Source organism: Bradyrhizobium sp. 45, assembly GCF_023073155.1.
Classification (GTDB): domain Bacteria; phylum Pseudomonadota; class Alphaproteobacteria; order Rhizobiales; family Xanthobacteraceae; genus Bradyrhizobium; species Bradyrhizobium canariense_D.
In genome coordinates this window covers 57,672-113,654 of the sequence record NZ_JADPIX010000110.1, presented here as the reverse complement: position 1 = coordinate 113,654, position 55,983 = coordinate 57,672, and the positions used below count along the sequence as shown (strand labels likewise).

Below are 55,983 nucleotides of genomic sequence, written 5' to 3'. Positions count from 1 at the left end.
CCGCCCCCGGCATTGAGGATCAAGAGTTGTCCATAGCTGCGGAACGGGCCGGCATAGACCACCCAGCCATCACACGGCGTCGTGACCTGGGAGCCGGGCCGCGTCGCCAGCGAAATGCCCTTCTGGACCCCGCCGAGCCCGTCCGAACCGCCGAAATCCCTGATCTTGTTACCGTTAACCGGCAGAGGCAGGAGGCCCTTGGCCGCGGCGAAGGCCATCGCAGGGGTGGTGCGGGAACGATCCTTGAATGTGCCGGGGCCGGTCTTGGCGCTGGCGGCCGCGTTTGCAGCCGCCTTGGCCTCGGCCTGCTTGGCGGCCTCAGCTGCTTTCTCGGCCGCCTTGGCGGCGCTTTGCAGATCCTGCTCCATCTTGGCGATCAGCCCCTGGAGATCGCCGACCTGTCTTGAGAGCGCAACGGCGCGCGCGTTCTCGGCGTCGAGGTCCTTTTCGCGCGACGCCTGCTGACGCTGCCGTTCGTCGACCAGAGCCGCGAGCCGGGTCTGGTCGTTGCGCACCTTGTCGCGGTCGGAGGCAAGCTGGTCGCGCTCGGTCGCGATGGTCTTGCGCAAGGCCACGAGCTCGCCGAGCTCGCCCGCGATCTTCTCGGCACGGCCGCGCAACTCCGGCACCACGGCACCGAGCAGCATCGCCGTGCGCAGCGATTGCAGGGCATCCTCGGGCCGTACCAGAAGTGCCGGCGGCGTCCGCCTTCCGGCGCGCTGCAAGGCCGCCAGCACCTCGACGATGTCGGCGCGGCGTGAATCGAGCGAGCTGCGCATCGCCTGTTCGCGGCCGTTCAGCGATCGCAGCCGCGCTTCGGCCTCGTCGATCTTGGTCTCGACGGTGCGCACATTGGCGGCGGTGTCGATCAACTGTTGATTGAGCTGGGTGCGGTCCTGGCCGAGCGAGGTGATCTCGGCCTTGAGCTTGGCCTGCGCTTCCTCAGCGCTCTTCTTGCTGGCGCGCGCGGCTTCGAGCTCCTGCTCGCGCTGCTTGATCGCATCGGGCGCTACGGCCGCAGTCTGCGGTGCAGGCGTCTGAGCTTGCGCGAGGCTTGCGCCGGCAACGCCGGCGATCAGCAGCAGGTTGAAAATCGGCGCTCGCATCGCTTTAAGCAAAGGTGCTCGTTGTGGCGCGGATCACGCGCGGTGATAGGGGTGGCCCGCCAGAATGGTGGCGGCCCGATAAAGCTGTTCCAGAAGCATGACGCGGACCATTTGATGCGGCCAGGTCGCAGAGCCGAACGCGATCACGAGCTTGGCCTTACGGCGCAATTCGGGCGAAAGTCCGTCCGCCCCTCCGATCATGAAGATAGTATGACCGGCACCCTCGTCGCGCCAGCGCCCGAGATGCCGTGCGAATACGGTCGAATCCAGATTCTGGCCGCGCTCGTCCAGCGCCACCAGCACCGACTTTTCGGGAATATGGGCGGAGATCGCCGCGGCCTCTTCGGCCATCCGCGTCGCCGTATCGCGCGCGCGGCTTTCGGGCAATTCGTGGATGGCGAGCTCGCGGAATCCGAGCTTGCGGCCGGCCTCGTCGAACCGCTCGAAATAGCGCTCGGCAAGCTCCCGTTCGGGGCCCTGCTTCAGCCGGCCCACCGCAATGACGGCTATGCGCATGATATGTTCAGGGTCGCGTTTTCTGGACCGCGCGCGATCTGCGCGCGCACGACGCTAGCATGCGCGTCAGCCGATTCGAAATCGGCCAGCAGCCTCTCAGATCGCCTTCGCCGCCCCTGGGCCCTGCGTGTACAATCTCTCGAGACTGTAGAACTCGCGGACCTCGGGTCTGAACACGTGCACGATCACATCGCCGGAATCGATCAGCACCCAGTCGCAATTGGGCAAGCCCTCGACGTGGATGTTCTTGATGCCGTTTTCCTTGAGGCCTTTGGCGACGTTCTCCGCGATCGCGCCGACGTGCCGGTTCACCCGGCCGGTGGTGACGATCATGTAGTCGGAGTAGGCCGATTTGCCGCGAAGGTCGATGGTCACAGTCTCTTCCGCCTTCATGTCGTCGAGGCGGGAGAGGATCAGGCTCAGCGTCTTGTCGGCGTCGGGTTGCGCCTTCAAGGCCGCAGCTTTGGTCGATGTTTTACGCGTCGGCTTGGCAACCTTGGGTAAAACAGACTTCGGTGAAGCCGTCTTGGGTGAGGCTGTCTTGGACAATACAGATGTGGTCAGGGACCATTCCTTTCACTGTATCGCGAACGCCGAATCCGGCGCCCACTGGTTACACTACATCATGTGGGGTTAAGGGTTTCAATATGCCAGAGAGCCCGAAGACCGCATGGCGTTCGCACAATCTGACTCACTTCGTACCTTTCCAGCTTCCGTCCGGGTTCCGTAAGCCGGTCGACGAGAGATTCAGCTTCATTCCGGTCAGGAACACCCAGGCTGGCGCGGGCCGGTCCGCGAGCAAGGCGGCCTCATTCTCCGGCATCCGATAGCGCCTGAGCGCCTGGGCGGCGGGAGAGGCGAGGGCGCGAAAACTCTGCGGCGGACGGTCGATGACCGCGATCGGCACCTGGTCGGCGATGCGCCGCCAGTGCTGCCAACGATGGAATTGAGCGAGGTTGTCGGCGCCCATGATCCAGACAAAGCGCAAGCCCGAGAGGCGGCGGCGCAAGGTGTTGATCGTATCGATGGTATAGCGCGTGCGAATGACGGATTCGAGACAGCTCACCTCGATCCTGGGATCGTCGGCCATTTCGCGCGCCGCCTGCATGCGCGCGCCGAGCTCATGCAGCGCGCCGTTCTCCTTCAGCGGATTGCCTGGCGTCACCAGCCACCACACGCGATCGAGCTGGAGTCGTTTCAGCGCGAACTGGCTGATCGCGCGATGGGCCTGGTGCGGCGGGTTGAACGAGCCGCCGAGCAGGCCGATGCGCATGCCCGAGGTATGGGTCGGTATGGCCTGCGCGAAGAAACGTGGCGCGACGAAATTGTTGCTCAATGCCCCGCGCCCTGCGTCGTCTACGGCCGCGTCTGCCCGGTGCCGTGAACGCGATATTTGAAGCTCGTCAGCTGCTCGGCGCCAACCGGGCCGCGGGCGTGGAATCTGCCGGTGGCAATGCCGATCTCGGCACCGAAGCCGAACTCGCCGCCGTCGGCGAACTGCGTCGAGGCGTTGTGCAGCACGATCGCGGAATCGACCTCGCTCAGGAATTTTTTCGCAGCGGTCTCGTCGGCGCTCACGATCGCATCGGTATGGTGCGAACCGTGATTTTGGATATGCGCGATCGCGCCGTCGACGCCGTTCACCACCTTCGCTGCGATGATCGCATCGAGATATTCGGTGTCCCAATCGTCCGCGCTCGCGGGTTTGACGCGCGCATCGATCTTTTGCACGGCGTCGTCGCCACGCACTTCGCAGCCGGCCTCGATTAGCATCTCAACCAGCGGCTTGAGGTTTTTACCGGCTGCGGCGCGATCGACCAGCAGCGTCTCGGCGGCGCCGCAGACGCCGGTGCGGCGCATCTTGGCGTTGAGCACGATCGATTTCGCCATGGCGAGGTCGGCGCTGCCGTCGACGTAAATGTGGTTGACGCCTTCGAGATGCGCGAACACCGGCACGCGCGCTTCCTGCTCGACGCGCGCGACGAGGCTCTTGCCTCCGCGCGGCACGATCACGTCGATGGCGCCATTCAATCCCGACAGCATCTGGCCTACCGCCGCGCGGTCGCGCGTCGGCACCAGCGTGATGGCAGCCTCGGGAAGGCCCGCTTCGCGCAGGCCCTGCACCAGGCAGTCATGGATCGCGCGGCAGGAGCGGAAACTGTCGGAGCCGCCGCGGAGGATCACGGCATTGCCCGACTTCAGGCACAGCACACCGGCGTCCGCCGCAACGTTCGGCCGGCTCTCGAAGATCACGCCGACGACGCCGAGCGGCACGCGCACGCGCTCGATGGTCATGCCGTTCGGCCGTTGCCAGCTCTCGGTGACGATGCCGACGGGATCGGCAATGCCGCGCACGATGCCGATGCCCTCGGCCATGCCCTCCACCCGCGCCGGCGTCAGCGTCAGGCGGTCGATGAAGGACGAGGTGGCGTTGCCGGAGGCGCGGGCCTCGGTGACGTCCTCGGCATTGGCGGCGAGGATCGCGGCGGCATTGTTGCGGATCGCCCGCGCCATGGCCTCGAGCGCCCGGTTCTTCTGCTCCGGCGGCGCCAGCGCCAGCACGCGCGCGGCAGCGCGGGCACGGGTACCGAGATCGGTCATCAGCGCCTGAAGATCGGCATTGCCGTCGACGGCTTTGAGGGGGGCGGCCATGGGAGTTTCAACCTTCTGCTAAGGCAGTGTCCTAGCACGGAAATCCCGCTTTTGCGAAGGGTCGGCAGGGTATGGCAGGGCTTCACGTGCCGGACGGCAGCTCGATCAATGGCCCAGCTCCGGCGTCATGGCCGGGCTTGACCGGCCATCCACGCCTCGGCCGGCGCCTACTCGGATGCCCTAGCGGCTACCCGCCCACCACCAGATCATCCCGGTGGATCATCTCGGACCGCCCGCTGATGCCGAGGATGGCCATGACATCCGGGGAGGAGCGGCCCTTGATCCGCTCGGCATCGTCGGCGTCGTAGGCGATCAGGCCGCGGCCGACCTCGCTGGTGTCGGGGCCGCGCACGATCACGGCGTCGCCGCGGGCGAACTGGCCCTCGACCTTGATCACGCCGGCCGGCAGCAGGCTGGCGCCGGCGCGCAGGGCCGCGACCGCGCCGGCGTCGATCGTCAGCGTACCCTTCGGCTCAAGCGAGCCCGCGATCCAGCGTTTTCGCGAGGTGATGGGATTGGCCGGCGTCAGGAACCAGGTGCAGCGGCCGCCATCGGCGATCGCCTGCAACGGATGCTCGATCTTGCCCGAGGCGATCAGCATATGCGTGCCGCCGGTGGTCGCGATCTTGGCAGCTTCGACCTTGGTGCGCATGCCGCCGCGCGACAGCTCGGACTCGGCGTCGCCTGCCACAGCCTCGATCTCGGAGGAGATGCTGTCGACGACGGGAATGAGCCTGGCGTTCGGGTTGTTCTTCGGCGGGGCGTCGTAGAGCCCGTCGATGTCGGACAGCAGCACCAGCAGGTCGGCGCTGGCCATGGTGGCGACGCGCGCGGCGAGGCGGTCGTTGTCGCCGTAGCGGATCTCGTTGGTGGCGACCGTGTCGTTCTCGTTGATCACGGGGATCGCGCGCCACTCCAGCAGCTTGCCGATAGTGGAGCGCGCGTTGAGATAGCGGCGGCGCTCCTCGGTGTCCTGCAGCGTCACCAGGATCTGGCCGGCGCCGATGCCGTGGGCGCCAAGCACCTCCGACCAGATGCGGGCGAGCGCGATCTGACCGACGGCGGCGGCTGCCTGACTCTCCTCCAGCTTCAGCGGGCCGCGCGGCAATTTCAGGCGGCTGCGGCCGAGCGCGATCGAGCCGGAGGAGACGACGAGCACGTCACGCCCCTCGCGATGCAGCTTGGCCATGTCGTCGGCGAGCGCGGCAAGCCAGGACGCGCGCACCTCGCCCTTGTCGGAATCGACCAGCAGCGCGGAGCCGACCTTGACGACGATGCGGCGGAATTGACTGAGTTCGGGGCTGGCCATGTGTGCAAGTGCTGGCGCGTGTGACGGATTGCTCTGCATCGGACACGGCGGAGCGAGAGCGGCGCCGATGAGGCCCTGCTTTTGCAGCAGGACGATGGCCCGCGCAAGGCGCCGGCATGCTAAAGGATGAACGCCGGGTTGCCCCGGGCGGCCGTCCGGCTCTCATGCTGCCAACCATAACGGTGGAGGAAACCCATGGATCGCCGCAAATTCATGGTCCGGTGTCTGAGCCTGCCGCTGCTGGCGCAGGTGGGAGCGACGCGCGCACAGGCTGGGCTCACCAAGATCATCTTCCCGTTCGCGGCCGGCGCGGGCGGCGACACGCTGTGCCGGCTGATCGCGCAGGAGATGGCGCCGGCACTGCAGCGGACCATCGTGGTCGAGAACCGCACCGGCGGTGACGGCCTGATCGGCATCAAGGCGGTGAAGGGGGGAAGCCCCGACGGCAGCATGGTGCTGGTGACGACCGGACCCACGATGTACCTGCTGCCGATGGTCGAGACGATTCCGAGCTTCGATGCTGCAAAGGATTTCGTCCCGGTCTCGCTGCTGGCGCGCTTTGAATTTGCGCTGGTGATCAGCCCGGCGGTCGACGCTGTGGATTTCAAGTCGTTCGCGGCCTGGCTGAAGGCACATCCGGACAGGACCTCGTTCGGCGTACCCAGCAGCGGCACCATTCCGCATTTCATGGGCTCGAAGCTGGAGAAGGACCTCGGCATTCCCTTGAGCCGCGTGCCCTATCGCGGCAGCGCAGCTATCCTCAACGACCTCGTCGGCGGCCATGTTCCGTTCGGGATCACCACGCTGGCCGACGCGCTTGCGCAGCATCGCGCCAAGGGCGTGAAGATCATCGCGGTGAGCAGCGCGGAACGTTCGCCCTTTGCCTCAGAGGTGCCGACCTTGAAAGAGAGCGGCATCGATCTCGTCGCCGACGCCTGGTACGGCATGTGGCTTCCCGCCGGCAGCTCGCCGGAATTCGCAAGCAAGCTCGGCGCGGCCGCAAGCGCCGCGCTCGCCAAGCCCGAGGTGAAGGAGAAGCTCACCGCGATCGGTCTGATCCCGGTGGGCAGCAGCGCGGAAGGTCTGACCAAGGAGCTCGCCGCCAACACCGCGTTCTGGCAGCCGGTCGTGAAGGCGACGGGGTACAAGATCGAGAATTAGTTTCTGTTTGCGCTCCGCTCTCCGCCGTCATGGCCGGGCTTGTCCCGGCCATCCACGTGCACCGCCACCTAACGCAAGACGTGGATGCCCGGGTCAAGCCCGGGCATGACGAGCTGAGAGAGGCTCTTTCCGCTCACTCACAGCTTCGCGCGCTGCGCGATCCCGTCCTTGATCGACGCCAGCTCCGCTTCGTCCCAAACACCGATCAAAATCCCGCCCTTCACCTGGAGCTGGTTGTCGGCATAGGCGGCGATTTTCTCGCGCGGCGTCGTGATGTGGTCGTTGGGATGCAGCGCCCAGTCGAACAGCTCGGCCTGCAGTCGAGCGATGACGCCGGCGCACTCGGGATCGTCGCCGCGATCCAGAAACTCTTCCGGATCGGTTTCGAGGTCGTACAGCATCGGGAGGAAGCCTGAGGCGTGGATGTATTTCCAGCGGCCGTCGAACACCATGAACAGGCGACAGCGTTCGATCGGCTGATTCAGCTTCAGCCGCACGTCCTGCATGACATAGTCGTATTCGGAGAACGCCACCTTGCGCCAATCCGGCGGACTCTCGCCGCGCAGCAGCGGCAGCAGCGAGCGTCCCTCGAGGATATGGCCCGGCACCTTGCCGCCGAAATAGTCGACGAAGGTCGGCGCGAGATCGATGGCTTCGACCAGCGCATCGTTGCGCGTGCCACGCGTCGCATCCGCCTCCTTCGAGGGATCGATGATGATGAGCGGGATCTTCGCCGACTGCTCGTGGAACAGATCCTTCTCGCCCATCCAGTGATCGCCGAGATAGTCGCCGTGATCGGAGGTGAACACGATCATGGTGGTGTCCAGCAGGTCGCGCTCCTCCAGGAACTTCATCAGCACGCCCATCTGGGCGTCGATCTGGGTGATCAGGCCCATATAGGTCGGGATCACCTTCTCGCGGGCATCGTCGCGCGCCATGTTGCGGGAGTAGCGCATGTCCATATAGGCGCCGAACACCGGATGCGGGTTCTGCCGCTCGCGCTCGGAGCGGATCACCGGGATCATGTCCGATGTCGAATACATGCTGGCGTAGGGTTCGGGCGCGATGTAGGGCCAGTGCGGCTTGATGTAGGACAGATGCAGGCACCACGGCCTGCCGTCGGTCTCGGCCTCGCCGATGAAATCCATGGCGCGTCGCGTCATGTAGGGCGTCTCGGAATGCTCGTCCGGCACGCGCGCGGCCTTGTCGGCATGCACGAGCAGCCAGCCGTTCTGGAGCGAGCCGTCCTCGGCCGCGCCTGAATTGGCCCAATGCTCCCAGGGATTGGGCGCATCAAAGCCCTGCTGGCGCAGATATTCGTCGTATTTCGGACGCGGCCGCCCCGTGGGATGCAGGCCGTCGTCACGCTCATAGGGCTCAAACCCGCATTCGGCGACGTGCACGCCGATCATCGATTCCGGCGGGATGCCGAGCGCCTTCATGCCTTCGAGATCGGGCGCCATGTGGGTCTTGCCGACCAGCACGTAGCGCACGCCGAGCTTCTTGAGGTGATCGCCGAGGGTGGGCTCGCCGACCCGCAACGGCCAGCCGTTCCAGTGCGAGCCGTGCGAGCGCATGTAGCGCCCGGTGTAGAACGACATCCGCGAGGGGCCGCAGATCGGCGACTGCACATAGGCCTTGCTGAAGAGCACGCCGCGCTTCGCCATGGCGTCGATGTTCGGTGTCTTCAGCGTGGGATGGCCGGTGCAGCCGAGATAGTCATAGCGAAGCTGGTCGCACATGATCCAGAGAACGTTCTTCGCGCGCGCCATGCGTGATCCCTGCCGTTTCTTGATTGTGGGATGCTGCGCTATCGAGGGCGCGAAGACAAGCTATCAGCGATGCACGCGTCTGCGGCCGTACACTCCAGCGTCGTCCCGGCCTTCGCCGGGACGACGAAAAATCAAACCGACCACGGCTCCGCTTCGGCCGCGCTCTTCGCTTTCGCAGACACCGGGCTCTCGCCGATCACATCCGCAAGAGAGCGCAACGCTTCCTGCACGCCGTCACCGGTGACGGCGGAGAGCAGCAGCGGCGTCTTCTTGGCGGCGCGCTTCAGCCGCTCCTTCTGCTTCTTCAACTCGTCCGGCTCGATCGCGTCGATCTTGTTCAGCGCGACGATCTCGATCTTGTCGGTGAGCTGCCCGGCATAGGCGTCCAGCTCCGTTCGCACCGTCTTGTAGGCCTTGCCGGCGTGCTCGCAGGTCGCATCGATGAGATGCAGCAGCACGCGGCAGCGCTCGACATGGGCGAGGAAGCGGTCGCCGAGACCGACGCCTTCATGCGCGCCTTCGATCAGGCCGGGGATGTCCGCCAACACGAATTCGCGGCCGTCGGCATTCACGACGCCGAGCTGCGGATGCAGCGTGGTGAAGGGATAGTCGGCGATCTTCGGCTTGGCCGCGCTGACCTTGGCAAGGAAGGTCGATTTGCCGGCATTGGGCAGGCCGACGAGGCCGGCATCCGCGATCAGCTTCAACCGCAGCCAGATCCAGCGCTCCTCCCCGGGCTGGCCGGGATTGGCATTGCGCGGCGCGCGATTGGTCGAGGTCTTGAAATGCGCGTTGCCGAAGCCGCCATTGCCGCCCTCGGCCAGCACGAACTTTTCGCCGACAGTGGTGAAATCGTGGATCATGGTCTCGCGATCTTCATCGAAGATCTGCGTGCCGATGGGGACCTTCAGCACGATCGACTTGCCATTGGCGCCGTGGCGGTCCGAGCCCGAGCCGTTCTCGCCCTTCTGGGCCTTGAAGTGCTGCTGGTAGCGATAGTCGATCAGCGTGTTCAGCCCGTCGGCGACCTCGATGATGACATTGCCGCCGCGGCCACCATTGCCGCCGGAGGGGCCGCCGAATTCAATGAATTTTTCGCGGCGGAACGCCACGCAGCCGTTTCCGCCGTCGCCGGAGCGGATATAGACCTTTGCTTCGTCTAGGAATTTCATGGGCCATAGGTAGGCCAGCCGGTCCCGCGCGGCAACCCGGATGGACCCGCAAATCGGCCGAAACCCGGCGATTTGTGGCCTTGCTTAACCAGCTGGCCGGCGCCGGATCAGGAATTTCTGCGTGCCCTCCAGCACCAGCTCCTTGCGCTGGTTGAACACGGTGCTTTTGAGCGTCACCACGCCGGTCGAGCGTCCCGGCACCAGCTCGGTGACCTCGAGCGCGGGATAGATTGTGTCGTCGGCGAAGACAGGTTTGAGGAACCGGCTGGATTGCTCGAGGAAGCCGACCAGGGAGTCCTCGACCATGAACGGAAACAGGCCGGCGCCGGGCGCGGTGTGGATCAGCGTCTGGAAACCGTGGGCGAGCAGATGCGGCATGCCGCGGCTGCGGCAATACTCCACGTCGTAATGCACCGGATGCGTGTCGCCGCTCGCGGTCTGGAACGCCGCGAACACCGCCGTCGTCTGCGTGCGGCTCGGCAGCACGAAGCGCTCGCCGACCACGAAATCCTCAAACCAGCGTTGCGCGGGGATCATGCGATGCCGGGCCGGGTCGAAGTCGGTCATGGCTAAGCTCTTTCCTGGCTCTCTTGTGAGACACCTGTCGCTACCGCGACGCGGAGAGTGCGACAATCCGTTCAATTCGTCCAACGCGGGCTTGTCGTGACGGCCTGCGTCATTACAACGGCGCTCGATGCCCCTGTTCAAGAATCTATCGGCCTATGACGAACGCTCGGCGCGCCTTGCCGGGATTGCGCTCATGGTGCTGTCGATCTTCATGTTCTCGTTTGGCGATGCCATGGGCAAGTTCCTGGTCGGGACTTATTCGGTGGGGCAGCTGCTGTTCCTGCGCGCCTGCGCGGCGCTGCTGCTGCTGTCGCCGTTGGTCTGGCGGCAGCGTCACCAGTTCCTGCATCTGGAGCGGCCGGGTCTCCAGCTCTTTCGCGTCGTGCTGTCGACGCTGGAAGTGGCGGCCTTCTTCCTTGCGACGGTCTACCTGCCGCTCGCCGACGTCATCACCTATTATCTCGCCGGGCCCATTTTCGTCACCGCGATGTCGGCGATCTTTCTCGGCGAGAAGGTCGGCTGGCGGCGCTGGACGGCGATCCTGATCGGCTTCTGCGGCGTCCTGATCGCGCTGCGGCCCTCGGCACAGACGGTGAGCCTGCCGGCGCTGATCGCGCTTGGCGGCAGTCTTTCTTTCGCAACGCTGATGTTGATCACGCGCAGCCTGCGCAAGACGCCCGATATCGTGATGGCGTCGTCGCAATTCGTCGGCACGTTCTTGCTGGGCGCTGTGCTGTCGGCGTTCCACTGGGTGCCGCCGACATCGGGCAGCCTCGTGATCTTCGCGCTGGCGGGATGCGTCTCGGTCACGGCGCTGTTCTGCGTCAACCGCTCGCTCAAGCTCGCGCCGGCCAGCGTCGTCGTGCCCTATCAATATTCGATGATCGTCTGGGCGGTGATCTTCGGCTTCGTCGTGTTCGGCGACGTGCCCGAAATCGCCACCATCGTCGGCGCCGCCATCATCATCGCCGCCGGGTTCTATATTTATCTGCGTGAGCGCGATCTCGGACGCAGGGACGCGGATGTGAATCCGCCAGCGTGATTACAGCGGAATAAATTCGAGCGTCGTCCTGGCTTTCACCAGGACGACAGTTTGAGCCGCCTCCGCCCTACCTCACCCTTCGCGCGCTGCTCCAGCTCTTCAGCGACGCCCACACGCCGCGCGAGAGACGGAAGCAGTCGACGGGCGTGGACGAGCCCAGCGCCAGGAAGCGATGCAGCTGGACGCCGCTCCACTGGAAGCCGCACTTCTCCAGCACGTTGCGCGAGGCCGGGTTGGTGACGCGCGCGCCTGCATAGAGATGATCGTCCTCGAACTCCTCGAAGAAGAAGTCGATCGCGCCGCGTGCGGCCTCGGTGGCAAAGCCCCGGCCCCAATGCTCGACGCCGAGCCAATAGCCGAGCTCGGCGTTGTCGGGCGTCGAGCGGTCGATGCCGACCATGCCGATGGGGCCGCTGTCATGCTCGATCAGGAACACCGTCTCGCTGCCGGGCAGGGCGCTGGCGCGGATGAAGGCGATGGCGTCGTCCTGCGAATAGGGATGCGGGAGGCGCCTTGTGTTTTCGGCGACGCGACGGTCGTTGGCGAGGAGGGCGATGGTCCTGACATCGGCGAGGGTCGGCCGCCGCAAGGTCAGCCGCTCGGTGGCGACGACGCTGGGTCTCGCCTCCCGCAAGGTCACGCTCGAAAAATCCTGCAACATGTCCGGCTCCGTCGAAGTCACTAAAGTGAAAAGTGAGCACGCAAACGAAAGGGGAGGCCGGTTTCCCGCCTCCCCTGGAGCCTTCGATCTGTGATCTCAAGGACTCCGCCGGTTCGGTCTGGGACCCGGCGGACTCCAAATTTGATCCACCGTCTATTCAGCCGCCTCTGCGAGCGGGAGCACCGAGATGAAGGTGCGGCCGTTGGCTTTGGCCTGGAACGTTACGCGGCCCTCGATCTTGGCGAACAAGGTGTGGTCCGTGCCCATGCCGACATTAAGGCCGGGATGCCAGGTGGTGCCGCGCTGACGCGCAATGATGTTGCCGGGAATCACAACTTCCCCGCCGAACGCCTTGATACCGAGGCGCTTGCCCTTGGAATCGCGACCGTTGCGCGATGAACCGCCTGCTTTTTTGTGAGCCATGGCTCGTCTCCGAAATTCTACGTATTTCTAGATCAATTCCTTGACGGAATCATTTCACAATTTCTCACGCATCACTTCGTGACGGCGCGTGATCAAATTATGCGGCGGCCTCTTCGGTCGTGGTCTCTGGCTTGGCGACCTTCTCCCGCTTCGGACGCGGCCCCTTGGTGGGCTTGGCGCCGTCCGTCAGGATCTCCGAGATGCGCAGCACGGTGATCTCGTCGCGATAGCCGCGCTTGCGGCGCGAATTCTTGCGGCGGCGCTTCTTGAAAGCGATGACCTTGGGACCGCGCTTGTGGTCGAGCACCTCGACCGCAACGGACGCGCCGGCGACCGTGGGCAGACCCAGGATCGGCGTGTCGCCGCCGACCAGGAGAACTTCATTGAGCTGCACGATCGAGCCGACTTCGCCTTCGATCTTGCCTACTTCCAGGACATCATCCGGAACGACGCGGTACTGCCGGCCGCCGGTTTTGATGACTGCGAACATCGTTGTTTTCCTTCGTGTTCATTCCCGGCCTCGCGACATATTGTCGGGGCCGGCTTTTTGTCAGTCGTTATGGGTTTATGCGAGTTTTGTGCGGGCGGGAGTTATCCCTTTGAAAACCCACGTAAAAACAAGCGGCGCGAGAAACGCCCCGCGCCGGTTGCGGGATTTATAGCCGCTGATCCCCCGGAGTCAAGGAAAAGCCGGCGAAAACGGCCGGATTTGAAGCATTTGGGCCCGATCCGGCCCGCAGGCGAATTTCGGACCGCGCCGCAACCAACAGGTTCCCCCGCCGTTGTCCCGGCGAATTCAGTCACACGGGCAAGGGGCTTACCATGGCAACAGACGAGCTGGTCAAGACGACGACGGGCATCGCTCATCACGGCGCGGAGCGGCTGCCGTCGGTGGATATCGACAGCTTCAACATCGAGATGAAGGACGAGGATGGCTTCATCGGCGACCGCGCCAGCAAGGGCGCGTTCCGCGAGATCCTCGAGCGCTGGCGCAAGCCGCTGCGCAAGTCCGGCGAGGACCCGTTCGGCAAGGAGCCGTCGGACGAGATCAGCAAGAAGACGCTGGACGCCATCCTGGTCGGCGACGACACCGAGGCCTGGGCGGTGGTGCATAGCGCCATCGAGGACTTCGCCCAGGAGCTCGCTTACGTCACCCGCCGCTTCCTCAAGTCCAAGGCCTGGGCCAAGACCGAGCGCATCGTGGTCGGCGGCGGTTTTCGCGATTCCCGGCTCGGCGAGCTCGCGATCGCGCGCACCGAGATTATCCTCATCGCCGAGGGCTTCAAGATCGACATGCTGCCGATCCGCCATCATCCCGACGAGGCCGGCCTGATCGGCGCGCTGCATTTGGCGCCGTCGTGGATCTTCGAGGCCCATGACAGCATCCTCGCCGTCGATATCGGCGGCACCAACATCCGCTGCGGCCTGGTTGAGACCAGCTGGAAAAAGGCAAAAGACCTGTCGAAAGCCAAGGTCGTGAAGTCCGAGCTGTGGCGTCATGCCGACGACGAGCCGACGCGCGAAGGCGCGGTGAAGCGGCTGACGAAGATGCTGAAGGGGCTGATCACCGAGGCCGAGAAGGAAGGCTACAAGCTGGCGCCGTTCATCGGCATCGCCTGTCCCGGCGTGATCAACGCGGACGGCTCCATCGAGAAAGGCGCACAGAACCTGCCGGGCAATTGGGAGAGCAGCAAGTTCAACCTGCCGGCGAGCCTGCTCGAGGGCATTCCGCAGATCGGCGAGCACGACACCGCGATCCTGATGCACAATGACGGCGTGGTTCAGGGCCTCTCCGAGGTGCCGTTCATGCAGGACGTCGATCGCTGGGGCGTGCTCACCATCGGCACCGGCCTCGGCAATGCCCGCTTCACCAACCGCCGCAAGGACAACGGCAAGGACAAAGACAAAGACCGCGATTCTACGGAGAACGGGAAGAAAAAGGCCAAGTCCGACAAGGAGTAACCTTGACTGGTTAGGTTAAGGACCGGATTGCGTTGCGGTGCACCGCCCGCACGCTACGGTCGAAACCGTCGCCTCACCTGGCCGGCGAAGCCGCCCTTCCCAGCCAGTATTTCAATGAGCGGCACCGGGACCGCCAGTGTTTACCGCGTCTGGCGGTCCCACCCCGCCTTTTGCGGGTACCAGTGATTCGGCACCGACGTGCCGCATCGGGCTCGCGCCGGGTCAGTGGCGAACGGCTCAGGCCCATTCCCGCGCAAACCGCCGCCGAAATCCGCGATCGCCCCCGATCATCACCGTGACATCGTGGGTCCAGCCGGAAAACCGGCCCGATTTTCGCCCTCGCAAGCCTTGTCTGGCCCGCCATCCTCGCCTATTAACGCCCGAACCACAGGGGCCATGCTCCTTACTTGGCGCCTTCAGGAGAGGTGGCAGAGTGGTCGAATGCACCGCACTCGAAATGCGGCATAGGTGCAAGCCTATCGGGGGTTCGAATCCCTCCCTCTCCGCCAGTTAAATTCGCCCTATCCGCCACTTTTTGGATCCGCAAAACCTCGGAAAACAACGCTTCCGGCCTGCCAGAGTGTGCAAGTGTCGAAGCGTGTATCCCCCAATGTAGTCCACGAAGTAGTCCGCCATGACAGAGCATCCGAGCGCCTAGCGCGCTGGCCCAGAGGGCCGGGGCGGGCACCGACCTATTTGGTGCGTCGGCTTTCCACGTATTTCTTCCAGATTCGGCCCCCCTCGAACCTTGCAGCCGGGCTGCCGTCATGCGCTCCTATTCGGGTGCGACTTGGGGTGCTTCCGCATCGTGAGGCGCAGCGGCGGGCGTCTTGGCTGGGCGCGCTCGCGCAAACCGGGTTCAGCCAGTGGAGAGGCGGGGTGAATACTCACATTGGGGAAGAGATCCCGTGCAGCGACGTTGGGTTTCCGCAGGGTAATAGCCCTGAGGAATTCGTCGCGAACATGCTCGCCTTCCTCGAAACCGCAGCGGCCAAGATCGCCGATCCTCCTCCGTGGCCGGATTTTTCGCCGGACGTGCTGCGCGATATCGCCGCGATCCAAGAGGCGGTGCTGATTGAAAAGGAGATCGGCAAAGGTGACGCGGGAAATCCGACGGTCGTGGCCCGCGCCCACCTGTTGCGCCAAGACGTCTGGAATCGTTGGCGCGCTGGCGCAGGAATCGCGCCTGGCGGTGAGCCGCTGTCAGACGTGCTCGGTAAGCTCACCGAAGTCGCCGATCGTCAACTTGCAATTCTGGAACAGGCCTCGGCGACGCCGACAAGCCGGTCTGCAAGGTCGCGCGACTTCAGGCCGACGAAGCCGGAACAGTCGCGAGCGGACGTTACGCCTAACGTCGAAACATCGTCGGCGCCAAAGTTCAGCGAACTGGAAGACCAATATTTCGAGCTTCGAAAGGCTGGGGGAGCGTCCGACAGCGCCATCAGCACTGGCCGGATGCGTGCGGCCACCTTCAAAGCGCTTGTCGGAGATCGACCGATCGATTGCTACCTGCCCATTGATCTCCAGAATTTCGTCAACGAGCTTCAGTATGTCCCGCTTGAGCTTTCGCGTGAGGGCGAAAATACGGAAGAGCTGCGACAGATGGGGATCCACGCGGCGATCGCAAAGAATAAGGCCGAAAGCTGCTACGAGCCGCTCGCACTGAAAACCATCCAAGATGGATACGTGCAGACGGTGCGCGCTATCATCAACGGTGCGGTAGGTTTGCATCGGCTTCGCAATCCATTCGAAGGCTATCGGGTGCGATGGCCGGACAACGCGAAACCTTCAGTAAAGCGCGAAGCTCTCGACTACGAAAAAGTCGACAAAGTCTTCAGACTGGGGGTCGACAGCGGCTATTTGGACGACGCGATGTTGGGACCCCTGTGCCTTCTCTCTTCGCGTCGGATCGGAATCCTTCCCTTTATCCGAGGCAGCGATTTTGACCGTAAACACGGCGTCGACATCGTGCGCGTAAACGGCATCGTCTATGACAAAGAGAAAGGTATGTACAAGCGGATCGGGTTCAAGACGGAGGCGAGTCTGCGCTTTTTCGTTTTGCATGACTTTTTCCGCCGCATCGGTTTTGTTGATTGGGCGGCCGAGCAGGGCGATAATTTCATCTTCCGCTTGCTTTCTACAACGTCTGATCCGGGCGACGTTGCTTCAAAACGCGTGAATCGTCTCCTCAAGAAGGCCGGCGCCATCGGTATGAATATCGAGGTGGCCCATTCGCTGCGGCACGGCGCCAAGGAGATGTTCATTGAGGAAGATCTCGATGATGAGGCAACGAGGCTGCAGATGGGCCACGAGGCAAACGACGTCCACGGCAATTACGGCCAGCAGTCTGCGCTACGTCGTAAACAGTGCCAAGAGTTGGCTAATTTCGAGCTGCCGAAGCAGATCGATTGGTCGATGTTTGAGGGGCTGGATTTCGAAGCCATGGCGTCTGAGCCCCGCAAAATTGGACGGCCGAAGCTTATTAGCTGACAGGTCAGCGACAATTGCAAGTGTTGCGGTCCGACCTTGATCCTATGACCCGGCGGCTACACGTGCCATACTCGAAGGGCGCGGAAGAATGATGGCCGCCGAGATTCCCCGGATGCGCTCGATGCCGGATTTTAGCTCGTGGTGTTGCTCGGTTTGCGCGCAATCATCCCAGACGAAGGCGATGATGTTGTCGTACTCCGTTGTGCGGCTGAGATAGAGGCTGGTATCTGCCGCGATCTCTTCGATGATTTTTGTGAAGCCGCTCTGGCCACGATGGCGAAGAAACTTCACTTCTATGAGAGTCCGTAGTGAGGGGACGCCTAAATCCGCGCGGGGATGCATTTGGCCGATCGATGGCAAATTCTCTTCATCTTCCAGATCGGGAAACACCGGCGCCAGGATCGCCCAAAGCAGGTTTTGGACGTGGTACTCGTTGTCGACGTGCCAGCGCGTGATTTCAGACTTAGCGGTTCGCTTTACGTGCTCAAATGTCCATCGCTTCATGCCGCGTGACGCGCTTTGAAGAACTTGGATTAAGTCGTCACGCGTGGCCGATGCGAGGTCGACCTGGGCGATACGCGATAATTCATAATCGAAGACCGCAAGTTGTGTTGCATCACGGGCCAACCCACCCTCGTTCTCAGTCAACGAAGTGACGAGTTGCCACGCCGGTTCGCGGTCGCTGGCCTGAAGGGAGCCGAGACCCCGCGCGGCGGCGGCGACAGCCAGATCGGACGGAACGATGTGAAGGTCTAGGTAGCCGAGCACGGTCTGTGCCAGACGCACGAGGCCGAGTTGCCAGATATCGGAGCGGACCTCCTGCGATGATCTGGCCAACAATGTGTTCAGCCATTTCGCCTCGTCGGGTGGCAGAAGTCGGGCTGCGCCGAGAGCAACACCGAGCAGCGCGATGCCGTCGACCTCAAATCGTGGCGCGCGCCCCGGCGCAAAGAACGTACGTCCTCCAAGATGCGAAATCTCGTCGCGCAATACCGTGACCATCGCATCGGCGAGTGCACCGGCGTAGGCGCCATAACCCAGTGCGGCCACGTGCTCCGGATGGCGTGCCTGCCCGGTAAATGCCAGAGCTTCGCCTATCCCGGCCGACATCCTGTTAACGTCGCCCGCTATCCATCCAGCGAATGCCGTCACATGGCATGGAGCCGGTCGCGGCGTGGTTAGCCGGAGGCGTAGGGCTCTCTGAAGGTCAAAGAGATTAAGCATGGCTCATAGAAACCAAAGTGTTTTTCCAATCTGGCCAAATTGCACCGCTTCGGAATCCCATCCTTGGACGCTTTCGAGCCCCGTCAGGCGTTCCGCGATAAGGTCAGAATACCGAATAGTGATTGGAAACGGCTCCGGGGACAGCATGCGCCAGGAGTGTCCGGCGAACTCGAACGCTTGCCGTGCCAGATACGTCATGTCCTTAAACGTGGAAAGCCGATGAAGCTTGAGCAAGCATGGCCTTGGCATCCCGTCCGTCACCTGCTTGAGCTCAGACGCGCCTGAGAAAACGACTAGCGACTCGTAGTCGCCCAGCTTGACGTGCAAACCGCGGGACGGTCCGAGAATACCTTTCTTCGGGTCGCGGTAGCCGATGCCTTTCTGGGTGTTGTCGAAGATAACGTAAGGATGGCTTGGCGCGACATGTACGAACGCGAACGTGACATCCTCGAGCCCAAGCGCATCGACCGTCTTCTTGATAGCCTCCGCCTCGATATCTTTAGGCGGCTTGAACATATGGAAAACCAGGCGGACCTTGTCGGTACTTCGCCAATTGTCCTGTTTGCGGACGGTGGTAATGGCCCGCTTCAGTGTTTCGTAAAGGGCGTCGGAGTACCTGTCGTAGGGAACGACAGCTGTTTTATCGCTCAAGAGATAGCTTCCGTCGCTGGAAAAGACTGTCGTTATCCCGACATATCGCTGTTGGGCGCCGAGGCGACTTCCAGCCACGGAGTGAGAGCCAAGGCCGATCACGAGTTCATGCGCGACGGTCTGCTGGGCTGCAAGAAGCCACGGCGTCCCTCCGATTTTAGCGTAAGTGGCCAGGCTCATATGATTCAGGGAAAAAACGAGTTTCTGATCGCTTTGCGCCATGGTTTCAAGCCGGACGCTTTGAACAGCGACGTCGCGCTTCAGGAAAATCGATTTGGTCGCGTAATAGGGGTTACTGCTGCCATCGAAGGCTTTGAACTCCTCCTCGACCTGAACGAGCGCAATGTGCCACTTGAATCCATTGTCGGCGGCCAGGGCCAACGCTTCGCGGCTTGCCGCCGCATAGTCTTCCGCCAATGCGCTTCGCGTCGTGAAAAACGCTACGCTTGGCTTTTCGAGATGAAATCGGCGGATAAAACCGTCGCCATAGCGCGCAATGTTGTTCTGCCCGCTCGTGACATTCGGCATGCCGTCAAGGAACTTGGCCACGAATCGGTCGACTTGGCCTTCGTGCTTTGCTTGACAGATGACGGCGATATTCAGCTTCTTTGGCGAGAACGTGCGCTGATCGTACGGACCGTTCTTTTTGATCCCTCGCTCATTCCAGTCGTCCTTTCGGCTGCCGCTCGGATCGAACACAAGGGTCGGTCTCGGCATGACCTCGGTGGCCGGAAAGATCTCCCTTTGATCTGAACTGAGCAGCTTGCCCAAAACGATCTTTACGCCGGGCACCGCTTCTAAAGCCACCCGGTCCCGCAAATAGGTCAACGCTTCTTTCACGGCTCTCTTTCGCTGCGGTCCCGAATGCGCCGCGTTCGCGGATGCTTCGGCTTGACTTAAGACCGACGCCGCATCGCGGCCCAGAATGCGTTGAATGCAGTCGTCGAATATTTCGCGCCTTGCCTCAAGAAAAGCTTCCGAAGCGTGAACCGTCTCAAAGCCGGGCGCGTGGTCTTCGAGAACAAGGGTATCGCCGTCAACGTCGGTTACCCGGCCCACGAGCTTTCTCCGCGGGAGCAAACGGTCATCATCAGACTCGCGTTCAATCTGCACGTAGCGACCGGTGACCAGTAAGCCCAGCTTCATGAGCTCGGCGCATGATCCGTCGATGATGTTCCTTATCCTGGTCTCGCAAACAACCCCCAGCACGCGCTTGCCAGCCGAAAGATAAATCGAGCGCGTGTCAAATTCTAGCGCGGTCCGCTTTTGAATCCAGCTCGGGAGCCGCGGGTGTTGAACCAGACCCCGTGATGCGCTTCCAAGAACCGTCACCGGCCATGAAGAGGTCAAATCGCGCTGGCCAGCAAAGGCCCGTAAGAGCGCAGCTGAAACGAGGGCGGACCAGACCCCTTGCGTTCGCCGGAGGTCAATGAGCTCCTGAATATTCCCGATTGGTTTGGCCCCAGCCACGACGGGAATATCAACAATCGCGTCCTCCATGCTCATGCGCTGGAAGACATGCGTGCCACCGAACTCGCGACGGAGTTCATGGAGCCGATCCGCGCTATAGGATTGCCGGCCGACGAGAATCTCAGTGTTTCCAGCTAGTTCTATGGGCGCGAAATTGAGGGTGTAGCGGGACATTCGGGCGGCTTCTCGAATCGACAAGAGGAAAGGAGCGCTTGATAGTACCGATCGACGGGGCCTTCTTCGTCAAAGCGTTGCATCATACGGTTTGCCCGCCAACGTGTTTGGCGGATAGAGAAAGCTTCCCAGCGTGGACATTCAGAAAAAGCCCAGCATGTTGGGACTGCCAGGCTCCTCAAGGGAATGCGCCGCGTGCCGGCTGATTCGTGAGGATGCGGTCGGATACGGACATGGCGACGGGGCGCTACGTCAGTTGACTGGGGACCAGATCGGTCGGCCCGACATACGTCATGTCGATGCGCGCGCGATCGGCGTTGACGTTCGCAACCAACAGTCCCTTCCGTCCGGGATGGAGCGGATTGGCGAGGGTACCCAAGAGCTCATGATCAGGCGACAGAATTTGATATCTACCTCCGTTCCGCGCGGTTACGATCCGCACCGGCGACCCGGCTGCTGGGATACGAATGGGACTCGTCCATTGAGCGTGATCCGAGTACGTCCAGGACTTCCATTCCGACCGATCCTGTGGCTCATAGCTCGATTGAAATGAAATCCATGCTTCATGGCTCGCTTCCGTCGGCCAGTCAGCGGCTTGCGAGCGCTGCGCAATATCATCGGACAGAAGCCACATCCGAAGACCAACGGCGTTCTCGAATGTGGCCCCGGTATCGGCCACCGCCTTGATCGCGGCAAGGCGCGAAGTAAACCCGGCCTGCATTAAGATAGCACGCTTCGGTTGAGCGTGCCCGTCTCGAGCGCCGGAACGGCAACGCCAAGCTCATAATCGCTGAGGCTCGTGCCATCGGCAAACGTATCGCCCGATGACAATCCTCGAACACGAACCGCTTCCATCGCCCAAGGTAGTCGATAGATCAGTGCCTCCTCAACGAACCGCAAGACATCGCTATCCGTCTCCGCAAGATCGGCGATCGTCTCACCGAGCAACCAGGCTTGTAACACGTCGCGCCACCCGGCAGGCTGTATCTCCGGCGCGAATGGAGAAATGGCGAAGAGCAGTTCCGCCAGTGCTGTGAAGGCCGCAATAGCGTCTTCCGTTTCCTCGAGGAGCACGGCTCCGTTTACATCGATTAGAAGCTGATTGGCCTGAGTTGCGACCTGATCCAGCTGCTTTCCGGTCTCATAGCCGACGCCCGCGAGAAAATAGGAGCGTCTCTGCGTGCTAGTGGACCGCGACCAGAGATATTTCGCGCGGCTAACAAGAGTCTTTCGGTAGGCGGCTTGCCGCGCTTCGTCACGCCGCGCTAGGCGTCGCTCCCAAAGGGAGGATGCGAGAATTTCGTCGAGCTTGGTCTCGACCGCATCATCGGAAATGTCGCTATCGCCGACAAGACTGAGGATCGCCGTATCCAGCGAAGTCAGATAGCGCTCCCAGTCGCGTCTTTCGATGTCCTGTTGCTGTGCTGTCTCGCCGACTACGGCGGGGAATGACCAAGGCTCGGCATTATTCATCACATATTCAACGAGTTGGTCCATGGGAACACGTAGGCTCTGTTGCATGCGTTGAAGGAGCGTCACAACAAGACGGACAAGTCCGCTTTCCATTTCGCGGCCCCTGTCGCCTGCCTTCAACCCATTCCACTGAGCGGCGCGCAGGCTATGCGGCTCAAAGAACGGCAGCAGGACAAGGCCGTCGACATCGACGAAAGCACGCCCCGCGCGACCGATGACGTTTCGAAATTCCGACTGTTCGATCAGATTCTTGTTGCGAATGATGCCGTGCATCACGACCGTGGTGGCCGACAAGTTTAGCCCCTGGGCCAGGGTCGGCGATGAGACCGTCACCTTGAGGACACCATCTCGCAGAAGCTTCTCGACCTCTTTCCGAAACGGCGTGGGGAGCGCGCCGTGGTGGATCGCAACGCCGAGCGTGAGACACTTCAGGATGTCGTGATCCGCTCCTAGCCACTCGGTGCCGATGGCAAGAGCAATGGCGATCTTGTTAGCGTGGTCTCCGAGCACGGATGTGATGAGCCCGTATTTGTGGAGGCCGACAATGGCGGTCGCATAAGGCTCGACGGAACGCCGCTCCGGACAATAGATCAGGACCGTCTGCCCGTCGCCGGTAAGCTGCCACGTCGTTGCCAGCACGAGCTCGCGGTGGTCGGAAGGAAAAGGCTTCTGGCGTCGCCCGGCCGTTGCCTTCCGAACGGGAAAGAAGTGCTCGACAAAGGGATTTTCGTTTGCAACGTGAATATCCAGGCGCGCATGGTTTTCTAGCGGATCGTCGTTCCTTCGCCAGGTGACCTCACCGAACCGCAATCGGGTTGGGCGCCACGCGCTCTTGATCAGGCTGTTTGGACCATCGCTGCTAAGCCAGGCGACGAAATCATCAAGCTGATCGTTGTCCGGGAGAATAGCCGAGAGGCAAACGATGCGGCGCTCGTCCGCATCGGCGCGCTTCAATAATCGCTGAATCTGGACTTCATAGCGAACCTCCCGTTCCCCTAGTCCAATCATGTGTCCCTCGTCCAAGATGACCAGGCCGACATCGTCCAGGAGGGATGGATCGTTGCGAAGCGCGAAATCAAGCTTTTCGGGAGTGCCGACCACGATGTGGCGGGTGCCGAGTGCATTCGTCTCGAAGTCGCTCGTTCCGATACTTCCATAGAGCGTCGAGATGGTTTTCCCAAGCGGTCCGAACGTCCGGTGAAGAGATGTTTCGGTTTGCGCCGACAAGGCTCGGAGCGGCGTGATGAACACCACCCGCTTGCCCGCGGCAAGGCAGCGGAGGATACAGAGCTCAGCAATCCGCGTCTTACCGGCGCTCGTTGGCAGCGACACGACGAGCGCTTCATCTTCGAGTATCGCTTTTGTCGCGGCGTCGAGCTGACTTGGCCAAAGATCGACCTCGGCCCTGGGGCGCCGATGAAGAACCGACACGAACCGCTTCCTGAGATCCGACCATGCTTCGGAATCGGGTTCGTTCGGGCGAAGTGGGAGGCGCGCATGAAAACTAGAGGACCAAAGGTCATCGAGCATGTTTATGGTAAGCCGGTAGGCCCACCATTGCGGCAGAAGATTCACCTCTGCGCATACCGAAAGCCCGATACCCAGCCGTTCGCGCGCCTGCATGACGAACTGTGGATCGCCCCGCTCAAGGGCAAAAAGAAAGAGACCCATGCCTGCGAGAAAATTATCGATGACAGCGGTAGCCAGCGCATCTGCAACATAGGATCCGTCTTCCGGTGCCGGAGCCCCTGCGGGCGGCGCTTCATTGAAGCTTGCCTGGAGACGTTCCAAGATACTGGTGTCGATCCCAGGGCCGCCCACCCGCCATGCGATAATGTCCTGTTCGAGTGCGGACAGATCGCGAAGAATAAGATTGCACAGGCTTCGCTCTATCGGGGAAAACGATGCGTCGCGCCGTCCATGCGTTAACATCGAGAAAGCGCGCGCCGAAAAGCGGGCAAGGTGATAGGCCGAGGAGGCGACGACATAATGAAAGCTGTTCGCGGCGTCTTGGCGCGGTCCTCTCAGGAGCATAGACTCCAATGCCATCGCTGCATGTTCAAACGCCTGGCGCGCGGTTGTCTCATCGCCGCCCGCTTCGCGCAGGCGAAGCCCCATGCCGAGCAGTGCATACGCATAGGACATCAGATCGTAAGACAGTGAAGGCGCGAATCCGGGCGATCCTGACGGAAGGACGCCTTCGCGCCAAATCATCGATCGCGCTTCGCCTCTGTCCAGGAGGCGGCCTCGGAAGCCGGCGCCAACAGCTTGGCGGATGCTGGTCTGGAGTTCGTCAATCGTCGTCGCCATTGGCGATCACCGTATCATAGACGTCTTGAATGAATTGGCCATGGTTCGCGACCTGCAAGCCAACGCTGTATTGTTCAATGGTGCCCGAGTATTGTTGAAGTTCGTTGCGCAACAGGTTGGCGGGGTCGTTCCCCGAAAGCACGAAAAGCATGTGGCAGACTTGGTCAGCCCCGATGCCGTCTTTCAGCTGCGCATCGTCGATGATGTCGGATAGCTCGGTTTCGCCAAGCTCGCGCAGCCTGTCCGCGACAAACGACAGGGCGTGAGGCGAGGGTAGCCCGCCATCGGCGTTGAGGGATGTTCTAGCCTCAGCAATGACGCTGGATTGCAGCGCGGCGCGGCTCTTTGACTCCGCTTTCAAGAACACAATTGGGCTCTCGTCATCGTCCGGGAGATGTACGGCGAGAACATCGTCTCCACGCATAGCCATTTCGCGGTGGTCCTTCCAGCGCAGCCGCTTGATGGGCACGGTGAAGACCAATCTCTCTGAAATGTATTCCGTCGCGAATATTTCTCCCAAATCACCCGATCGGATTCGGCTGCTTTCGGGAAGTTTTTGCTCAATGAACTGAGCAGCGGCACTCTTGCCGAGCCGACGCAGCAGCTCGGCCATGCGTTCTTCCGACGCATAATGCGAGGGGACGCAGAGTGCGGTCGCGTCGCAGCCGACCTCGAGATCGGCCGCTCGGGCTGCCAGAGTAATAAGGCTATGATCGCCGACCTCTTCCTCTGCCACGTCGCACCAGTCTGAGAAAGGCACAATCCCTCCGGTTCATTCTTGCTTTCAACTCAGGATAAAAGGCTGACAACTATCGCAACCGCTCTCTAACGACGCCTTCTTTTGAGGCGCAATGCAAGGGTGGAGCTGCGGGCTCGGGAAGCAGACGTAGGAAATCCACCGAAAAAACAAGCGTTTCAACACCGCGCGTCGTGACCCTGAGGGGAGGGCACTTCGCAAGCGGGTGGGGCCCAACACGGCCCGGGCGAGCAGCGAGCTTACTCGGGCGAATCAGTCGCCTTCGGGGTCCAGGCGAGACCGCGCAGGACGACCCTCCCCAAATATCTGACAGTCGCACGTGACCTACGAGCGCCGGCCGCACATCTTGCCGTTCTCGTCGGCGCGGTCGCCTGCGAAAGATCAATGAAGCCCTGGCAATTTAAGTTCATGTACCCGTCGCAAGCTCAGACAAGGCCCCAGATTACGGGGGCCTCTCGGGGAGCATCGAACCGAGCGCCGCTTGGAAGAAGTGCCGCAAGAGCGGCCGCAGCTATCTGTCGGTCAGGCTCGATGATCCGACCTTCGCAAGTCCGATCTTCGCCATCTGGTCGAAAGTGAAGCCGACCAGCATGCGCTCATCTGGTCGCGCCGCAGCGCTGATGGAGCCGTGTCCGCCGCGGTTGCAGCAGCCGCGCCGGTCCTACTAATCTCACATCATAGGACCGCGCCTGACAGAAGCGCGCGCACAGCAAATCTGCAAGATCCGCCGCGCCTTGATCTACAAGTCCCTTGTCCCGGTCCGAACGTCGCGCTGATTACAATGACGAAGCGATAGAGCAGACTTGACTACGCTGTGCACGGTACTAACCGGAATTGACAACGGTGTAATCGCGAGGTGCCGCTATTGGCTCCTCATCCAACTGATACCTCACGAATGGGGACCACCAAAAAAGTCCTGTCTTGCGACGTTTAAAATGTCCTCTAACGAAGTGCTCTGCCACGTCGGTTTGAGTTTTCGTCGAAGCCTCATCGGGGACCGCTCGCTGAAATCGGGCAATATCAAACTGAATCGTGCGCAAGTTAGGCAGTGGCGGTCGACCTTCTTTGGCCCGTTTCGCATCGATACGCAAGTTATCTGCTGCGTCCGTGATCTCAAGGATCTGGGATGGACTGTTGATAATGAGCAGCAAACTAAGGATGTCAGTCGCTGCTCTCTCCAGAGTCGACGCACCCATACGGGCGGTAGCGGCGTCTCCGCTACTCCAGCCCGAGGGTTCAACGCGAACCCAACCGAAGGTTCCCATGATTGGAAGTTCGCTTGTTCCTGTCATCTGGCGCAGATGCAAGTACTGACGGAAGGCGAATCCCCCGGTTTCAATTTCTTGACAGAGATATCCGATGCTGCCTCCACCGCCTGGTTTGGGCCACTCAATCCACGTCACTGGGAACGGCAGTTTGGCTTTAGACAGAAGTGGCAGCAGTTCTGTAAAACCAGCTTTATCCATACGCCCAACCGCGCCCATAACTGCTTCATTAACCGTAAAGCGGCCTCCTTCGGGGAGGAGCCGCTGTGCATCGTTCACAGCTGAAGTGAATGGGCCGGCTTTTGCGGCATCTATACGGTAAAGTACTTTAACGAGACTCATAATCTGTTCCCAGGAAGAAACACTTCCGGACGCTTTAGCACCAAGCGGTAAGGCGTCGGTCCGTACCTATCGGTGCTTTTCTAATTTGACCGCCTCAGCTCAAGCTGCGCAGCGCTTTCGACGTTGAAGTGCACTCCATGCTCGCCATGGTAGATGCGAATCCAATCATTGATGCCCAAGCTTCCCCTAAGGCAAGGCGTGCCACCGTCCTCAATGTTACGAAAGAAGAAGCCATCCGTCTCAAGTGCGGCGACAGCACTACGCAGGGACTCCGAGTCGGTTTCATCAACACAGGCTTGCACTGAGTGTATGGTGTCAACAGCAATCCGTGGGATGTCGTCGAGTTTAGCACCTTTGGCAATAGCGCACTTCAGCGCGGAAAGTGCAGTTGATCTAGCCAATTCGTGATTTCGTCCGAGCAGTTGGATAAAGATATCTGGAGACATGTTTTACTCTTTGCAAAATCAAAGTCAGGTTAGTCCACGACTACCGGCTTGCGCAGCGCCTTGAACCAGGGTTGTGTCGAATGACGTTTGTCTGATTTTCTCGACCGCGGTGTGTTACGAAAAAGGGTTCAAACGCGCAGTTAAGTCAAAGAAGCAAATTCGCGATAATCATCCGATTGTGGTCGGGCCTGCCTCCGAAGACGTGGTACATGGAGCGTTTCGATGTCGGAGCGTCTGCGGTCCTTATTGCGTTTGCTCCTACCGTCACCAGCAATTATTAACATCTCGCCGACTATCAGTATCGGATGCACGATCCATATCGATTTGCTCGCATCTGCGTCGCTGTCACAATCATCATTTTCGCTCTTATCTTCGGCTTTCCACTAGCATTCGTTGTTCAGCATGGTTGGAGCTCGGCTGCCTGGCCAGACAACCTATCCCTGACGCCGATCGCGTGGTTCCGAGAGTGGTCGACGGAAGTCGAGATTCACCACAGCATCAATCTTCGTCTTATATTCGGAACGTATATCGATATGCTTTTCGGCAACTCCTCAGCTTTCGCAGGAGGTGGCTTCGTCGAAGCTATGTCACTTGGAATAGGAACGATCTCTTTGAGCTCGTTGTCCATCCTCGGTGGCAAGCTCGTACCGCTACGCGATCCCACAAATATGTTTGGTGCCGCGCAGTGGGCTTCCGGGCGAGATCGCGCTCAGTTGAACAGCGGGCTAGAAATTGGAAAAGACCCTGATACCGGCCGCCCGATCCGCATCAAGGTGGAAGGCAATCTCTTGACGATTGCGCCACCCCGCACCGGCAAGACCAACGGTTTTATCATTCCTAACTTGGTATTTCCGGAAGATGGCGCTTGGGCCGGCCCGGCCGTCGTTATCGATCCTAAAGGCGATGCTTTTCGTGCAACGCGTCGTCGTCGAGAGGAGCTTGGCAAGACGGTCCGGTGCATCGATCCTTTAGGTTTGGCGGGCGGCACGGATCGATGGAATCCATTACCGCGTGTGGATCCCAATGACGTGCTCTATCTGCAGAGCATGGCGCGGGCGCTCTTGCCGCCTAGCGATCGCAGCGTTGGCAATAACTCTTACTTTCAAGACCGAGCTGTCGACCTAATTGTGGCTTCGATCACCGCGACCATCCGCAATAATCAGGCCGACCCGGTCAGCGCCGCGAACCTGCTGATGGATCAACCGGCTTTCCTCTCCGCGCTCGCAAAGCGAACTGATCAAATTTCGGTTGCCGCGCGCAATATTCTGACCATGAAGGACGAAGGCCGCCAAAATATCTTCTCGACAGCGGAGCAAGCAATGCAATGGTTGCGAGACGAGCGCATGCAGGCTGCCGTTCAAAACCATACATTCGAACTGGCCGATTTGCGAAGCGGTGAAGTCGACTTGTTTATCGTGCTGCCGGCCGATGATCGGAAGGAAACGCTGGCGCCTTACGTTCGTTGGTTGCTGTCCGACCTGTTCGCTACAGTCCGCCAAGGCAGGCCCGCTGAGCGCATCATCGTTTTTATTGATGAGGCCTTCGTGCTCGGACGATATGATGCGATATTAAATGGGACCGGTGAATTGCCGGGCTATGGAATTTCGCTATGGACCTTTTGGCAATCCCGACACCAGCTTATTGGGACCTATGGCGCCGCCGGCGCCGAGACTTTTATCGGCACGGCCGAGATGGTCAATCTTTTCAATTTATCGGCAGCCCAGCCCGACGAAATGGAGCATTGGTCCAGAGCTATCGGTACTTATACAGGGGTGAGAGCCACGACGGCTCGTGACTCGGGCACCGGGCGCATCAACGAGACTCGTTCGCCCGAGGCGGTTCGTCTGGTGCCGCCGAGCGAGCTGCCGAAATTCTTGCATCAATGGCAGGTCATGTTTCTAACCAGTCGGGCCTATACGTCTGACCCAATTCAACTGCGTCGAACCCTCGCCTACAAGGACGCGCGTTTCGAGGGTCTCGCAGAATTCGTCGCGCCGGTCGGACAGAATTGATCGTATCGATTTCAGGGGTACTGAATTTCTGCGGTGGCGTAGCCAACTTTCTGGATCCAACGTCGAGCGACAGCCGATGGCGGGGTCAGACGCCTGATGGCGAGATTGCCGGATATCTCCTTTCGCTCCTGGGTTCCGTTTGGAAGTGTCCAGAGGAAGGTGAGCGGCCGTGATAGCGCTACGACTTCGTAGGTGTTCTTCCAAGCCGTATACGTAAGTGTGACCGCGGGCAATACAATGGCGGTTAGGATCATGAACGCTGGCGCGTATCGGAATAATCCCAGCATTCTCCGAAACGACCATCTCTTGGGCAGTCTGATTGATCGGCGCGAGCTTCGATTGTTGAGCTTAGCCTCAATCGAGCTTCGTAACCTCAGTCGATCGTTGGGCGTCAGCAGCGGGTCATCAATTGCTTTCAACCGGCGCACTGGCGGTAGCTTCATCAGTTCAGCCAGGCGGCGTTCACTAGCGCTATGAACTTCTGCCTCAGCCGCCTCCGCGCGTTTTTCTGCCGTCTGGTAACGCTGGTGTAGGCGCTTATTCATCCGACGAGCCACTCAGCTGCCGGGCGTACGGCCTGCATGGCTTCGAGACGAAAGCGCTCGAGATCTTTGCGGATTCGTACAGCGGAGGCAATGCCGTGCTTTTCCCGCAGCTTGGCCGGATCGAGCTTGCCTATCATAAGAAGGCCGCCAGCCTGGAGGTACTCATCAGCGCCGTCTTCCAGCGATTGGTTCTCAAACGACGTAGCCTTGGCGACGTCGCTGAATTTTTTGAGCCAAGCTGCATCGACGCCGCCGTGAAGTCGGTTCTCGATCAAGAAGCGTGCTTTCGTCCATGGCTTTGCCACCAATAGCAGTTTGGGGGCCTCCGCGAGCGCACCGGGCTCGTTGGTCACGACAACGCAGGCGCCAAACTCGAGACCCTCGTCGGCTAGGGCGGGAGCGATATCGGACAACATTGTGAGGAAGGTCATAGAGGTATTCGCACCGACATCGACGACCGTTGACGTCTTGGTCTGCGCGATTGCGTCAATGACGGCATCGAACTCTGCCCGCGACGCCTTGCCGCCGGATCGTTCGATGTCTTCTCGCGTCGCCCTCATCTTGAAGAAGCTGACACGGTCGCCAAGCTCATGCATGCGGCGGCTCGCGTCGATTTCGAACACGGGTGCGCCGTCGACCGCCTCCGCGAGAGCCCGGGCAAAAACCGTCTTGCCAACGCCGCCCTTCTCCTGGGTGATCAACAGAATTCTGGGCATTTATTCATTCCTTCTTCAATACGGTTTGGAGTTTTTCCAGAGCCGCGCGCCTGAGGTCTTCTTCTGTCGCGAGCTGGAAGTCGTTGGGGGTCTCTGCGGGGCTAACGAGGTCCGGAGAGAGGGACAGGCGTTTCACGGCAGCGTGCTCGACCGTGTCGCATCTGTCGCGGGGACCGGCCTTGAGGGCTTTCTTGCGCTGCTGTGCCTCAATCTGGGTGACAAGCGCCGTCAGACGACCCGTGGTTAGAGGGATGCGATCCTTGCCCTGGATGACGCCCTGCTCGGCCAGAGCCTGGGCGATCACCGCCCACGACACTCCGTCTTTACGAAGCTGGTGGATAGTCGGAAGGGCTTCCCGGACCGCCCTTGACGTGCCGGTGGTTTCCCGGCCGACGGACGGCGTCCCGCGCGCCTTCTGCAGGCGCAGCGCGTCGCGGCGGAGCTTTTTGGAATCCAGGGGCATTGACGCCCCGGACGATAGGTCGCTAGGGCCGTACTAGCCAGTGCTAGTCATGCTAGTAGTTACTAGTCACTTTGCTAGTTCATTACTATTGAAGTTGGTTTTCACACCACACGCACTAAAGTTGCCATCCACTAACCACAATGGGATAGGGCAGCGAATCGAGGCTTGATGCACGGCCCATCTCATGCGACGGCCCAAGGCAGCGGTCAAGTTGCCATCATTGCGAATTGCTGGGAGAGCGCATGCAAACCTACAGGGTGCAGATCGAGCCGAAGCTTTCCGAGCGGCTCGAACAGGCCGCTCGGGTAGCGAAAATTGCGCCGGCCGAACTGATTGCGCATTGCGTTGAGCAGCACCTGGATATCGCTCTTCGGTATGTCGCGCTCCTCGATCGCTTGGACACGGTCGACCAGGGGCTTTTGGATCTGGCGAGCCTTGTCGGTGAGGCTTCCGCTGGGGGCGGCGTCGAGGTGTCCAGTATCTGCCGGTATTCGCCTCCGAAGTTATGACCGCCTCGCTCCATACGCTGGGTGCCGGCCGCGACGCCGGTCTGTACTACGTCAACGATCCCAATCGCGAGGCGCGCCCGAGGAGCCGGGACGAGTACTACATTCGGGACGGTGGCGGCGTTTGGTGGACAACGGGCGAAACGATTGTTCGGCACGGTGCTGCGATCGACAAGGAGAGCTTTCGAGATCTTTGTGCGGGGATTGATCCGCGCACCGGGGAGCGACTCGTCCGCGGTGCCGGACCGAAGCATCGAGCCGGATGGGACATCACGTTCTCTGCCCCGAAATCCCTATCCATTTTGTGGATGGCGGGAGACGAGCAGCAGCGTGCAGCGCTCCATGCGCTGCACCGCGGTGCGGTTGAGGATGCTCTCCGATTCTTAGTGGACGAACGCCTCGTAGAAGTCCGCTTAGGTCCAGGCGGTTATATCCGCGAGCCTGCCGCCGACGTTATCGTAGGGCGCTTCGATCATTACACCTCGCGTGAGGGGGACCCCACCATCCATACGCACGCCGTTTTAATGAACGCAGCTCGATCCGGTGAAAAATATCGCACCCTTGAGCCCGAAAAATTGTTCGAGCACCAACTCGTCCTTGGCGCGGCGTTCAGGGCCTCGTTGGCCCACCGTTTGGCGGCTATCGGATTTTCGCTGCGCGAAGCTGGACGCAATCAATTCGAGATCGCCGGCATCCCACAAAGTTTAATTGAGACGTTCTCGAAGCGGTCGCGCCAGATAGAGGAGCTTGTCGGACGGGACGCGACCGGCGCGCAAAAGGAGTTGGCAGCGCTGGCAACGCGCGGGTCAAAAGATGAAGTCCCCGTGGGTGAGATCCTGGAGGCTCGCTGGAAAGAAGAGCTCGCGCAAACTGGAACCGATCCATGGGGAGCGGTGCGCGACTTCGTGCCCGGTCGAGAGGTCGACGCCGTCGTCGAACGCGACCTTGATCCTCCAGAAATCGCGGGGTTAGGTCCGGTTGCGGTTGCCGCCTCGAAGCTCTTCCGGCATCAGAGTGTGATTAACCGCAAGGAGCTGTTGCATCGAGCCTTCATCGAGGCGGCGATTCGCGCGGTCAGCATAGACCAGGTTTGGGCAGAGCTGCGGTTGCACGAGGAACGTGGAATTGTTCGTAAGCTTGCGGGTAGAGAAAAGGCAGAGTGTTGGACCACGCCAGCTATCGCCGCGGCCGAAGCAAGCCTACTACGATCGGCGGATCGCTTAAATGAGCAGGATTGGTTTCAGCCGGAAGCACTTGAGACGGCGCTTGCCAACGCGCCCTATCTGTCCGAGGAACAAGCCGATGCTATCAGGTTTGCCGCCAATCGCGATGGGGTGACCATATGCGAGGCACCCGCCGGCACCGGGAAAACGGTGATGACGCAGGCGCTGGTCGAATCTGCCCAGCGCTCCGGCCTCAAAATTTTGGGATTAACACCCACCTGGGTAGCTGCCGACGAACTTTCTAAATCTTGCGGCATTGAAGCACGCGCTATCGCTAAATGGCGATACGACCATGAGCGCGAAATCGGCTCCGGGATCGATGCCAATACACTGATTGTTGTCGATGAGACCGGCTTGGCCGGCGTGCAGGATCTCGAAACGGTCTTAAGGGTGGCACATAAAGCACACGCAAAGGTTGTGTGCCTCGGAGACCGCCGTCAGCTCCAGGCCGTGCCTGGAGGTAGTGCGCTAAGAGCGATCTCCGATGTGATCGCGCGCGGTGCGGTTCTATCGCAAGTGCGTCGACAAACGGTGGAGTGGCAGCGCGCGGCGTCGATGGTGATGGCGAGAGGTGATTCCCACGCTGGTCTGCGTACCTATGCGCAACATCGGAAGCTCGAGCTCGTGTCTGGCGAAGCGAAGGCGCAAGCTCGCGTGATCGAGATGTGGAGCAACTATCGCCGCGCGCATGGTGAAGATGTTTTAATCGTCACGCGCCGGAATTCTGATGCCGCAGCTCTCAATAGAGCGGCGCGTGCGGTCCTGCGTTCTGAAGGGCGCCTGGTGGGTCAGGATCTATCCCTACTTGCCGTTGGCCGTGACAAGAAGATTGGCCCGATTGAGTTTGCCCAAGGTGACCTCATCCGGTTCAGTGAAAATCTGCCCCAGTTCCGCATTCGCAACGGGACACGTGGTACAATCGAACGCCTGCGGCGCGACGGCGCTTACGTGAAACTCGCCGTTCGGCTCGACGACGGGCGCATGATCGAAGCGGAATGGGAAGCTCTAGCTCGCGAGCGTGCCGAAGGTCCACCCAGGCCGCCACGTATTTCGCTGGCCTATGCGGGCACGGCGTATTCCGTGCAAGGCCGAACGTCGGCTGCCGCGGTGCTGTACGTGGCGAAGCCGACGGACGCGCGGGAGGTTTATGTCGGACTTACGCGACACAAGATCGATGCTTACGTTGTCGCCGAACGCAACCGACTTGAAGCTGCTGTAGCCAAGCACCAACTCGACCCTAGGAAGGCTCCAGGGGAGGCTGCAATTCGTGAGCGGCTTTTCAAGGAAGCGACAGCTTACGCAGAAAAGGTGAACGTTGTGGATTTCGCTGACGATCGCATTGAATTCGCACGGACCGGGCAAGTTGAAATGCGACACGAAGCGGGATCCCTCAATCTCGGTCGAGTTGCACGGGCAGCACGGCGGATGTTGGAGGCTTCGCGCGAAATGGCAGCTGACAGCTCTCTCATCATCCCCGTTTGGCGGTTGATCGTTAGTGCGCGCGACATCAGGCAAGATATCGCACAACGCGTGCGACAGACCGTTCAAGCGATTAAAAGCCGTATAGATTTCAGGGTCAAAGAGCGCGCGATAGCTCGCGAATGGGACCGGGGGCGTTGAGATGAGCGGACGTGACTACGCCTGCGCCGCCCTCAATCATTGCCAGACGGAGCCAGAAGACAATATTGCCAAAGAAAGTCGAGTGACGCGCTGCCTTAGCCGAGGCATGCGCAACGTTTTTACAGCTCGGCCGGAGTTCTGAACAACCTTGCATCGCGACTTCGGGCCGACGTACCGAGGTCGAAGAAGGTGCTTTGAAAGGGGACCGGCGCATCTGCTTACATGGCAGAACATGATGCGGCCGCGGCGCACGGACACACGCGGCCGCCGGCCGTGCGAATGGCGGAGAGACTGGGACTCCCTGTCCCGATGCTGGAAATGCGCGAAAACCGCCGAAAAACAAGGATTTTCGAAAAGCCCGGTCGACTTTTGTGACCACCGCCGTGTACCACCGATTTGACCCGTCCGGCCGCCAATCTCGGCCGAATTCGAGGCCGCTTGGGACGGTCCGTTTCAACCTGGGGCGGCAGAATGTGTTTCGGCGCGGGGTCTCGACCGTGATCGGCGTGGGGGTCACGCCATCCCGTATTGCGAAATCAATGGCTTGAAGGGGTCCCGACGGTGCCGATGAGGGGCACTATTCAATCAGCATTCACAGTCTGCGGCCGGGCCGCTGCGCTTTTCAAGGCGGGCCATCGCAAATTGAGCTTCGTCTTTAAGCCGGCGTTAATGGCGTCTGCGCAGCGGAACGTACCTTAACCTGCCGTGAAGGTGAGGGGGCGGATGCTGGTCGCTTTACGGCGGCAGAGCCATGGCCAACGACATCATTACGCACCGGGACGCGCTGCGCCACACGATGGGCCGCTCTGCCGTGAGCGTCGGCCTGACAGTCCTCTTGACGTTGTCCCTGTGCTTCCTGCAGTTCGGACCCGATCCGGATGCGTTGGTGCGCGTCGGCTTCGTGACCAAATCGTCCATCCTCATCAGCATGATGATTTCGGGGCTGCTGACGGCCGCCCTGAGCTACCGGTCCGCGCTGACGATGCGCGAGCTGGCGCTGACGCGCGCCGAGCTGCAGCGAATCTCCGGCACCGACCAGCTGACCGGACTGCTCAACCGACGTGGCTTCGACCAGGCTGCCGAATCGGCCCTCACCAAGGCGCGCGATGCTAACCTGCCGACCACGGTGCTGATGTGCGACATCGACCGCTTCAAGGCGATCAACGACCAGTTCGGGCACGACTTCGGAGACAAGGTGCTCATCGCGGTCGCGCAGGTGTTGTGCTCCTTCGCCGAGCGAAGGCAGATGCTGGTGGCAAGGCATGGCGGCGAGGAGTTCGCCGTTGTGATGACCGGGGTATCCAGGGAACGCGCTGCCCAATACGCCGAAGGTCTGCGGCAGGCCTGCGCCGCCGAAGCAGTCGTCGGCGAAGGTGCCTCGACCAACGTGACGATCAGCATCGGGCTCGCCCAGTCCCATGGCGAAATGGATCTGGGCAAGGTCATGCGCATGGCCGATCAGGCGCTCTATGCCGCCAAACACCGAGGTCGCAATCGCGTGGTCCGGGCGGACGTTCTGGCGGACTCGGTAGCGGCGTAGCGGTACCCCTACGAGGTGCGCAGCGCGAGTATTTCGACGAGATCCAGGACGTCAAAGTGACCAAGGACATGCTCGATCTCGCCAGGCACATCGTGAATCAGAAGGCCGGCCGGTTCGATCCCGAGAAGTTCGAGGACCACCACGAGACCGCGCTGAAGCCCGCAGCGACCAACGTCGTCGACCTGATGGAGGCGCTGCGGCGGAGCGTCGGTCAGGAGGCCCCGCCGGCGAAGGCGGGCAAGCCCGCCAAGAAACCGCGAAGTGGCGAAGGGCGAAAGTCGAGGATGGACAACGGATTGTCCGAACCGAGGGGTTGTTGGAGCCCGAGCCGTCCCGAACCGGAGGTCTGAGGCCAGCCCTAGACCTCCTGAAGAGCGTCGGCAGCCGCGCGCGTCCCACGCCGTTTTGATCAGCCCGGGGCGGGCGTCCGATAACTACTTCGTCGGGGGGCGCAGCGGACTGTCTGCCCACTTGCGGGCGGTCGGGTCGCACAGCGGGTCGCCATCGCAAGCGGCACAAACGTATCGCACCTGCCGCTCGTCGACGGTATCGGGCACGGCAACCATCGGCTTGCCGCAGACCGGACACGCCTTCCTGATCGAAAAAAGCACTGCCATCGGATCTCCCCCGCACCGCAACTCTAATTCCGGCGACGGCGCCGACTCAAGCGGATGCCGAAAGTTTTTCCGGCGGCACCGCGTCTTGACTCCCCGGGTAAGGACGTACTCAACTCTGGGCAGTGATGTCGTGGGAGTGCGTCATGGAGCAGGAGTTCTATCGGGGTCTCGCCCAGCGGGTCCGGATCCTCGCGGACAAGGCCGACCCGTTCACTCGGCGTCGTCTGCTGGACCTCGCCAAGCGGTACGACGCAAAGGGCGAGCCCTTGCGGTCCGGAGCGGCCGAACGCCCGCTGCCGGTGCCACGCATCACGCCGCCGGCGTCGGTCTTCACCGGGCCCGGCGAGGCCTGAAAGCGCGATCAGCGCTTACGCGGGCCATCCGAAGGCCCCTCTCTCTCTCAGCTCGCCGTCGTGCGAGCGCAACCCCTGCGCAAGCGAAAGGCGGCAGACCGCTGTCGAAGGCGTTCGATGAAGAGCCCGAGAGATCCGCGCGGAAAGGTCAACCTTTGAGGTCGAACTGGCTGCGCAGCCTGTCCGCGATCGCCGCGATCATGTCGGTGCGACCCGGATCTTGCGGTCCATCCGTCATGATCGCGACCTTCCAGGTATCCTCGTGCGGCACGACCGAGATAGCGAGATCCGTCGGCAGCTCGCTGATATCCTCCATTTCCAGCCTGATCGCGGCCTCTAGTTCTTCCCGGGTTTTTGCCGGCTTCTTCAAGCGTCGGCCGCCGTCTGGCTGGCTAAGCGTGATGGGCCTATCCGCGAGCGCATGTTTGGGGCGATCATCGTCATCGACAACAACTCCTTTCTAGGCAGCCCAAGGCCCCCCTCGTTACGACCTTCGCTATCTGATAACCCGTCTCGCTCCTGCATGCTCCAGCGCCGCCGGCGAAATCGGGAGCTGACAAAGGATGCATCTGTTCGGTTCCTCATTATGAAGCGCAATTGAATTGTGAAACTGCTAAACGCCAGACTGCAGCAGCCGCCTCGGGCCCGCCCCGGCGAGCGCCGACAGGTCCGACCGCGCAGACCGCCTCGTCTCAGAGACCGCAAACTCCCGCCGTTGCACGAACATCGCGCGCGGGCCCGGCGGGTCAGCCGTCGAGTAGGGTGCCGATGAGCTGAAGCAGCGCCTGGTGTTCCGGGCCACTGGCCCCATTTCGCAGGAAGTTGCCGATCTCCGTATAGGACGACCGGCCGCCAGAGCTGACGTTCGGCCGGTGCTTCACGGCGGGCATCTTCGACACCGGCTCGCGCGACAAGAGCCAGACATCGCCATTGCTGCTTTCGTAGATCACTCGTTCGGTCATGCCGATCAATCGATCCGGCGGCATTCCGTTCCCGATTGCAGATGGGGCGCGCGGGCCGTAGCATCCGCCGCACAAGCGCCTCCGCCACGGCCCGCTAGGTGAATGCCGGCCATGGAAACGAGGTGCCGAAGCAGCGCAACGAAGTCGAGGAAAGAGCCGACGATGTCCTCCGAGCAACCTGATCCGGAGCTGTCCGAGACCGCCCAGCAGATCAATGATCTGTTCGACTCGACAGAACTCTCGAAGGCCATCGAGACGGAAGAATTCAAGCAGTTCCTCGATTACATCCCCATTGCCATAGTTGTCTCGAAATTCTTTTGCGGCGATCAGCGCATCTGCTACGCGAACAAAGCATTCGAAACTCTCTTGGAGCAGGACACGGATTGCGCGGGCAAGGGCTGGTCGATCCTGGCCGGGTTCAAGGACGAAAAAGATTCGAAGGTCACGCTGGACCTGGCGATGCTGCGAAGCGGAGAAGAGTTTCTCGGCACCTTTCGGGCGGAGCATCCAAAAGCGCTAGTCGTCGAGGCCTTCTCCGGCCTCATTCAGAACGAGGACGGGAGCGAAAACTACCGCATTGCCGCGCTGATCGACATAACCGACCGGGCGCGCGCGGAGCGCGAGGAGTATGCCCGCCGGATTCGCGACAAGGACATCCTGTTGCGGGAACTGCAGCATCGCGTGAAGAACAATCTGCAACTGATCGTCGCCCTGATACGGCTCGAAGCGCGCAACGAAAGGAGGGGCGAAAAGGTCAACCTGCAGACGCTTGCTGGCCGCATCGAGTCCTTGCACCTCCTTTACCAGGCGCTTTCCAACGACGGCGCGGGAGACGAAGTCGATCTCGGCCACTATTTGAGCCAGATCGCCGCCGCCGTCATGAATACCTGCGCCGTCGAGGGAATTCGGCTCGATCAGAAAACGGACTACGCGCCGGTCTCGGTCAACACAGCGCTGTCTGTGGGCCTTGTCGTGAACGAGCTTCTGACCAACTCCTTCAAACATGCCTTCGGTGGCCGCGACCGCGGCGTGATCACGGTCGAATGCGTGCGCCACGGCGAGGACCGCTATCGTGTCGTCATCGCCGACGACGGCGTTGGTCTGCCCGAAGGCGGCGTCTGGCCGGTTCCGGGAAAGATCGGCGCGCTTATCGTCCAGACTCTCAGAGAAAGCGCAAAAACGGACTTCGACGTCCAAACCGCGCCAGGCCGGGGCGTTCGGGTAACGATGAACGTCGATCGAAAGGCCGCCGCACGAGGTCATCCTTGAGGAAGACTGTTTCCAGCCGATCCGCTCGGTGGAGGATCGCCCGTCCACGACCCCGGTTCGTACATCACGCGCAACCAATCATCGCAGGGCAAATCAGAGCACGATCCGAGAGCATGATGATCGATATCCGTCTCGGACTGGCGGTCACCGCTTCTACGCCTCTGTCGGACCGAACCTCGTCGTCGCGTGAAGCACAGCCAGAACGGCTTGAGAGCGGCTAGTCCGTCGTTGGGCCCTGATCGCCTCCCGAACTCGCCGCTGGTGCAGCTGCCTCCTGATCTGCAGTCTCGGGCGCCGGCTGCGCAGACGAGTTCAATTGGACCGCCTGCTCCTGGGACGATGGATTCGCTTCGCCGACCGCGGACGACCGACCCTCCGCCGCTTCAACGGCATCCAATTCGCGTCGCAGGTCGGCCGCCGTCTTCTCGAATCTTTCCCGATCGGCGTCGGTATTCATCGCTCGCGCGAACCGCTGCGCGCGGGCAATCTGCTCCAGCAGGAACTGCTTGCTTCGAGCCATGGCGTCATCTGGTTCGATGCCCTGTCCCGCCGACCAATGCGCGAAGCGCGATTTCGTTGCCGTGGCAAAGGCTCGATTGCTTGGCCGTGGGGCAGCCGTTCCGAATCCACCGATGTGCGACTTGGGCGGTGCCACCGTGATCCGGAGTCGGCGGTTCCGGACGCTGACGAACAAATCCGCGCGCTCTCCTCGCCGCGATGAGCTACGGCTCCAGGAGCGTTCTGAACGGGGCCGCTAGGCAGAGGAGGAAGCGTTCGCCCGCGCCCGCTCACGCGCGTCGCGCGCACGCTCCCGACGTTCGCGACGCCGCCTCGCCCGCTCGGCCGGCTGCACCAGCGGCGGCAGCGGCGCGTCTACGGCTGGTACCGTCTCTATGGCCCGGTCGCCGACCGGGCGCGCCTCCATGAACTCCAGTACCATCCGCCCCTTGACGGTGATCTTCCAGCCGCCACTTTCGCGCGCGACCAAGCCTTGCGAAAAGATGTCCAGGTCCGGCACGCGCGCGGCCAGCCGCTTCGTGCGATCGGCCCAGTCCCGACCGCTGGTCACCAGGATCGCCATGTCGCGCTTGAGGTCGTCCATCACGGCAAATCCATCCGGATAGCTCACCAGGATCTTGAGCACCGTGACTTGAAAATTCACCCCGCCTCCTCCTCCGGTCAGCGCCACATGGTCGGCGCTTGCAAGAGAGATTGGCGTCCGACCTGCTTGAGACTTTCGGGCGACATCTCTCCGCCGGTAGCGGCTTCCAGAATCCTCGAGGCGACGTGGGTGCGCGCCCGGACATCACTCTCGCAGACGTCGTCGAGAACCGCGCGCAAAAGCGCGGAAGTGGAGGTGTCGAACATGAAATGCCCCATGCGGAAAGCCCGATCCTAGCTCAATTTTTCGCTTTTGGAATTCGGAATATTGAATTGCTGATTTCGCGGATCCTTGGGATCGGCGTTCACGGTGACGTAGTCAGCTGGCGCTCGATCGGGCAGGTGGCCTATGGCGCAATCCCAAACAACTTCTTCGGCGCGCATTAGACTGCGCCTATCCCTGGGCCGGGATAACCGTGCCTCCCATCGCATCGATGATGAGCCCGCGCCGGACCCGCGAGTGGTCAGAGTAGCTGCCCCGCTTCCTAAAGACAGCCGGTCTCGATCCCCAAGCCGGCCGATCGCGACACGGGAGAGAGCGAGATGGAGGAGAAGACGCTCGGTCTTCTGCCAATCCGCTTTCAGAACTACGGCGTGAATCTCGCGGCGACCTACATCGGCGGGGTGCTCGGCAACGCGTCCAAAGGATCGAAACAGGGCACGATCTACGAAGGCCGCCTGAACCTCGCTGTCGACGTCGATCTGCAGAAGCTCGTCGGGATCGACAAGCTCACCTTTCACGCCAACATGGCCCAGATCACGGCGACGGGTTGTCGCGCTCCAATCTCGAAGGAACGAGCATCCGGCACCCTCCGTTATCTCGCATCGATGTTGCCAAAAGGAGGAGACGATGGAAACGGAAAGACGTGAAACAGGAACGCTGATCGGCAGCGATAAGGTCGAGGGCACCGCGGTGTACGGCGCCGACAGCCAGAAGATCGGCTCGGTCGAGCGCGTGATGATCGACAAGGTCAGCGGCCAAGTGTCTTATGCGGTTCTCAGCTTCGGTGGCTTCCTGGGAATCGGCGACGATCATTACCCGCTGCCATGGCAATCCTTGCAGTATGACACGGCGCTTGGCGGCTACCGGACCAATCTCACCGCGGAAAGGCTGCAGGGAGCGCCGAAATACGGCAACGACAACGACTGGAATTGGGAGGACCCCGGACGGACGAGAGCGGTGAACGATTATTATTCCGGCTTCTAACCGATCCCGGCGACCGGGGCCGCCGCCGATTTCGAATGACTTCATCAGGAAATGGCTTCGCGACCTGCGACGTCTGGTCGGCGCTAAGCCTGGGGGAGGAACTCGCGGCCGACTGTGGTTCGCTTGAGTCCGTCGGCAGGCCAGGTGTCAATCGGCTGACGATCGGCTTCGGCGCGCGAGGCTCCCGCCGGGATTTTCAAGCTTCGCCAAACGAGATGCGGAGGCGAGCAGCATCAGAAACAGCGCGCGATTCGCCTGGTACCCGGCGGCCGCCCGGCTGCGCTCCGACCTCTGCATGAGGGCGCGCCCTCTGTTGTGCAGAGATGCCACCTGCATGCCCGGCGGCGCGGTTCTCAGCCGGATTTCAAAAAGCGGCAGCTCGTACGGCATCGGCGGCGTTGCTCCGTGACCTATTGCATTGTCTTTGCAGCGGGACGCAGGTTCAAGTATTCATGAAAAATGGTTTGAAAGCTCGAACTGTTGGATATAGCCTTTCTTGGTCGGAGCTCACGTTCTTGGCGTAGCGCAAAGAATGCGAGTGAGCGGCCAGGCAACGCCGCCCCAACCCAAACTCCATTTTTGCCCATAGATCCGTCCGGGAGCGCTCCCGCACCGGACCCAGTTCGAGCCGCGACAATGTCATCCCGACCCAGCAGGATCGCGCTGTTCATCGATGGCGCCAATCTTCACGCCGCCGCGCGGACGCTGGGGTTTGATATCGACTACAAGCGCCTTCTGAAGGAAATCCAGAGCCGGGGTACCCTGGTCCGAGCCTTCTACTACACGGCTGTCATCGAGGATCAGGAATTCTCCTCGATCCGCCCGCTGCTCGATTGGCTCGACTACAACGGCTACACCGTCGTGACGAAGCCGACCAAGGAGTTCGTCGATTCCTCCGGCCGACGCACGGTCAAGGGCAACATGGACATCGAGCTCGCGGTCCAAGCCATGGAGCTCGCCGGCGAACTCGACGAGATGATCCTGTTTTCCGGGGACGGCGATTTCCGGTCGCTGGTCGAGGCCGTGCAGCGCCGCGGCGTACGGGTGACTGTGGTCTCAACCATCGCCAGCCAGCCTGCGATGGTTGCCGACGAGCTCCGCCGCCAGGCCGACGTCTTCGCCGACCTGGTGGAGCTGCGAGCCAAGATCGGGCGGGACCCCGCCGGCCGACCGCCGACCCGCGAAGGCGCCGATATCCGCAGCCCCGCCGCGCGGCGCGCCACCACTGCGTCCCCGGGTGCGGAGCCCGGCGAACTCATTCCGTAGTTCGCGGAGCTCACGGGCTTCGAGCGCAAGTCCGGTTCGCCGACATTCCATCAGATGCAGCGTCAACCATCGACTGCCGCACGCCGGGCACACCTTGCGGACCGGATAGAGCACCGCCGTCTGGACGCGGAAATGCCACTCTACGTCGGCCGAGCGCGCCATATCTTCCTCGCCTAAGCTAAGCCGTGAACCCATAAATCTGCCAGCGCACGGCTTGCCAGAGTCCGCTATGCCTCGATAGCGACCAAATTCTGCAGCGCAGCTAAATGAGAAGGGAGCCCAAGGGCGACCTCGGGGCCGGTCATCCAATGTCGCCGTTTGAGCCGGAGCGGACAATTGCGCCCTATTGCGGCGATCGCGCTGCAATGTCGCTATTGGGGCGTCGGGCTCGGCCTCGGGTTCGGGCTCACGTAAGTCGATCTTCTCCGCCGCGCTGAGGAACCGGCCGGGCATATTTTGCTTGAATCCGCGCCGGCTCACCGCCCCGAGCCGGCGGAGCGGCCCCGGCCCCCCTCAAGAGCCCCCCTGAAGCTGGGGCCGTCTCTCCGCCGGTCTAGTCGGAGTAAGCGTATGCGTTCCTCGCCCTCGATCGTGCCGGCTGATCGTCTCGACCGCGACATCTACCTCGTACTTGAAGACTTCGGCGCGCGTGCCGGCTGCGCATGGCGCGAGACGGATGAAGCGGACAGCGATCTCGAAACCGTGTTGCAAGGCCTCCTCTCCGGCCAGTACGTCGCGGTCCGGATCGTGTGCTTCAATGCGAGCGAAGGTTGGTCGCGCGACGCGACCTCCGACGTCGCAGACGCGCTGGCGCAGCGCGTGGTCGATAGTAATGACGACATCTCGTCCGCCCTGCAGGACTTCATCGCCGGCAGCGGCACCAGGCGCTTCGATGTACAGCTCGCGCTGCCACTGCGGGGCGCAGCATGATTTTCCGAGAAGGCAAGCTGGAAGGCCCTGCGCCGCAAAGCGAGCGCGACCACTTCATCCGCTGCACGATCTGCGGCAAGATGCTGGACATGCGCGACCTCGGCAATGTGCTCGACCATCTGCATGGGCAGGAGATCGAGGAAGAGCCCACGGCGCATTGACGGAGGACCGGACGTGGCATGTGCACGCTGTGACGGCACCCGCTGGGGTTGCGAGAACCATCCCAACCGCCCTGGGACGGGCCAAAGGCCTGCGGCTGCGGCTGCGGCGGCGCCGGCGACCCCTGCCCGGCCTGCAACGATGCCGCGCCCGACGAGATGCCGCTGCCGCCGGGATTTGAAAACAGCATCACCAGCATCGACCTCATGCGCCCGCTGGTGAGGAACCGGGCGGGAAAGCCGCCCCGGAAGCCGTGAAGCCAGAATGTGTACTCATCGGCGCCGCATGCTCGCATCGAGGCGAAAAATGACACTTGGCAGATCTGACGGTATTTGGCTGAATGAGCCGAAACAATGGACCAGGAAGGGCAACAGCCTTGAAATGGTCACTGACAATGCCACTGACTTCTGGCGCGAGACTCATTACGGTTTTATCCGCGACAACGGACATTTTCTGGGGTTCCGAACGGGGGATGCCTTCACGGCCGAATTGCGCGTCCGAGGTAATTTTCAAGCGCTCTACGATCAAGCCGGCCTCATGGTGCGCGTAGACGCGAATCGCTGGCTTAAGGCCGGGATCGAATTTGCGGACGGACGCGCCATGCTTTCGAGCGTATTGACCGATGGGCGGTCGGACTGGGCAACCGCCCCCTACGAGCACGACCCACGTGACTTCCGATTGCGGATAACCGTTGCACATGGCGTTCTTCGTGTGCAAGTTTCGGAGGATGGCAAGGTTTGGCCTCTCATGAGGCTTGCGCCGTTCTCCAAGAACACCTCGTTTCTTGTTGGACCGATGGCCTGCACGCCGGAGCGGGCCGGGCTGGAGGTGGCGTTTTCGGAATTTAGGATGACAACGCCGCTCGGCAAGGACCTTCACGATCTGGAATGAGGAGGTTTGGCGAGGGGCTACGTTGAGCGCCAGAACCTTTCGCTCCGCATGGCCTCGCGTCGGTTCACCCGGCTCACCAACGGCTTTAGCAAGAAGCTAGACAACCACGTTGCAGCCGTCGCGCTATATGTCGAGCACTACAATCTTTGCCGGATTCACGAAGTCCTGCGCACGACGCCAGCGAAGGCGCTAGGGCTTGTTGAGCGGCCGTGGAGCATTGCTCAGCTTGTGGATGCCGCGCTTGCGGTGGCCCCCGCCATGCCCACCGAGACACCTCCGGACCGGCGCCGGAAGTTCCTAGTAATCGAAGGTGGTAAAATCTGAGATATCACGCAGCGATAGTTGCTAATAGCTGGGTGTGGGAATAAAGATACAGGGAGGAAGTTCCGGATATTACAAATTTCTAATGCAAAACTCGCTCGCAAATTCAATGTCTTACCAGACAGTTAAGACGCAAAAATTGTTGACATCGCCTCAGTTATCCCCCATAAACACACCCGTAATCGCGAAGCAGGAGACTGCTAGCCCCCCGTCGGCCCCGGTCGGCGGGGTTTCGCGTTTTAGGGGTGTGTAGATGACACGCGCCGCCCTCTATATCGACGGATTCAACCTTTATCATGCGTTGGATAAACTGGGTCAGCCCCATCTGAAGTGGCTAAATCTTTGGGCCCTAGGTCGGCGGCTCCTGCTAGATCCTGCAGAAGAACTCTACCTCGTTCGGTATTGCACAGCCATTAAGAAGGGCGACCAATCAAAGGTCGCGCGCCACGCCGAATATATAACGGCTTTGGAATTCAATGGCGTGGAGATTCACAAAGGTCACTTCATCACGGACCAGGTTGATTGCCACGAATGCAACCACGTTTGGGATAAGCCGCAAGAAAAAGAGACCGACGTAAATATCGCGGTCCACCTGATCGACGATGCATATCAAGACTTGTTCGATACCGCCTACCTTCTCACCTCGGATTCCGATCAGGGTGCGGTCGCGCGGATGTTTAAATTCCGATTCCCAGCCAAAAAATTGGTTTCCGTTGCGCCCCCCGGAATGGAAATTAGTAAGGCCATATCCCCGGCCCACACTCCGCACAAACTAAAAATTCCGGTGAGCTTTATCGAAGATTGCCTCTTGCCCGGAGTGCAGATGGCGGACGTGCCAGAACGAATAGTGTTCAGGCGGCCGCAAAGTTATCAGCCTCCTGCTGGGTGGTTGTCTCCGAAAGAGCAGCGGGCCAAAGCCAAAGCCTGAGTGGCCTACTTTGAAATCCCGAGTGGCCCCCGGTTAACCGATTGTTCACTATTGGACAGACGCTGTGGGAGGATCTCGGCATGATCGCCCCACATTGGCTTTCCTTAATTGTATTTTGCGTTCCGCTCGGTGGTCTCAGGACTGCCGGGCTTTTGCTTGGTGGTCTGCTTTGATTTTCAGAGTGGCCTATTTCGGCCAGTACCCGCTGCCCGGTACTGGCCTGTTTCCGACCTCAGTGGCCTAGTTTGATTTTGGCCGTGGCCTGATTTGGTTTGTTCACTTTTGAACTTAAGCGACTTGGGGTAGTTTACTTGTATCACCGGCCACGATTTCGAGGCGTCGGTGGCTGAGAGATCGCGCGCTCCCGCCTATACAAGGGAGCGACGCATGACCAGCGACAGCACCAGCTTTGAAGCTCGGAAACTGCTAGAACGCGCCGATCAGGCCATTCAGGAAAGTGTTCGCCTCCGGGCGCTCAATCGGGACATCAGGAAGAAGGTACAGATCGCCTTCGCTGAAATTGAATGGCAGATTTCGCGGCCGAACCCCGACTAATTAGAGGAAGGCGTACTTGAGCCATTCCCAATGAGTTCCGCGAAAGGAACGAAATAAAGGACTCGCCACCCGCAATCTTACGGACGATGATTACTTCCGTCACAGTCCGGACCTCGGCTTACATCTGTGATGAGATCGCCATCACGCGCTCCCGCCTTCTTCCGATGGAAAGGACCGCACCATGAGGCGACGTCTCATCAAGCAAACAAAACCGCTGAAAGAACGCCTTCTGGAAGAGGCTCAAAACCTGCGTGAAGAGGCGAAGCTGGTCGGTGGCGCACTTCGCGACGCCGGCTTGAAAAAGGCCCGCCAGATTGAAGCGGCCGCACATATGGATGATTGGCTCAATTCGCCGGGCCTTCGGCCTCCCAAGGGCGACACCGTAGCCCAGTGAGATTGAAGGCCGCCTCAGTTGGCGGCCTCTTTCATAGATCCATTTCATATTGCGGGCCGAAAATTCTTCTGACGTGGCCCTCGTACTCTGCCTCACTTTTCGATACCTGAGCGATGCCGAGTAGTTGGCCGAGATGTTGGCGCAGCGCCTTGACGCCGATATCTGAAAGAAACTGGTGCAGGCGCTTTTTTCGTTCGTTGCCGTTGTTCGCGCGCTGAGCCCTCGTAAGCTCCAGAATGTGCCCCTTGCTGTTAGCCAGCGGCCAATAGACATGGTTGACGGTCAGATGCTTAAACTTCCATGGCTTATTACGTTCCGGTTCGGGCAGCTCATAAAGCCGATACCATTCTGGGTCGGCTTATCTCCTCAAGGCAGACATAGCGGCCCTGTAGCGAAGGTCGGCGACGGGCCACAAGCTGACCAAGCTGATCCGTTCGATCGCTTTCGCGCGGGTCAAAGAAGCTCAGGGGGCGTAGCCCTTTCAGGTAGTTAGCGGGATCAACTCTGGTCGGCGGGACAAGAGCCGGACCTCTAGCCGGGCCGATTCGAGCGGACTAAGTCATCTCAAGGACGTTGTATGCCGCTATCGGACGATGCAACCCCTTGAGCGTCAGTTCACCCACGGGCTCAGCGGTCACCCTCGCGTCAAGCGCTTCCCGTACCTTGCTATCGACGAGAATCTGACTGTCGCGCGCCTCTGCGCAAAGACGGGCAGCCAGATTTACCACGGTTCCGATCGCGCTGTACTCAGAACGACCCTCAAAGCCGATAGGTCCGAGGGTCGCATATCCAAATGCAATGCCGACTCCAAAACCAAGTTCGTGTCTTGCACGCCGCCATTTATTCGATAATTCCAACAGGCGGCTTCGCATCGCGATAGCCATTTGGACAGCTCGCTTGCATGGATCTGTACAAGGAATCGGATCGCCGAAAATCACCATGATTCCGTCGCCCAGGAACCTCTCCAACGTGCCTTCAAACTCGTGGACAAGGGAGCCTAAGGTGGCATGATATTCCTGCATCACCGCCATCACCTCTTCGGGCTCGGCAATCTCTGCGAACGCCGTGAAACCTCGAAGGTCACCGAAGACTATTGTCACCTGTCTGCGGTGGCTCGCTAACGGCTCATATGTCGATGAAGAAAGAATCAATTCCGCTATCTGCGGCGAGAGAAAGCGCTTTAGACGGCTGACCCGTTCAATTTGCACAACCTGCTCCGCAACACGCTGCTCGAGCGTTCTATTCCACGCGGCGAGTTCGATCGCCTGAGCTTCAACTCGGTCATGTAACTCCTTAATGCGTAACATGGAACGAACACGCGCAACGAGAGCGGCATGGTCGACTGGCTTGGTCAGATATTCGTCGGCACCCGCGTTAAGTCCAGTGACGACATCCTGTGAGTCGGTTCGCGCCGTCACCATGATGATTGGAACAAATCCAAGCGTCGTATCGACCTTCAGTCGCCGGCAGACCTCAAAGCCATCGATCTTCGGCATCATGACGTCGAGGAGGACAACGTCCGGCGCGACTTCGCGCACGACCGCGAGCGCCCTCTCGCCGTTTTCAGCCTCCATGGTCTGATAACCCTCGGCGTCGAGGCGAGCTGTAAGAAGGCAGCGGTTCGTTTCGTTGTCATCCACGATCAAGATTCGGGGTGGGACATGCATCTCTGCTCCACGTCAGCATGCGCTGGAACTTCATGTCAGGTATCGATTGATCGTCTCAAGTAGCTTTCTTGCGCTGTAGGGCTTTGCGACATAGGCATCGCAGCCTGCCGCGCGTGCCTTTTCTTCATCGCCGCCAAGCGCATAGGAGGTAACGACGATGATTGGAATATGGCGGAGATCTGACTGCGCTTTTATGCGCCGTGTCGCCTCGTATCCGTCAAGAATAGGCAGTTGGATATCCATAAGGATCAGGTCCGGGCTTTGGGTTCGCGCCGCCACGAGCGCTCCTTCGCCGTCGTGCGCCTCGATCATTTCGTAACCGACGCTTGTAAGCAGATCGCGCAGAATCTGCCGATTGTCCTCCTGATCCTCGACCACCAGTACGCGCTTGCTCATGTCTGCATCGCCTGCTGCTCGAGCCGAGCCGGCACCAGAAAAGAGAATCTCGCCCCGTGGCCGAGGCGGGATTCTATCCAGATTCGACCACCATGCATCTCCACAATGCGCTTTACGATGGCGAGCCCCAATCCCGCGCCTCCTTTCGTCTTGGTGATCGAGTTATCCACCTGCTGGAATTCCTGGAAGATTCTGACCTGGTCGACTGAGTCGATGCCCGGTCCCGTGTCCTGAACGGAAAAGACGTAGGAATCTCCCCTCGTTTCCACTTCTATCCGGACCTCTCCCGCGTCTGTGAATTTGATCGCGTTACCAACGAGATTGAACAGGGCCTGAGCAAGCCTGCGTTCGTCTCCTCGCGCCGGCGGCAAGCCAGGCGGAACAGCAATTCTCAAACTTAGTTTCTTCTCCGCGGCGAGAGACTCAACGGAGGTATGAACAACGTTTATCAATTCCTCTACCGAGTAATCGGTCAGAGAAAGTCGAAGCTGTCCGGCTTCAATCTTGGAGAGATCGAGGACATCGTTGATGAGCCCGAGCAGATGTCTGCCGTTTCGTTGGATGCGTTCGACGGCGGATCGCATTTTCTCCGGAGGATTGCCGTATATGCCATCGAGCATGAGCTCTGAAAAGCCGAGTACTGCGTTCAGTGGCGTCCGCAACTCATGACTCATGTTTGCGAGGAATTGCGATTTGTGACGGCTGGCCTCCTCAAGACTTCGGTAGAGCTGCTGCAGCTCTTCGCAGGTCGAATTGACGTGCGCCGCAAGCTCCCCGAGTTCGTCCCGATTGGGAAGCTCGATACGCTGGGCGAAATCGCCAGCGGCTATCCGATTCAGTCCGTCATGAATGATGCGCACTGGTTCGATCACAGACCGGGAGATCGCATGTCCCAGGACCAGCGTAAGCACGAAGCTTGCGAGCGCGACCGCAGCGACAAGTATCTGAGATTTGGTGTAGGTTTGTCGGCTCGCATCTATGCCGGCCACCATGTCCGCTTCAGCCCGGTTGACCAATTGATTGGTCAGTCGTTCGAGCTTGTCCGCGAGAGGCCCGAGCTCCGCGAGTTCGCTCTGTTTGGCCTCAGCCCCTCGCCCGCCGCGGATGAGATCGACGATGTGTGAAACGACCGCAATAAAGCGCGCATATTCTTCGCGCACCTGGTTGAGCAGCGCCACCTCGTCCTTTGCGACGAACGAGACACGGTCAAGGTCGTACCCAAACTGGTTGATCTGCCGCAGCACAACTGCCAATGTCGTTTCGTTCGGAAAGGCGAGCGCTGTGGATACGCCATAAAGTTGTCGAAGCGTATTGTGCTGCATCTGCCGATATGCCTCGATCTTCTGCTGTAGGCCAACAACCTGGTTCGCCCGCTGGTCCGCTTCGCGGAGCGAAAGGAGGCCGATTAGCCCAACCGAGACCAAGAGCATTTCGATGACGAAGAAGGCCATCAGCAGTTTCGTGCGCAACGAGGGGCGCAGCTCAAACCCGAGAAGCCCGCTCTTCGCTGACGTCTCGTCGCCACTTCCTCGCGACGTTGCAGGGAACGGGCGCTGACCAAGAAACGAGGTCGAATCAGCTTCCAAGTTCACGTCGAACCTCGTTCAGGAACCGCCAGTCGGCTGCGTCCGCGATAATCTTTGTAGGGTTCGATTTCAGCATCCTCGCTTCGCGCAGGCGAAGAGCGTAGAAGCGGATTGTGTCTTCGGGATCAAACTCGCGCCAGCGGTTGTACGGCACATCCGCAAGCGTCTGAGCCGCATAGTCGTGGCGAGGCGTGAAACCCCCATCAACCATTCGCTGCGCAACGAGGGCCGGCGCGCTTACGCACAAATCCGTCGCACGAAGCATCGCGCGAACTACACGTTTGGTGGCGATGGGATTCTTTCTGACAAACTCCCGATTCCCCGCCAACATGCAGCAAAAGTACTGCGACCATGGGCGATCCTGCGCACTGTTGACGATTACGTGCCCGATGTTCTTGGCACGCAGACGCTGTGGCTCCGGAGGGAAGCCAAGGAACGCGTCAATCTTACCCTCAGCAAATAACTCCATCGGTTTGACCGATGCACTGGTCACCCACTCGATATCCTTGGCGGGATCAAGTCCGACAAGCGTCGCCATCGCGCTGATGAAAACGTGCGGGCTACTGCCAACCCCCTGCTGGCCGACGGTTCGCCCCTTCAGGTCGGCAACGCTGCGTATGCCTTCCCTGGCGAACAGCTCGAAGCAGCCGACATGAACCCCAGCCACAACAGTAATGCTCGCGCCTCGATCGATCTCAAGAAGAAGCGGGCCAGAGAAATGCAGGGTGAAATCTATGTCGCCCTTCGCGATTGCTCTGGTTTGCTCCACGCCGGCGTCAGATTCGACGTAAACGACGTTTGTAAAGCCCTCGGCATTCAAGAGCTCGCTCACCACGTACTGCGGAGCGATACAAATGCTCGCGTTCTTCGCAAGACGGATTGTCGGGGTCTCTGGCGGCAGAGTGGACTCTTCGGCTTTCAGGCGCGCCGCCGCGATCCCAAACAGGGCAGTGGTAGCGGCACACGCCCCAGCCAACAGCAAGTCGCGACGGTTCGTATTCATCGGGACCTCCTCGAAAACGCTTTAGATCAATCAGCCTCCCAGTTCAGGTCGAACCGCGTTAAGGAACCCCCAGTCAGCTCCATCCGCGATAAGTTTCGCCGGGCTCGATTTAATCATCCCAGCTTCGCGCAGGCGAAGCGCGTAAAAGCGGATTGTGTCCTCAGGATCGTACTCGCGCCAGCGATTGTACGGCACATCCGCAAGAGTCTGAGCCGCGTAGTCAAGGCGAGGCGCGAAACCCCTATCCACGATGCGCTGTGCAACGAGGGCCGGCGCGCTCACGCACAAATCCGTGGCCCGGAGCATGGCGCGCACCACGCGCTTGGTGGCGATAGGATTCTTTCGAACGAATTCGCGATTGCCCGCCAACATACAACAAAAGTACTGCGACCATGGCCGATCCTGTGCGCTGTTGACGATGACGCGACCGATGCTCTGCGCACGCAAACGTTGAGGTTCTGGGGGAAATCCAAGGAAGGCATCGATCTTGCCCTCCGCAAACAATTCGATAGGTCTGACCTTCGCGCTCGTCACCCACTCGATATCCTTAGCGGGATCGAGCCCAACAAGTGTCGCCATCGCGCTCAGAAATACATGGGGGGGCGATTCAAGCGATTGGATGCCGACGGTCCGCCCCTTCAGGTCGGCGACGCTGCGTATGCCCTCCCTGGCGAAGAGCTCGAAGCAGCCGACGTGAACCCCGGCCAGAATGGTAGTGCTCAAGCCTCGGTCGATCTCGAGAAGAAGTGGCCCAGAGAAATTCAGATTGAAGTCGACATCGCTGTTTTTCCAGATAGCTTTGTCTTGTGCAGCGCCGCTACCAACGAACCCGGTTTCGACGTGAACTACATTTGTAAATCCCTCGGCATTCAGCAGGTCGCTTACTACGTACACGGGCGCGATGCAGATACTCGGGCTCTTTGCGAGGCGGATCGTGGTGGTTTCTGGCGGCGGATCGGGCTCTTCGGCCCTGAGCCGAGTGGTAATGCTCCAAAGCAGCGGAGTGGAGGCGGCGCAACATCCCGCCAACAGCAAGTCGCGACGGTTTGTATGCATCGGGACCTCCTCGAAACCTTAGGGTTGCTTCGGGGGCCGAACGTCAGGCCGCGTGATTGCGGGAAAAGGCCCCGCTCTCGATAAACATATCACCGCTGCGCTAGGTCGGATATGACCGAGTACCTGACGTGTCTGCAATTCCAGACAATCCTCGGCCGAACTAATTTAGCTTTCTTGGGTCCCCGTGGTCGGCTTAGGATCACAGGCCGACTTCCGAACCGACTTGAACCTGGGTCGGCTTTTCTCCTGAAGGCAGACATCGTGGCTCTTCATGCGAAGGTCGGCAGCGGGCCAGAAGCGATCGTTTAATCGGCAACGGCCACTCGACCGAAGTCGATCCTAAGCGACCCCCCTATCTCCGAATCAGTATTGTCAGCTTCAAATCGGAATCGCCGGCCAGCGCGAAGCTCACTTGCTCGTAGCGGAGAAAGCCTTTCACGGGATGATCGAATGTCCACTCGCCACCGTAGTGCTTGGGCTTGTTCACGGCGAGAGGACGGCGCCTCGCGGGTCGATAGCGCGATTTGTGGCGACGTAGTCGATCTCACCACGCGTAATGCCGATGTCCATCAACTCGCTGTCCGTCAGGCAACACAGCTGCGTTCGCAGTCTCTCGCGTTTGCGCCACTCGCAAAACGCATCCCAATATGCTTCGAGGGGGCTGTGATACTGCCGCCTTGCGGTTGCCGGTTCGAACTCAGTGGTCTCGTGGATCGTGCTCATCGCGGTGTGTCCAAGGTGGGCTGTTTCACCACGCTAAAGCTGCCAGCACATCCGCCGGCGTGCTTAACAGGTGGCTTACATTCTCCTTACCGCCAGCTTATTCTTTGTGCTCCTTTGGGGCTTCAGAGGTGACCTCGAAAAGGAATGGCAGCTTGCGTTATCTCTTTGAGGACTACGCATTGGATACCGACCGACGCGAACTGCACCGCGCAACGGACGTGATTGTTGTCACACCTCAGGTGTTCGATCTGCTTGATTACCTGATCCGAAACCGGGAGCGCGTCGTCAGCAAAGACGACGTCATCAACTCCGTTTGGAACGGACGTATCGTTTCCGATGCCGCGCTGACGACCCGCGTGAACGCCGCTCGGAGCGCAATCGGCGACACGGGTGAGAAGCAGCGCCTAATAAAAACATTGCCGCGCAAAGGTTTCCGCTTCGTAGGTACAGTGCAGGAAACACAGAGGCTCGCAAATGAGACGGCTGGCTCAGTCGAGCGAACCGGCGACAAGCCGCCGCGCCTATCCATCGTAGTGCTACCCTTCGCGAACCTGAGCGGCGATCGTGAGCAGGACTATTTCGTGGATGGCGTAACCGAGAGTTTGACCACAGACTTGTCGCGCATCGCTGGTTCATTTGTACTCGCACGGAACAGCGCCGTCTCATACAAGGGGAGAGCAGTCGATGTACGGCAAGTCGGCCGCGAATTAAAGGTCCGCTACGTGCTCGAGGGTTCAGTGCAACGCAGCGGCAAGCGGCTTCGGATGAACGTGCAGTTGATCGATGCTAATAGCGGCCAGCATCTTTGGGCCGAGCGCTTCGAGAAGTCTGTCGTCGACCTGTTCGACATGCAGGACGAAATCGTATCGAGGCTCGCCAATACATTAGGTGCCCAACTCATCGCGGCCGAGGCGCGACGAGCCGAGCGTACGCTGCACCCCGATGCGATGGATTTGTACTTCCAAGGCCGGGCCTGGTTGATGAAGGGGTTTAGCCCTGAATGCGTAACGCAAGCGCGGAGCTTCTTCGAACGCTCTCTAGAGTTCGACCCCGGCAATGTCGAAGCAATGATTGGCCTGGCAAATGTTGATACGGCAGTTGCAGCCAGCTTTGCGACGGATGATGGGCCTGCGCGGCTTGCAGCAGCCGAGGCGATGGTGAATAGGGCATTGTCGATCAGGCCGAACCATACTTCGGCCCACTTGGCTCGGGGCAGGGTCCAGATCTTTACGAACCGGGCCGCCCAAGGCAGCCGTGAATTCGAGCATGCGTTGGCGCTGGAGTCGAATAGGGCCAACGCTCATGCTGCCCTTGGTTTTGCCAAATTCTATATGGGGCTCGCTGCCGAGACCGAAGGCCATATACTCGAGGCTTTACGTCTCTCCCCTCGCGACGTTGAAGCCTACCAGTGGACGTGCTATGTGGGCGTGGCCAAGCTACAGCTTGGCTCGGATGTCGAAGCCGTCAGTTGGCTACGACGAAGCACTGAGGCGAACCGCAACTTTCCTCTCGCCCATTTGTTGCTCGCCGCTGCGTTGGGCCTGAGCGGCGCGTTCGATGAGGCGCGAACTGCTGCAAGAACGGGACTTGCGCTCAACTCAGGTTTCACCATTCGTCGCTTGGTCGCTGCTCAACAAAGCGATAATCCAGCTTTCCTTGCTGGGCTCGAGCGCATCTCTGAAGGCTTGCGCCTCGCTGGCGTGCCGGAGGGGTGATGAGCGCTTCGGGTCAGAAGTCGACTTTAGCGCGATCCTGCCTACGTCGGCTTTGGGTTTGGCTGTGTGAAGACGCGAAGACGCTCAATCGTGATAGACGAAGTTATTCGTTCAAGACTGTTTTAGTGGCTCAACGCGCAAGTGAATGCGACCTAGGGATCGAATTGAAAAGTATCATTCTTCGTCGCGTCTCGATTGTTGAGTTTTTACACATGGGGTAATTCCGGGCTCGGAGCCATACTCAGGCTCTGGGAATCAGCTCTCCAGGACTCGACGAGGCCTACCCCAGGGCCTTGCAATGATGGAGAGAGGCAATGGAGCACTATGTCGGATTAGACGTGTCACTGAAACTGACTTCGATCTGCATCGTCGATCGGACAGGAAAGGTCGAGCGCGAAAGGGGGGTTACGTCTGACCCGGAGGCGATCGCGACGTACATCAAATTGCACACGTCACACGTCGTTCGGATTGGACTCGAGACCGGAGCAACGTCGACATGGCTGTGGACCGAGCTGAATAAGATCGGGTTACCCGTTATCTGCATTGACGCCAGGCATGCGAAGGCGGTTCTGAAGATGCAGATCAATAAGAGCGACCGAAATGACGCTGCTGGCATTGCGCGCATGATGCAATGTGGTTGGTACAAGGAGGTTTGCGTCAAGGATCTCGACAGTCATGCGACCAAAGCCCTTCCTGTCAGTCGAGCTCTGCTCGTCAAGATCAAGCGGGATATCGAAAATCAAATCCGGGGTCTCCTCAAGAATCTTGGGCTCGTCGTCGGACGAGCGAAGATGAATGTGTTTGCTGTGCGCGCCGCGCAGTTGGCCGAGGAACGGTCAGAGCTTTTTGCCGCGGTCGATCCATTGCTGAAGGCACGCGAGGCCGCCGAGCAACAGATGCGGACCTTGACCAAGGTGCTGCGGCTCGCTCGCAACAATGCTCAGGTGCGACGGTTCATGACGGCTCCTGGCGTCGGCCCGGTCACGGCCCTTTGCTTCCTTGCGACGATCGATGACCCCGCTCGCTTCAAGAGGTCACGAAGCGTCGGAGCCTACGCAGGGCTAACGACTCGCCGATACGCATCCGGGGAGATTGACTGGACGGGCCGAATCTCGAAATGCGGCGATAAGATGCTGCGAAGTTACCTCTACGAGGCGGCCAATGTGCTGCTGACACGCGTAGCAAAATGGTCAGCACTCAAGCGTGGGGTATTCGGCTTGCGAAACGAAGTGGCCTACGCAAAGCCAAGGTTGC

56 protein-coding genes, 1 tRNA gene and 3 pseudogenes (2 of these 60 running past the window's edge) are annotated in these 55,983 nt (G+C 60.5%); 26 read left to right on the top strand and 34 right to left on the bottom strand.

Translation table 11 applies throughout. The annotated features are described in order from the left end of the window. The 6 genes from IVB42_RS19445 to proB form a co-directional block, all read right to left on the bottom strand. Positions 1-1,106, bottom strand: partial view of a peptidoglycan DD-metalloendopeptidase family protein gene (locus tag IVB42_RS19445; RefSeq protein ID WP_018459851.1) — the 5' portion only. It extends 226 nt beyond the left edge of the window; only the first 1,106 of its 1,332 coding nucleotides appear in the window; it begins with the start codon at positions 1,104-1,106; its stop codon lies beyond the left edge, outside the window. Positions 1,107-1,139: 33 nt separating this feature from the next. Further along, positions 1,140-1,622, bottom strand: a complete 483-nt coding sequence (gene rlmH / locus IVB42_RS19440) for a 23S rRNA (pseudouridine(1915)-N(3))-methyltransferase RlmH (protein ID WP_018459852.1) — start codon at positions 1,620-1,622, stop codon at positions 1,140-1,142. 96 nt (positions 1,623-1,718) lie between these two features. After that, positions 1,719-2,075 (bottom strand): ribosome silencing factor, encoded by a 357-nt coding sequence (gene rsfS / locus IVB42_RS19435; protein ID WP_007598906.1) that lies wholly within the window; start codon positions 2,073-2,075, stop codon positions 1,719-1,721. A gap of 238 nt (positions 2,076-2,313) precedes the next feature. Next, a complete protein-coding gene (locus IVB42_RS19430; protein ID WP_026233892.1) occupies positions 2,314-2,958 on the bottom strand; it encodes a nicotinate-nucleotide adenylyltransferase in 645 nt (214 codons plus the stop codon). A 20-nt stretch (positions 2,959-2,978) separates the two neighbouring features. Then, positions 2,979-4,274 (bottom strand): glutamate-5-semialdehyde dehydrogenase, encoded by a 1,296-nt coding sequence (locus IVB42_RS19425; RefSeq protein ID WP_018459855.1) that lies wholly within the window; start codon positions 4,272-4,274, stop codon positions 2,979-2,981. A gap of 187 nt (positions 4,275-4,461) precedes the next feature. Then, positions 4,462-5,583, bottom strand: a complete 1,122-nt coding sequence (gene proB, locus IVB42_RS19420) for a glutamate 5-kinase (RefSeq protein ID WP_018459856.1) — start codon at positions 5,581-5,583, stop codon at positions 4,462-4,464. A 195-nt stretch (positions 5,584-5,778) separates the two neighbouring features. On the opposite strand from proB, the gene IVB42_RS19415 reads away from it, so the two are divergent. Next, complete coding sequence (locus IVB42_RS19415) at positions 5,779-6,744, top strand: Bug family tripartite tricarboxylate transporter substrate binding protein (protein WP_018459857.1); 966 nt, start codon at positions 5,779-5,781, stop codon at positions 6,742-6,744. A 137-nt stretch (positions 6,745-6,881) separates the two neighbouring features. Here the strand turns inward: IVB42_RS19415 and IVB42_RS19410 are convergent, their stop codons facing one another. The 3 genes from IVB42_RS19410 to IVB42_RS19400 all read right to left on the bottom strand — a co-directional run bounded on the left by IVB42_RS19410 (position 6,882) and on the right by IVB42_RS19400 (position 10,255). Beyond that, complete coding sequence (locus IVB42_RS19410) at positions 6,882-8,516, bottom strand: alkaline phosphatase family protein (RefSeq protein WP_018459858.1); 1,635 nt, start codon at positions 8,514-8,516, stop codon at positions 6,882-6,884. A 131-nt stretch (positions 8,517-8,647) separates the two neighbouring features. After that, complete coding sequence (gene obgE, locus IVB42_RS19405; protein ID WP_018459859.1) at positions 8,648-9,688, bottom strand: GTPase ObgE; 1,041 nt, start codon at positions 9,686-9,688, stop codon at positions 8,648-8,650. Positions 9,689-9,772: 84 nt separating this feature from the next. Further along, a complete protein-coding gene (locus IVB42_RS19400; RefSeq protein ID WP_018459860.1) occupies positions 9,773-10,255 on the bottom strand; it encodes a MaoC family dehydratase in 483 nt (160 codons plus the stop codon). 127 nt (positions 10,256-10,382) lie between these two features. Here IVB42_RS19400 and IVB42_RS19395 point away from each other — a divergent pair, with 127 nt between their 5' ends. Continuing rightward, the gene (locus tag IVB42_RS19395; RefSeq protein ID WP_018459861.1) at positions 10,383-11,297 is read left to right on the top strand and encodes a DMT family transporter; all 915 of its coding nucleotides are present in this window, start codon (positions 10,383-10,385) and stop codon (positions 11,295-11,297) included. 67 nt (positions 11,298-11,364) lie between these two features. Here IVB42_RS19395 and IVB42_RS19390 read toward each other — a convergent pair whose 3' ends face one another. From IVB42_RS19390 to rplU, 3 genes are all read right to left on the bottom strand, one after another. Further along, complete coding sequence (locus tag IVB42_RS19390; RefSeq protein WP_018459862.1) at positions 11,365-11,958, bottom strand: GNAT family N-acetyltransferase; 594 nt, start codon at positions 11,956-11,958, stop codon at positions 11,365-11,367. Between the two features lie 153 nt (positions 11,959-12,111). Then, positions 12,112-12,381, bottom strand: coding sequence for a 50S ribosomal protein L27 (gene rpmA / locus IVB42_RS19385; RefSeq protein ID WP_018459863.1), 270 nt, complete (start codon positions 12,379-12,381; stop codon positions 12,112-12,114). 97 nt (positions 12,382-12,478) lie between these two features. Continuing rightward, a complete protein-coding gene (rplU, locus tag IVB42_RS19380) occupies positions 12,479-12,871 on the bottom strand; it encodes a 50S ribosomal protein L21 (RefSeq protein ID WP_007604396.1) in 393 nt (130 codons plus the stop codon). A gap of 332 nt (positions 12,872-13,203) precedes the next feature. On the opposite strand from rplU, the gene IVB42_RS19375 reads away from it, so the two are divergent. The 3 genes from IVB42_RS19375 (at position 13,204) to IVB42_RS19365 (ending at position 16,833) form a co-directional block, all read left to right on the top strand. Then, positions 13,204-14,343, top strand: coding sequence for an ROK family protein (locus IVB42_RS19375; protein ID WP_018459864.1), 1,140 nt, complete (start codon positions 13,204-13,206; stop codon positions 14,341-14,343). 419 nt (positions 14,344-14,762) lie between these two features. Beyond that, positions 14,763-14,852: transfer RNA gene (locus IVB42_RS19370), tRNA-Ser, on the top strand. A 370-nt stretch (positions 14,853-15,222) separates the two neighbouring features. After that, a complete protein-coding gene (locus tag IVB42_RS19365) occupies positions 15,223-16,833 on the top strand; it encodes a hypothetical protein (RefSeq protein ID WP_247471068.1) in 1,611 nt (536 codons plus the stop codon). Positions 16,834-16,875: 42 nt separating this feature from the next. On the opposite strand, the gene IVB42_RS19360 is transcribed toward IVB42_RS19365, so the two are convergent. From IVB42_RS19360 to IVB42_RS19340, 5 genes are all read right to left on the bottom strand, one after another. Next, positions 16,876-17,883, bottom strand: coding sequence for a hypothetical protein (locus tag IVB42_RS19360; protein ID WP_247471065.1), 1,008 nt, complete (start codon positions 17,881-17,883; stop codon positions 16,876-16,878). A 177-nt stretch (positions 17,884-18,060) separates the two neighbouring features. Next, entirely contained in the window at positions 18,061-20,352 is a 2,292-nt protein-coding gene (locus tag IVB42_RS19355) for a Piwi domain-containing protein (RefSeq protein ID WP_247471062.1), read from the bottom strand. Between the two features lie 247 nt (positions 20,353-20,599). Then, positions 20,600-21,073, bottom strand: coding sequence for a hypothetical protein (locus tag IVB42_RS19350; RefSeq protein WP_247471060.1), 474 nt, complete (start codon positions 21,071-21,073; stop codon positions 20,600-20,602). Next, positions 21,073-24,135 (bottom strand): DEAD/DEAH box helicase, encoded by a 3,063-nt coding sequence (locus IVB42_RS19345; RefSeq protein ID WP_247471056.1) that lies wholly within the window; start codon positions 24,133-24,135, stop codon positions 21,073-21,075. The genes IVB42_RS19350 and IVB42_RS19345 overlap by 1 nt, the downstream gene beginning before the upstream one ends. Then, positions 24,119-24,871 (bottom strand): Hachiman antiphage defense system protein HamA, encoded by a 753-nt coding sequence (locus IVB42_RS19340; RefSeq protein ID WP_346732223.1) that lies wholly within the window; start codon positions 24,869-24,871, stop codon positions 24,119-24,121. The genes IVB42_RS19345 and IVB42_RS19340 overlap by 17 nt, the downstream gene beginning before the upstream one ends. A gap of 485 nt (positions 24,872-25,356) precedes the next feature. On the opposite strand from IVB42_RS19340, the gene IVB42_RS19335 reads away from it, so the two are divergent. Then, complete coding sequence (locus IVB42_RS19335) at positions 25,357-25,560, top strand: DUF736 family protein (RefSeq protein ID WP_247471076.1); 204 nt, start codon at positions 25,357-25,359, stop codon at positions 25,558-25,560. A gap of 156 nt (positions 25,561-25,716) precedes the next feature. Here IVB42_RS19335 and IVB42_RS19330 read toward each other — a convergent pair whose 3' ends face one another. Continuing rightward, a complete protein-coding gene (locus tag IVB42_RS19330) occupies positions 25,717-26,499 on the bottom strand; it encodes a hypothetical protein (protein ID WP_247471051.1) in 783 nt (260 codons plus the stop codon). A gap of 80 nt (positions 26,500-26,579) precedes the next feature. Further along, positions 26,580-26,945, bottom strand: coding sequence for a hypothetical protein (locus tag IVB42_RS19325; RefSeq protein WP_247471048.1), 366 nt, complete (start codon positions 26,943-26,945; stop codon positions 26,580-26,582). Positions 26,946-27,250: 305 nt separating this feature from the next. On the opposite strand from IVB42_RS19325, the gene IVB42_RS19320 reads away from it, so the two are divergent. Further along, positions 27,251-28,957, top strand: coding sequence for a type IV secretory system conjugative DNA transfer family protein (locus IVB42_RS19320; RefSeq protein WP_247471045.1), 1,707 nt, complete (start codon positions 27,251-27,253; stop codon positions 28,955-28,957). 541 nt (positions 28,958-29,498) lie between these two features. Here IVB42_RS19320 and IVB42_RS19315 read toward each other — a convergent pair. Both IVB42_RS19315 and IVB42_RS19310 read right to left on the bottom strand, forming a co-directional pair. Next, a complete protein-coding gene (locus IVB42_RS19315; protein WP_247471041.1) occupies positions 29,499-30,203 on the bottom strand; it encodes a hypothetical protein in 705 nt (234 codons plus the stop codon). Positions 30,204-30,222: 19 nt separating this feature from the next. Further along, on the bottom strand, positions 30,223-30,681 hold the full coding sequence (locus IVB42_RS19310; RefSeq protein WP_247471038.1) for a hypothetical protein: 459 nt from the start codon (positions 30,679-30,681) through the stop codon (positions 30,223-30,225). Positions 30,682-30,923: 242 nt separating this feature from the next. Here IVB42_RS19310 and IVB42_RS19305 point away from each other — a divergent pair, with 242 nt between their 5' ends. From IVB42_RS19305 to IVB42_RS19290, 4 genes and pseudogenes are all read left to right on the top strand, one after another. Further along, the gene (locus IVB42_RS19305) at positions 30,924-31,190 is read left to right on the top strand and encodes a hypothetical protein (protein ID WP_247471034.1); all 267 of its coding nucleotides are present in this window, start codon (positions 30,924-30,926) and stop codon (positions 31,188-31,190) included. Beyond that, positions 31,187-34,030, top strand: coding sequence for a MobF family relaxase (gene mobF, locus IVB42_RS19300; RefSeq protein WP_247471031.1), 2,844 nt, complete (start codon positions 31,187-31,189; stop codon positions 34,028-34,030). Before IVB42_RS19305 ends, mobF begins: the two co-directional genes overlap by 4 nt. A 751-nt stretch (positions 34,031-34,781) precedes the next feature. Then, the gene (locus IVB42_RS19295; RefSeq protein ID WP_247471026.1) at positions 34,782-35,570 is read left to right on the top strand and encodes a GGDEF domain-containing protein; all 789 of its coding nucleotides are present in this window, start codon (positions 34,782-34,784) and stop codon (positions 35,568-35,570) included. Beyond that, positions 35,571-35,830, top strand: a pseudogene (locus IVB42_RS19290) (Ku protein); the annotation flags it as partial. Positions 35,831-36,004: 174 nt separating this feature from the next. Here IVB42_RS19290 and IVB42_RS19285 read toward each other — a convergent pair. Next, complete coding sequence (locus IVB42_RS19285) at positions 36,005-36,187, bottom strand: hypothetical protein (protein ID WP_247471023.1); 183 nt, start codon at positions 36,185-36,187, stop codon at positions 36,005-36,007. A 143-nt stretch (positions 36,188-36,330) separates the two neighbouring features. Between IVB42_RS19285 and IVB42_RS19280 the strand changes: the two genes are divergently transcribed. Then, positions 36,331-36,540, top strand: coding sequence for a hypothetical protein (locus tag IVB42_RS19280; protein WP_247471020.1), 210 nt, complete (start codon positions 36,331-36,333; stop codon positions 36,538-36,540). Positions 36,541-36,688: 148 nt separating this feature from the next. Here IVB42_RS19280 and IVB42_RS19275 read toward each other — a convergent pair whose 3' ends face one another. Together IVB42_RS19275 and IVB42_RS19270 are read right to left on the bottom strand one after the other, a co-directional pair. Beyond that, the gene (locus tag IVB42_RS19275) at positions 36,689-36,910 is read right to left on the bottom strand and encodes a hypothetical protein (RefSeq protein ID WP_247471018.1); all 222 of its coding nucleotides are present in this window, start codon (positions 36,908-36,910) and stop codon (positions 36,689-36,691) included. A gap of 376 nt (positions 36,911-37,286) precedes the next feature. Further along, on the bottom strand, positions 37,287-37,502 hold the full coding sequence (locus IVB42_RS19270; protein ID WP_247471073.1) for a hypothetical protein: 216 nt from the start codon (positions 37,500-37,502) through the stop codon (positions 37,287-37,289). A gap of 162 nt (positions 37,503-37,664) precedes the next feature. Between IVB42_RS19270 and IVB42_RS19265 the strand changes: the two genes are divergently transcribed. After that, complete coding sequence (locus tag IVB42_RS19265; protein ID WP_247471015.1) at positions 37,665-38,771, top strand: histidine kinase dimerization/phosphoacceptor domain -containing protein; 1,107 nt, start codon at positions 37,665-37,667, stop codon at positions 38,769-38,771. A 316-nt stretch (positions 38,772-39,087) separates the two neighbouring features. Then, positions 39,088-39,492: a hypothetical protein gene (locus IVB42_RS19260; protein WP_247471012.1), complete on the top strand. Its 405-nt coding sequence runs from the start codon at positions 39,088-39,090 to the stop codon at positions 39,490-39,492. Positions 39,493-39,525: 33 nt separating this feature from the next. Here the strand turns inward: IVB42_RS19260 and IVB42_RS19255 are convergent, their stop codons facing one another. Genes IVB42_RS19255 through IVB42_RS19245 form a run of 3 tightly spaced genes read right to left on the bottom strand, consistent with a single transcriptional unit; the run spans position 39,526 to position 40,316 of the window. After that, on the bottom strand, positions 39,526-39,933 hold the full coding sequence (locus IVB42_RS19255; RefSeq protein ID WP_247471009.1) for a hypothetical protein: 408 nt from the start codon (positions 39,931-39,933) through the stop codon (positions 39,526-39,528). Between the two features lie 17 nt (positions 39,934-39,950). Further along, positions 39,951-40,139: a hypothetical protein gene (locus IVB42_RS19250; protein WP_247471005.1), complete on the bottom strand. Its 189-nt coding sequence runs from the start codon at positions 40,137-40,139 to the stop codon at positions 39,951-39,953. Between the two features lie 27 nt (positions 40,140-40,166). Further along, on the bottom strand, positions 40,167-40,316 hold the full coding sequence (locus IVB42_RS19245; protein WP_247471002.1) for a hypothetical protein: 150 nt from the start codon (positions 40,314-40,316) through the stop codon (positions 40,167-40,169). A gap of 159 nt (positions 40,317-40,475) precedes the next feature. On the opposite strand from IVB42_RS19245, the gene IVB42_RS19240 reads away from it, so the two are divergent. Both IVB42_RS19240 and IVB42_RS19235 read left to right on the top strand, forming a co-directional pair. Continuing rightward, a complete protein-coding gene (locus IVB42_RS19240; RefSeq protein WP_247470999.1) occupies positions 40,476-40,802 on the top strand; it encodes a carbohydrate porin in 327 nt (108 codons plus the stop codon). Further along, positions 40,783-41,139 carry a PRC-barrel domain-containing protein gene (locus tag IVB42_RS19235; RefSeq protein ID WP_247470996.1) on the top strand — a complete coding sequence of 119 codons (357 nt, stop codon included), beginning with the start codon at positions 40,783-40,785 and terminating at the stop codon, positions 41,137-41,139. The genes IVB42_RS19240 and IVB42_RS19235 overlap by 20 nt, the downstream gene beginning before the upstream one ends. 147 nt (positions 41,140-41,286) lie before the next feature. On the opposite strand, the gene IVB42_RS19230 is transcribed toward IVB42_RS19235, so the two are convergent. Next, positions 41,287-41,529, bottom strand: coding sequence for a hypothetical protein (locus IVB42_RS19230; RefSeq protein WP_247470994.1), 243 nt, complete (start codon positions 41,527-41,529; stop codon positions 41,287-41,289). Between the two features lie 246 nt (positions 41,530-41,775). Here IVB42_RS19230 and IVB42_RS19225 point away from each other — a divergent pair, with 246 nt between their 5' ends. From IVB42_RS19225 to IVB42_RS19190, 8 genes and pseudogenes are all read left to right on the top strand, one after another. Continuing rightward, positions 41,776-42,405, top strand: coding sequence for an NYN domain-containing protein (locus IVB42_RS19225; protein WP_247470991.1), 630 nt, complete (start codon positions 41,776-41,778; stop codon positions 42,403-42,405). Positions 42,406-42,975: 570 nt separating this feature from the next. Continuing rightward, on the top strand, positions 42,976-43,335 hold the full coding sequence (locus IVB42_RS19220; RefSeq protein ID WP_247470987.1) for a hypothetical protein: 360 nt from the start codon (positions 42,976-42,978) through the stop codon (positions 43,333-43,335). Continuing rightward, a complete protein-coding gene (locus IVB42_RS19215; RefSeq protein WP_247470985.1) occupies positions 43,332-43,496 on the top strand; it encodes a hypothetical protein in 165 nt (54 codons plus the stop codon). The genes IVB42_RS19220 and IVB42_RS19215 overlap by 4 nt, the downstream gene beginning before the upstream one ends. A gap of 304 nt (positions 43,497-43,800) precedes the next feature. Further along, positions 43,801-44,385, top strand: a complete 585-nt coding sequence (locus IVB42_RS19210; RefSeq protein WP_247470982.1) for a DUF1349 domain-containing protein — start codon at positions 43,801-43,803, stop codon at positions 44,383-44,385. 18 nt (positions 44,386-44,403) lie between these two features. Continuing rightward, positions 44,404-44,709 (top strand): annotated as a pseudogene (locus tag IVB42_RS19205) (transposase); the annotation flags it as partial. A gap of 250 nt (positions 44,710-44,959) precedes the next feature. Beyond that, complete coding sequence (locus tag IVB42_RS19200; protein ID WP_247470980.1) at positions 44,960-45,634, top strand: NYN domain-containing protein; 675 nt, start codon at positions 44,960-44,962, stop codon at positions 45,632-45,634. Positions 45,635-46,021: 387 nt separating this feature from the next. After that, positions 46,022-46,189, top strand: coding sequence for a hypothetical protein (locus IVB42_RS19195; RefSeq protein ID WP_247470977.1), 168 nt, complete (start codon positions 46,022-46,024; stop codon positions 46,187-46,189). A gap of 181 nt (positions 46,190-46,370) precedes the next feature. After that, complete coding sequence (locus IVB42_RS19190; protein ID WP_247470975.1) at positions 46,371-46,583, top strand: hypothetical protein; 213 nt, start codon at positions 46,371-46,373, stop codon at positions 46,581-46,583. A 554-nt stretch (positions 46,584-47,137) separates the two neighbouring features. On the opposite strand, the gene IVB42_RS19185 is transcribed toward IVB42_RS19190, so the two are convergent. From IVB42_RS19185 to IVB42_RS19155, 6 genes are all read right to left on the bottom strand, one after another. Further along, positions 47,138-48,223: a response regulator gene (locus tag IVB42_RS19185; RefSeq protein WP_274535508.1), complete on the bottom strand. Its 1,086-nt coding sequence runs from the start codon at positions 48,221-48,223 to the stop codon at positions 47,138-47,140. A gap of 57 nt (positions 48,224-48,280) precedes the next feature. Next, the gene (locus tag IVB42_RS19175) at positions 48,281-48,646 is read right to left on the bottom strand and encodes a response regulator (protein WP_085394089.1); all 366 of its coding nucleotides are present in this window, start codon (positions 48,644-48,646) and stop codon (positions 48,281-48,283) included. Then, complete coding sequence (locus tag IVB42_RS19170) at positions 48,643-50,238, bottom strand: ATP-binding protein (protein ID WP_247470973.1); 1,596 nt, start codon at positions 50,236-50,238, stop codon at positions 48,643-48,645. Before IVB42_RS19170 ends, IVB42_RS19175 begins: the two co-directional genes overlap by 4 nt. Next, positions 50,222-51,235: an ABC transporter substrate-binding protein gene (locus IVB42_RS19165; protein ID WP_247470971.1), complete on the bottom strand. Its 1,014-nt coding sequence runs from the start codon at positions 51,233-51,235 to the stop codon at positions 50,222-50,224. Before IVB42_RS19165 ends, IVB42_RS19170 begins: the two co-directional genes overlap by 17 nt. 30 nt (positions 51,236-51,265) lie before the next feature. Further along, complete coding sequence (locus IVB42_RS19160) at positions 51,266-52,291, bottom strand: ABC transporter substrate-binding protein (protein WP_247470968.1); 1,026 nt, start codon at positions 52,289-52,291, stop codon at positions 51,266-51,268. Between the two features lie 483 nt (positions 52,292-52,774). Continuing rightward, positions 52,775-53,014, bottom strand: a complete 240-nt coding sequence (locus tag IVB42_RS19155; protein ID WP_247470966.1) for a DUF1127 domain-containing protein — start codon at positions 53,012-53,014, stop codon at positions 52,775-52,777. Positions 53,015-53,166: 152 nt separating this feature from the next. Between IVB42_RS19155 and IVB42_RS19150 the strand changes: the two genes are divergently transcribed. Then, complete coding sequence (locus IVB42_RS19150) at positions 53,167-54,729, top strand: winged helix-turn-helix domain-containing protein (protein ID WP_247470962.1); 1,563 nt, start codon at positions 53,167-53,169, stop codon at positions 54,727-54,729. A gap of 314 nt (positions 54,730-55,043) precedes the next feature. After that, positions 55,044-55,983: pseudogene (locus IVB42_RS19145) on the top strand (IS110 family transposase) (it continues 97 nt past the right edge of the window).

Bases quoted from the DNA above. Each gene is read 5' to 3' on its own strand.
- rlmH (WP_018459852.1), bottom strand. From the start codon at position 1,622: ATGCGCATAGCCGTCATTGCGGTGGGCCGGCTGAAGCAGGGCCCCGAA.
- IVB42_RS19425 (WP_018459855.1), bottom strand. From the start codon at position 4,274: ATGGCCGCCCCCCTCAAAGCCGTCGACGGCAATGCCGATCTTCAGGCG.
- proB (WP_018459856.1), bottom strand. From the start codon at position 5,583: ATGGCCAGCCCCGAACTCAGTCAATTCCGCCGCATCGTCGTCAAGGTC.
- IVB42_RS19415 (WP_018459857.1), top strand. From the start codon at position 5,779: ATGGATCGCCGCAAATTCATGGTCCGGTGTCTGAGCCTGCCGCTGCTG.
- IVB42_RS19410 (WP_018459858.1), bottom strand. From the start codon at position 8,516: ATGGCGCGCGCGAAGAACGTTCTCTGGATCATGTGCGACCAGCTTCGC.
- obgE (WP_018459859.1), bottom strand. From the start codon at position 9,688: ATGAAATTCCTAGACGAAGCAAAGGTCTATATCCGCTCCGGCGACGGC.
- IVB42_RS19400 (WP_018459860.1), bottom strand. From the start codon at position 10,255: ATGACCGACTTCGACCCGGCCCGGCATCGCATGATCCCCGCGCAACGC.
- IVB42_RS19395 (WP_018459861.1), top strand. From the start codon at position 10,383: ATGCCCCTGTTCAAGAATCTATCGGCCTATGACGAACGCTCGGCGCGC.
- IVB42_RS19390 (WP_018459862.1), bottom strand. From the start codon at position 11,958: ATGTTGCAGGATTTTTCGAGCGTGACCTTGCGGGAGGCGAGACCCAGC.
- rpmA (WP_018459863.1), bottom strand. From the start codon at position 12,381: ATGGCTCACAAAAAAGCAGGCGGTTCATCGCGCAACGGTCGCGATTCC.
- rplU (WP_007604396.1), bottom strand. From the start codon at position 12,871: ATGTTCGCAGTCATCAAAACCGGCGGCCGGCAGTACCGCGTCGTTCCG.
- IVB42_RS19375 (WP_018459864.1), top strand. From the start codon at position 13,204: ATGGCAACAGACGAGCTGGTCAAGACGACGACGGGCATCGCTCATCAC.
- IVB42_RS19355 (WP_247471062.1), bottom strand. From the start codon at position 20,352: ATGTCCCGCTACACCCTCAATTTCGCGCCCATAGAACTAGCTGGAAAC.
- IVB42_RS19350 (WP_247471060.1), bottom strand. From the start codon at position 21,073: ATGCAGGCCGGGTTTACTTCGCGCCTTGCCGCGATCAAGGCGGTGGCC.
- IVB42_RS19345 (WP_247471056.1), bottom strand. From the start codon at position 24,135: ATGGCGACGACGATTGACGAACTCCAGACCAGCATCCGCCAAGCTGTT.
- IVB42_RS19330 (WP_247471051.1), bottom strand. From the start codon at position 26,499: ATGAGTCTCGTTAAAGTACTTTACCGTATAGATGCCGCAAAAGCCGGC.
- IVB42_RS19325 (WP_247471048.1), bottom strand. From the start codon at position 26,945: ATGTCTCCAGATATCTTTATCCAACTGCTCGGACGAAATCACGAATTG.
- IVB42_RS19320 (WP_247471045.1), top strand. From the start codon at position 27,251: ATGCACGATCCATATCGATTTGCTCGCATCTGCGTCGCTGTCACAATC.
- IVB42_RS19310 (WP_247471038.1), bottom strand. From the start codon at position 30,681: ATGCCCCTGGATTCCAAAAAGCTCCGCCGCGACGCGCTGCGCCTGCAG.
- IVB42_RS19305 (WP_247471034.1), top strand. From the start codon at position 30,924: ATGCAAACCTACAGGGTGCAGATCGAGCCGAAGCTTTCCGAGCGGCTC.
- mobF (WP_247471031.1), top strand. From the start codon at position 31,187: ATGACCGCCTCGCTCCATACGCTGGGTGCCGGCCGCGACGCCGGTCTG.
- IVB42_RS19295 (WP_247471026.1), top strand. From the start codon at position 34,782: ATGGCCAACGACATCATTACGCACCGGGACGCGCTGCGCCACACGATG.
- IVB42_RS19285 (WP_247471023.1), bottom strand. From the start codon at position 36,187: ATGGCAGTGCTTTTTTCGATCAGGAAGGCGTGTCCGGTCTGCGGCAAG.
- IVB42_RS19280 (WP_247471020.1), top strand. From the start codon at position 36,331: ATGGAGCAGGAGTTCTATCGGGGTCTCGCCCAGCGGGTCCGGATCCTC.
- IVB42_RS19270 (WP_247471073.1), bottom strand. From the start codon at position 37,502: ATGACCGAACGAGTGATCTACGAAAGCAGCAATGGCGATGTCTGGCTC.
- IVB42_RS19265 (WP_247471015.1), top strand. From the start codon at position 37,665: ATGTCCTCCGAGCAACCTGATCCGGAGCTGTCCGAGACCGCCCAGCAG.
- IVB42_RS19250 (WP_247471005.1), bottom strand. From the start codon at position 40,139: ATGTTCGACACCTCCACTTCCGCGCTTTTGCGCGCGGTTCTCGACGAC.
- IVB42_RS19245 (WP_247471002.1), bottom strand. From the start codon at position 40,316: ATGCGCGCCGAAGAAGTTGTTTGGGATTGCGCCATAGGCCACCTGCCC.
- IVB42_RS19240 (WP_247470999.1), top strand. From the start codon at position 40,476: ATGGAGGAGAAGACGCTCGGTCTTCTGCCAATCCGCTTTCAGAACTAC.
- IVB42_RS19235 (WP_247470996.1), top strand. From the start codon at position 40,783: ATGGAAACGGAAAGACGTGAAACAGGAACGCTGATCGGCAGCGATAAG.
- IVB42_RS19230 (WP_247470994.1), bottom strand. From the start codon at position 41,529: ATGCCGTACGAGCTGCCGCTTTTTGAAATCCGGCTGAGAACCGCGCCG.
- IVB42_RS19225 (WP_247470991.1), top strand. From the start codon at position 41,776: ATGTCATCCCGACCCAGCAGGATCGCGCTGTTCATCGATGGCGCCAAT.
- IVB42_RS19220 (WP_247470987.1), top strand. From the start codon at position 42,976: ATGCGTTCCTCGCCCTCGATCGTGCCGGCTGATCGTCTCGACCGCGAC.
- IVB42_RS19215 (WP_247470985.1), top strand. From the start codon at position 43,332: ATGATTTTCCGAGAAGGCAAGCTGGAAGGCCCTGCGCCGCAAAGCGAG.
- IVB42_RS19210 (WP_247470982.1), top strand. From the start codon at position 43,801: ATGACACTTGGCAGATCTGACGGTATTTGGCTGAATGAGCCGAAACAA.
- IVB42_RS19200 (WP_247470980.1), top strand. From the start codon at position 44,960: ATGACACGCGCCGCCCTCTATATCGACGGATTCAACCTTTATCATGCG.
- IVB42_RS19195 (WP_247470977.1), top strand. From the start codon at position 46,022: ATGACCAGCGACAGCACCAGCTTTGAAGCTCGGAAACTGCTAGAACGC.
- IVB42_RS19190 (WP_247470975.1), top strand. From the start codon at position 46,371: ATGAGGCGACGTCTCATCAAGCAAACAAAACCGCTGAAAGAACGCCTT.
- IVB42_RS19175 (WP_085394089.1), bottom strand. From the start codon at position 48,646: ATGAGCAAGCGCGTACTGGTGGTCGAGGATCAGGAGGACAATCGGCAG.
- IVB42_RS19165 (WP_247470971.1), bottom strand. From the start codon at position 51,235: ATGAATACGAACCGTCGCGACTTGCTGTTGGCTGGGGCGTGTGCCGCT.
- IVB42_RS19160 (WP_247470968.1), bottom strand. From the start codon at position 52,291: ATGCATACAAACCGTCGCGACTTGCTGTTGGCGGGATGTTGCGCCGCC.
- IVB42_RS19155 (WP_247470966.1), bottom strand. From the start codon at position 53,014: ATGAGCACGATCCACGAGACCACTGAGTTCGAACCGGCAACCGCAAGG.